This window comes from Collimonas rhizosphaerae, from assembly GCF_038896935.1.
Lineage (GTDB): Bacteria > Pseudomonadota > Gammaproteobacteria > Burkholderiales > Burkholderiaceae_D > Collimonas > Collimonas rhizosphaerae.
Genome location: NZ_JBANDC010000020.1, coordinates 57,672 through 111,736, shown reverse-complemented (window position 1 = coordinate 111,736; position 54,065 = coordinate 57,672). Strand labels below are relative to the sequence as shown.

General features: G+C 60.6%; 39 protein-coding genes (1 of these 39 only partly in view). 27 read left to right on the top strand and 12 right to left on the bottom strand.

Features of this window, described 5'->3' with window-relative positions:
* Positions 1 to 222 precede the first annotated feature (222 nt).
* A complete protein-coding gene (adk, locus tag V8G57_RS22380) occupies positions 223 to 882 on the top strand; it encodes an adenylate kinase (protein ID WP_342831283.1) in 660 nt (219 codons plus the stop codon).
* A 135-nt stretch (positions 883 to 1,017) separates the two neighbouring features.
* On the opposite strand, the gene V8G57_RS22375 is transcribed toward adk, so the two are convergent.
* Positions 1,018 to 1,656 carry an FMN-binding negative transcriptional regulator gene (locus tag V8G57_RS22375; protein ID WP_342831282.1) on the bottom strand — a complete coding sequence of 213 codons (639 nt, stop codon included), beginning with the start codon at positions 1,654 to 1,656 and terminating at the stop codon, positions 1,018 to 1,020.
* A gap of 142 nt (positions 1,657 to 1,798) precedes the next feature.
* Here V8G57_RS22375 and pdxR point away from each other — a divergent pair, with 142 nt between their 5' ends.
* Positions 1,799 to 3,310 carry a MocR-like pyridoxine biosynthesis transcription factor PdxR gene (gene pdxR, locus V8G57_RS22370; RefSeq protein WP_342831281.1) on the top strand — a complete coding sequence of 504 codons (1,512 nt, stop codon included), beginning with the start codon at positions 1,799 to 1,801 and terminating at the stop codon, positions 3,308 to 3,310.
* A 192-nt stretch (positions 3,311 to 3,502) separates the two neighbouring features.
* Here pdxR and V8G57_RS22365 read toward each other — a convergent pair whose 3' ends face one another.
* Entirely contained in the window at positions 3,503 to 5,476 is a 1,974-nt protein-coding gene (locus tag V8G57_RS22365; protein WP_342831280.1) for a phosphatase PAP2 family protein, read from the bottom strand.
* A 179-nt stretch (positions 5,477 to 5,655) separates the two neighbouring features.
* Between V8G57_RS22365 and V8G57_RS22360 the strand changes: the two genes are divergently transcribed.
* The 6 genes from V8G57_RS22360 (at position 5,656) to V8G57_RS22335 (ending at position 17,583) form a co-directional block, all read left to right on the top strand.
* A complete protein-coding gene (locus V8G57_RS22360; RefSeq protein ID WP_342831279.1) occupies positions 5,656 to 7,773 on the top strand; it encodes an autotransporter-associated beta strand repeat-containing protein in 2,118 nt (705 codons plus the stop codon).
* 167 nt (positions 7,774 to 7,940) lie between these two features.
* Positions 7,941 to 10,703: an autotransporter family protein gene (locus V8G57_RS22355; RefSeq protein ID WP_342831278.1), complete on the top strand. Its 2,763-nt coding sequence runs from the start codon at positions 7,941 to 7,943 to the stop codon at positions 10,701 to 10,703.
* 29 nt (positions 10,704 to 10,732) lie between these two features.
* A complete protein-coding gene (locus V8G57_RS22350) occupies positions 10,733 to 11,917 on the top strand; it encodes an alginate lyase family protein (RefSeq protein ID WP_342831277.1) in 1,185 nt (394 codons plus the stop codon).
* A gap of 666 nt (positions 11,918 to 12,583) precedes the next feature.
* The gene (locus V8G57_RS22345) at positions 12,584 to 15,802 is read left to right on the top strand and encodes a di-heme oxidoredictase family protein (protein WP_342831276.1); all 3,219 of its coding nucleotides are present in this window, start codon (positions 12,584 to 12,586) and stop codon (positions 15,800 to 15,802) included.
* Positions 15,803 to 16,152: 350 nt separating this feature from the next.
* Positions 16,153 to 16,632, top strand: coding sequence for a hypothetical protein (locus V8G57_RS22340; RefSeq protein WP_342831275.1), 480 nt, complete (start codon positions 16,153 to 16,155; stop codon positions 16,630 to 16,632).
* A 45-nt stretch (positions 16,633 to 16,677) separates the two neighbouring features.
* Entirely contained in the window at positions 16,678 to 17,583 is a 906-nt protein-coding gene (locus V8G57_RS22335) for a hypothetical protein (RefSeq protein WP_342831274.1), read from the top strand.
* A gap of 11 nt (positions 17,584 to 17,594) precedes the next feature.
* Here the strand turns inward: V8G57_RS22335 and V8G57_RS22330 are convergent, their stop codons facing one another.
* The 3 genes from V8G57_RS22330 to V8G57_RS22320 all read right to left on the bottom strand — a co-directional run bounded on the left by V8G57_RS22330 (position 17,595) and on the right by V8G57_RS22320 (position 29,041).
* Positions 17,595 to 18,407, bottom strand: a complete 813-nt coding sequence (locus V8G57_RS22330) for an OmpA family protein (protein WP_342831273.1) — start codon at positions 18,405 to 18,407, stop codon at positions 17,595 to 17,597.
* 95 nt (positions 18,408 to 18,502) lie between these two features.
* The gene (locus V8G57_RS22325) at positions 18,503 to 25,795 is read right to left on the bottom strand and encodes an ESPR-type extended signal peptide-containing protein (RefSeq protein ID WP_342831272.1); all 7,293 of its coding nucleotides are present in this window, start codon (positions 25,793 to 25,795) and stop codon (positions 18,503 to 18,505) included.
* 786 nt (positions 25,796 to 26,581) lie between these two features.
* Entirely contained in the window at positions 26,582 to 29,041 is a 2,460-nt protein-coding gene (locus V8G57_RS22320; RefSeq protein WP_342831270.1) for an ATP-binding protein, read from the bottom strand.
* Positions 29,042 to 29,645: 604 nt separating this feature from the next.
* On the opposite strand from V8G57_RS22320, the gene V8G57_RS22315 reads away from it, so the two are divergent.
* Positions 29,646 to 31,529 carry an AI-2E family transporter gene (locus tag V8G57_RS22315; RefSeq protein WP_342831268.1) on the top strand — a complete coding sequence of 628 codons (1,884 nt, stop codon included), beginning with the start codon at positions 29,646 to 29,648 and terminating at the stop codon, positions 31,527 to 31,529.
* Between the two features lie 55 nt (positions 31,530 to 31,584).
* Here V8G57_RS22315 and V8G57_RS22310 read toward each other — a convergent pair whose 3' ends face one another.
* Positions 31,585 to 32,121: a DUF2058 domain-containing protein gene (locus tag V8G57_RS22310; RefSeq protein WP_092397867.1), complete on the bottom strand. Its 537-nt coding sequence runs from the start codon at positions 32,119 to 32,121 to the stop codon at positions 31,585 to 31,587.
* A 233-nt stretch (positions 32,122 to 32,354) separates the two neighbouring features.
* Between V8G57_RS22310 and V8G57_RS22305 the strand changes: the two genes are divergently transcribed.
* The 9 genes from V8G57_RS22305 (at position 32,355) to V8G57_RS22265 (ending at position 42,046) form a co-directional block, all read left to right on the top strand.
* On the top strand, positions 32,355 to 32,759 hold the full coding sequence (locus tag V8G57_RS22305; protein ID WP_342831266.1) for a hypothetical protein: 405 nt from the start codon (positions 32,355 to 32,357) through the stop codon (positions 32,757 to 32,759).
* Between the two features lie 75 nt (positions 32,760 to 32,834).
* A complete protein-coding gene (locus V8G57_RS22300) occupies positions 32,835 to 34,184 on the top strand; it encodes a TolC family protein (RefSeq protein ID WP_342831264.1) in 1,350 nt (449 codons plus the stop codon).
* Entirely contained in the window at positions 34,181 to 35,731 is a 1,551-nt protein-coding gene (locus tag V8G57_RS22295; protein WP_342831263.1) for an efflux RND transporter periplasmic adaptor subunit, read from the top strand. Before V8G57_RS22300 ends, V8G57_RS22295 begins: the two co-directional genes overlap by 4 nt.
* Complete coding sequence (locus V8G57_RS22290) at positions 35,728 to 38,862, top strand: efflux RND transporter permease subunit (RefSeq protein ID WP_342831261.1); 3,135 nt, start codon at positions 35,728 to 35,730, stop codon at positions 38,860 to 38,862. Before V8G57_RS22295 ends, V8G57_RS22290 begins: the two co-directional genes overlap by 4 nt.
* Before the next feature lie 167 nt (positions 38,863 to 39,029).
* Positions 39,030 to 39,389, top strand: a complete 360-nt coding sequence (locus V8G57_RS22285) for a copper-binding protein (RefSeq protein WP_342831260.1) — start codon at positions 39,030 to 39,032, stop codon at positions 39,387 to 39,389.
* 158 nt (positions 39,390 to 39,547) lie between these two features.
* A complete protein-coding gene (locus V8G57_RS22280) occupies positions 39,548 to 39,898 on the top strand; it encodes an ArsR/SmtB family transcription factor (RefSeq protein ID WP_092397859.1) in 351 nt (116 codons plus the stop codon).
* Positions 39,895 to 40,302 carry an SRPBCC family protein gene (locus V8G57_RS22275; protein ID WP_092397857.1) on the top strand — a complete coding sequence of 136 codons (408 nt, stop codon included), beginning with the start codon at positions 39,895 to 39,897 and terminating at the stop codon, positions 40,300 to 40,302. The genes V8G57_RS22280 and V8G57_RS22275 overlap by 4 nt, the downstream gene beginning before the upstream one ends.
* A 51-nt stretch (positions 40,303 to 40,353) precedes the next feature.
* Positions 40,354 to 40,773, top strand: a complete 420-nt coding sequence (locus tag V8G57_RS22270; protein WP_342831259.1) for a DUF1801 domain-containing protein — start codon at positions 40,354 to 40,356, stop codon at positions 40,771 to 40,773.
* 286 nt (positions 40,774 to 41,059) lie between these two features.
* Positions 41,060 to 42,046 (top strand): MBL fold metallo-hydrolase, encoded by a 987-nt coding sequence (locus V8G57_RS22265; RefSeq protein WP_342831257.1) that lies wholly within the window; start codon positions 41,060 to 41,062, stop codon positions 42,044 to 42,046.
* 43 nt (positions 42,047 to 42,089) lie between these two features.
* Here the strand turns inward: V8G57_RS22265 and V8G57_RS22260 are convergent, their stop codons facing one another.
* From V8G57_RS22260 to V8G57_RS22240, 5 genes are all read right to left on the bottom strand, one after another.
* Positions 42,090 to 42,713, bottom strand: a complete 624-nt coding sequence (locus tag V8G57_RS22260; RefSeq protein ID WP_092397851.1) for a DJ-1/PfpI family protein — start codon at positions 42,711 to 42,713, stop codon at positions 42,090 to 42,092.
* Between the two features lie 34 nt (positions 42,714 to 42,747).
* Positions 42,748 to 43,191 (bottom strand): cyanase, encoded by a 444-nt coding sequence (gene cynS, locus V8G57_RS22255; protein WP_092397849.1) that lies wholly within the window; start codon positions 43,189 to 43,191, stop codon positions 42,748 to 42,750.
* A gap of 116 nt (positions 43,192 to 43,307) precedes the next feature.
* Positions 43,308 to 44,288 (bottom strand): MBL fold metallo-hydrolase, encoded by a 981-nt coding sequence (locus tag V8G57_RS22250; protein WP_342831256.1) that lies wholly within the window; start codon positions 44,286 to 44,288, stop codon positions 43,308 to 43,310.
* Between the two features lie 228 nt (positions 44,289 to 44,516).
* A complete protein-coding gene (locus V8G57_RS22245; protein ID WP_342831255.1) occupies positions 44,517 to 44,822 on the bottom strand; it encodes a hypothetical protein in 306 nt (101 codons plus the stop codon).
* Between the two features lie 53 nt (positions 44,823 to 44,875).
* Positions 44,876 to 45,625, bottom strand: a complete 750-nt coding sequence (locus tag V8G57_RS22240; RefSeq protein WP_342831254.1) for an SDR family oxidoreductase — start codon at positions 45,623 to 45,625, stop codon at positions 44,876 to 44,878.
* 190 nt (positions 45,626 to 45,815) lie between these two features.
* On the opposite strand from V8G57_RS22240, the gene V8G57_RS22235 reads away from it, so the two are divergent.
* The 9 genes from V8G57_RS22235 to V8G57_RS22195 all read left to right on the top strand — a co-directional run bounded on the left by V8G57_RS22235 (position 45,816) and on the right by V8G57_RS22195 (position 53,750).
* Complete coding sequence (locus V8G57_RS22235) at positions 45,816 to 46,763, top strand: AraC family transcriptional regulator (RefSeq protein WP_342831253.1); 948 nt, start codon at positions 45,816 to 45,818, stop codon at positions 46,761 to 46,763.
* Between the two features lie 180 nt (positions 46,764 to 46,943).
* Positions 46,944 to 47,513, top strand: coding sequence for a TetR/AcrR family transcriptional regulator (locus tag V8G57_RS22230; RefSeq protein ID WP_092397841.1), 570 nt, complete (start codon positions 46,944 to 46,946; stop codon positions 47,511 to 47,513).
* 473 nt (positions 47,514 to 47,986) lie between these two features.
* On the top strand, positions 47,987 to 48,652 hold the full coding sequence (locus V8G57_RS22225) for a DUF3313 domain-containing protein (RefSeq protein WP_342831252.1): 666 nt from the start codon (positions 47,987 to 47,989) through the stop codon (positions 48,650 to 48,652).
* Positions 48,653 to 48,679: 27 nt separating this feature from the next.
* Entirely contained in the window at positions 48,680 to 49,330 is a 651-nt protein-coding gene (locus tag V8G57_RS22220; protein WP_342831251.1) for a paraquat-inducible protein A, read from the top strand.
* The gene (locus tag V8G57_RS22215; RefSeq protein WP_342831250.1) at positions 49,327 to 49,962 is read left to right on the top strand and encodes a paraquat-inducible protein A; all 636 of its coding nucleotides are present in this window, start codon (positions 49,327 to 49,329) and stop codon (positions 49,960 to 49,962) included. The genes V8G57_RS22220 and V8G57_RS22215 overlap by 4 nt, the downstream gene beginning before the upstream one ends.
* Positions 49,955 to 51,592: a PqiB family protein gene (locus tag V8G57_RS22210; RefSeq protein WP_092397833.1), complete on the top strand. Its 1,638-nt coding sequence runs from the start codon at positions 49,955 to 49,957 to the stop codon at positions 51,590 to 51,592. Before V8G57_RS22215 ends, V8G57_RS22210 begins: the two co-directional genes overlap by 8 nt.
* Positions 51,589 to 52,287, top strand: a complete 699-nt coding sequence (locus V8G57_RS22205) for a PqiC family protein (RefSeq protein ID WP_342831249.1) — start codon at positions 51,589 to 51,591, stop codon at positions 52,285 to 52,287. Before V8G57_RS22210 ends, V8G57_RS22205 begins: the two co-directional genes overlap by 4 nt.
* Before the next feature lie 93 nt (positions 52,288 to 52,380).
* Positions 52,381 to 52,836: a hypothetical protein gene (locus V8G57_RS22200; RefSeq protein WP_092397829.1), complete on the top strand. Its 456-nt coding sequence runs from the start codon at positions 52,381 to 52,383 to the stop codon at positions 52,834 to 52,836.
* Positions 52,833 to 53,750, top strand: a complete 918-nt coding sequence (locus V8G57_RS22195; RefSeq protein ID WP_342831248.1) for a DUF2145 domain-containing protein — start codon at positions 52,833 to 52,835, stop codon at positions 53,748 to 53,750. The genes V8G57_RS22200 and V8G57_RS22195 overlap by 4 nt, the downstream gene beginning before the upstream one ends.
* A gap of 28 nt (positions 53,751 to 53,778) precedes the next feature.
* Here V8G57_RS22195 and V8G57_RS22190 read toward each other — a convergent pair whose 3' ends face one another.
* On the bottom strand, positions 53,779 to 54,065 hold the 3' portion of the coding sequence (locus V8G57_RS22190) for a DoxX family protein (protein WP_092397997.1). The gene runs 106 nt beyond the window's last position; only the last 287 of its 393 coding nucleotides appear in the window; its start codon lies off the right edge, out of view — the gene reads right to left on this strand; it ends in the stop codon at positions 53,779 to 53,781.

The window sequence follows — 54,065 nt, the reverse complement described above, 5'->3', positions numbered from 1 at the left end:
GACAACCTGCCGAAAACCCGTTCCGGCAAGATCATGCGGCGCTTGCTGCGGGTGCTGGCAAAAGGCGAGGAAATCACCCAGGATGTTTCCACTTTGGAAAATCCGGCGATCCTGGAACAGCTCAAGCAGCCGGTTTAATCAATGAATGAAGACATGCCCTGCATGGAAGCAACAGGGAATTGTCATCGGCCCGAGAATTGAATCTCACTTTACGGAAATATCATGCGTCTCATCCTCTTAGGACCACCCGGCGCCGGAAAAGGCACACAAGCCAATTTTATTAAGGAACGTTTCAATATCCCGCATATCTCCACCGGAGACATGCTGCGAGCCGCAGTAAAAGACAAGACGCCTCTGGGGACGGAAGTGAAAAAGATAATGGATGCGGGCGGCCTGGTATCCGATGCAATCATTATTCGTCTTGTTAAAGATCGCTTGAAGCAAGCCGATTGCGCCAACGGTTATCTGTTCGATGGTTTTCCGCGCACGCTTCCACAGGCGGAGATGATGAAGGAAGCCGGCATCGCAATTGATTTTGTGCTGGAGATCGATGTGCCGGATGAGGTCATTCTGGAACGCATGAGCGGGCGCCGGGTTCACTCGCCATCCGGTCGCACCTATCATGTGAAATTCAATCCGCCAAAGGTCGAAGGAACGGACGATATCACCGGCGAGGACCTGATTCTGCGCGAGGACGATAGAGAAGATACGGTTAAAAAACGTTTAAAGATTTATCACGATCAAACGAAAATGCTTATTGCCTATTACGCTCAATGGGCCCAATCCGGACAATCCGGGGCCGCAAAATATCGAAAGATAAATGGTATCGGCCCAGTAGACGCCATTCGAGACAATGCATTTTCTGTCATGGCGCCGGATTGACGTATCACTGGCTTTGACCAGTACGACGAATTCCTTCGAGTCTTCGTTTTCAAGGAATGACATGGCATTGATGTCTTTCAGGTGAGAGCCGGCGTCGACCGAACCGTGAGCTCTAATTACAAACAGGTAGAAAATTCATGCCGGCTTGGCGTCAGCACAAGCCAGCATGGCGTCGCCAATCATGCGATCACCTTGGGCCTTGAGCGTCTCGCCGGCGCCGCGGATGTCACGCACTTCCTTGTTCTGGCTCAGTTTTGACTTGCCGACAAGACGCGTGATTTCAATCTCCAGGCCCACGATGGCCTTGAGCATCGTGTCAATGTACTCCTGGGAGCTGTCCGTCATCTTCCACGGCGCCGGCTGCGACGCTTCATGGGTTCGGGTCAGGCGGGCAACCAGGCCGCGCACGAAGCGCTCATCGTCGCGGATGGTGATGCGTCCGTAGGCATGAGCCACCACGTAATTCCAGGTGGGTACCTGCTTGTGGAACTCATGTTTGGATGGATACCAAGTGGGCGACACATACGCATCGGCGACCCGAAACACCACCAGTACCTCATCGCCGTCGGATACGTCCTTCCATACCGGATTGGCGCGCGCCACATGGGCATTCAATACGCCCATACCGCCCCGCTGGGGATCGAGTTCAAAAGGAATATGGTTGGCATCCAGTCCACTCGCGCCATGCGTGAACAGTATTCCAAAGGGATGTTGCTTGATGAGGTCATGCAGCACTTCTATGCGAGGCTCATCGAAATGGGTGGGTACATACATGTCAGTTCTCCCGGTTTTAATCCTGATTGAAACGCTCATGCCTTTGCAGGCAGTAATGGCTGGTCATCCAACCTGGATTATGGTTATTTTCTGGATTACTATATAGATCCACAATTGATCAATTCCAGCAGGCCAGAATCGTATGCCGCGACGCCCCCAAGCTGTTGATTTGCCACCCATCAGCGGCTTGGACCGGACAAGCGGCCATCTTGGCCGCCAATTGACGCACGCTCTGCGCGAGGCAATACGCACCGGCAACTTGAAACCTGGCGATCTTCTTCCTTCGACCCGCCAGCTAGCCGCCGCGCTCGATATTGCTCGCGGTACCGTCATGGAGGCGTATGAACAACTGATCGCCGAGGGGTTTCTCGATGCACAACCAAGGGCGGGCACGCGAGTCGCTTCCGCGCTGGCCCAATCGCGGTCCGCCGCCAGCGGTTCGCAAAAGCCGGCGGCAAACACGACGCCCACTTCACTTCCGGCGCCTGCAGCCGCCTTCGCCAAAGTCGCGGAGCAATTTAAGCCGCTCCCGCCGGTACCCTTTGCCGTTTCCGTTCCCACCGGCCCGGCAGCACCCGATGCAGCGTGGCGACGGCTCGGCAACCGCATCCGCGCCCAAGGACCAGGCGCGCCCTCGGGCTATGACGATCCTCAGGGTGTCAAGGCCCTGCGGGAAGCCGTGGCAGAGTATGTGCGGAGGTCGCGCTCGGTACAGTGCCGTGCTGAACAGGTCATCATCACGGCGGGAACCCAGCAAGGGTTGTACCTTGCCTGCCAGGTGCTGCTGGGCGCCACCGACATCGCGTGGGTGGAAGACCCCGCCTATCGGGGCATTACGGGAATTCTCGAAAGCACAGGGCGGCAGGATCGCATGGTGCGCGTTCCAGTTGACGATGCCGGCATCGACGTTGACGCCGGCATGGCGATGGCAAAGGATGCGCGTGCTGCATTCGTCACCCCTTCGCACCAATATCCGCTGGGAATGCCGATGAGCATGGGGCGCAGGAATGCATTGCTGGCTTGGGCAAGGAAGAGCGGCGCGTGGATCGTAGAGGACGACTACGACAGTGAACTGCGCTATGCCGGCCATCCGTTTCCTTCACTGCAGGGGCTTGCGCCGGATCGCGTCGTCTACCTGGGCACCTTCAGCAAGATCCTGTTTCCGTCGCTGCGCCTTGGCTACGCCATCGTTCCCGAAGCTTTGGTGCCCGCCTTCTGCGGTGCGCGTGTGCTGATGGACCGGCATACGCCAAGCGCCGACCAGCACGTCCTCGCCGCATTCATCACCGAAGGTCATCTGGACCGGCATATCCGACGCATCCGCGGCGTATACGCTGAGCGCCGAAGCCAGCTGGCAGGCATGCTCGAGCGATGGATTCCGAAGGATCATGGATGGCTGCAGCCAAGCGATCAGGGCATGCACCTGGTACTCTGGCTAGCGCGCGGCATCGATGACGTCCTGCTGGCGTCGCGCGCCGTGGAGGCTGGAGTCGCCGTGCGTGCAGTGTCCCCAATGTATTCGGAGGGCAATGGCCGCTCAGGGCTCGTCCTGGGTTTAGGCGGATACAGCAACGAGCAGATGGAGACAGCAGTGCGGATCCTTGCTGCAATCATTGTGACGATGAGAAAGACCACGCCTTGCATATCGCCATAAGCTCTTGCAGCGTGTATTTCCTGAATTGCTCGTGCAATTTTTGAGCTTCACGAATTGGAAAATGACGATGCAAGAAAGAAAAAGCTTGATCCAGATGTTTTCTTCTTTCTTTGACACCGACGAAGACCTCCTTTGCGGAACGGGACAGAGAGAGGAACCAAGCAATGCGCATCCGAAATCAATAAGGGCACTTTAGGCGCCAATACGCAATTGCAATCCCGTATTGCTGTATAACGGCGTCGCAGAAAAACCGTCCACGGAAATCGTGTCGAATTTTCCTTTAAGACTCGTCGCGGCAATGATGCTGATCGTGTCGCCAACGGCAGGTTTATAGCCTCCCTGGAACTTGATATGAAGAGTGCCGCCGGCAATGGCCATGTTTCCTGCGACGGCAAGTGTTCCCTGCTGACCGGTCCCTAAATTCAGTTCCAATGTGCTGTTCGCCAGTTGCGTATATTTCCCCTGAATTGTCAGTGCGCCAGGCGCATTGCTTGCCAGCGTACCGCCGCTGACGTACACATCGCTCGCACCAAAGGCTGACACGGAATCCCCTTCCAGCGTCCCCGCCTCCAGCTGCGCACCGCCGCTCCAGGTATTGTTGCCACTTAACTTGAGGACACCGCTACCCTGCTTGGTTAACTTCCCCGCACCTGATATATCGTTACGCCAGTTATCAACGGCGTAAAAGCCTCCTTTGCTGGCGTCCATCGATACCACGACATTGCCATTGAAGACCGCATATCCGTCTGCTGCGGCAAAAAGATTGAGGCGTCCCCAGCCTTCGGCGTCGTCCAGGACCGGATATCCGGAGGCAATCGCCGTGGTTTTCAACACTACCCGGCGCTGGACATCGCTGAGGTAAGGCAAGCGTGTCTCCAATAGCACCTCGGCGCCTTTAGGTACGTTGGCGGGCGCGGTAGTTGCGCCTATTTGTGCAAAACCATAAGTCGTGCGGCGCGAATAATTTGCCTTGTTGCTCGCATAATCTGCAAACCGGTCTGTGGTAGCGTTAGCAGAGTGAGCAAAAGCATTAAAGGTGTCGGGAGTTGTATTGGTTTGCGCCATAAGCGCGGCATGGGCCTGTGCAACAGCAGCAGCTTTTGCAGCCGCATTAGCCGGATCGGCCAGATTGGCGGCAACCACGGCTTGACCAAGTACGCGTCCGCTCATCACATCCAATGGCGAGTGCATGCCAGCCAAAATCCGGTTTTCTCCCAATTCCAGGCCACGGCTGATAATCTCTTGGAACCGTTCAGGAACGGCATAGGCCATCGCCACTGCGTCGCGGGTAGCCTCCGCCGAATGACCGCTGGTAAAACCGCCATCCGTTGCGGGTGTCGGGCTCTTCGCCGGCACCAGGGCAGGCACCACAACCACGCTGCTGCTCCAGCGAAATGGCCGAGCATACTTGTAAAAACGTTTGGCTGGTTCTGTTGATCCGTTGTTGCCCATGGTGTTGATAAAATCGACCACTCCACCAAATGCCGGATTGGCGCTGCCGCCGACACCGGTATTGTTACCGCTGTCATTGTATAAAACAGTGGTGGCGTCGGCCGGGACCGTCGTAATGCTGGTAGCCTGTTGCGCCGCTTGGCGCCATGCGGCCGTCAGCGGGCCCATGCCATCAGTGACGCTATATCCTTTGCCGCGACGATCGTCCAGATAAGCGGCCGCTGCCTGGGCTGAAGTGCGATTGGACGTCGCTGCGACGACATACTGGATGTTCGCGTTGTGCACGGCTGCGTTGAGTATCGTGCCGCCCGGGGTGCCATCGTTCGGAATACCTGTCCAGGTCGACGGAGAAATGGCGGGAAAATTACCGACGGCAGGCGCGGTGACGCCAGCGTCGACAATATCGGTGAGCGGTTGCCATATTTCCTTGAAGCCCGCCAAAACACGTACGCCAGCATTCGTTTCCAGAGTCGCATAGCGTGCATCCCCGCGCTGGTTGCTCGCCACATTATCGACAAAAGCAGGGATCGATGCGGCAACTGGCGCGGTGTCGACATAGCCCGGGTCCGCCGGCGCCGGCGGAATGACCAATGCCGATGGCGTCGATTGCGGAGTCTCAAGTTGATCTGATCCTCCACCGCAAGCTGTCAATGCCATGGATGCACTGATGGCGAGCGCCAGCGGGCGGCGCAGGAAGGATTGTCGTAGTCGCATTTTCTATGCCTTCATTTATCAGAAACAAAACGAAGGGATGATAGTTGCCAAATGCTACGGCAGCATGACGTTGCAGCCCGCATTTGAACGGCAATGGCGCTCATCGGGATGCATGTCATTTTTTGTCAGGCACAATCTGTGCTTAGAGCGAGGTACTGATTACTTTCCCACTCTGAGTCATGAGAATAAAAAACCACGTTCCGCTGGCCATCGTCGCTGCCTTGCTCTCGACGCTCACCGCCTGCGGGGGCGGTGACGGCGCCAGCAACAGCGCTGCGAACACCGCCAGTCCAGCGACGCCCGCCACGACCGGTACCGTAAACGGCAACAGCTCAACGACTTCCACTGGCAGCACAAGCACCAATACCACAACCACCGGATCGACTACCACGCCAGCGACAACGGTGGCGCTGATCGACATCAGCGCCGCGATCCTGGCAAACCAGAACGTCGTCCTCAATGGCGATTCTGTCGTCGATGTCCCCTCCGGGACGACAACTTACGGCGGAATCATTTCCGGAAGCGGTACGCTCACGGTCCGCGCGCCGAGCGGGTCGGGTACCCTGGTGCTCACCGCCGACAGCAACTTCACGCTGCCGGCCTCGCAACAAACCGAGACCGCCACGCAGACCAAGAGCCCCACCGATCCCAACCATGTGCATTACTGGGTCATCCACAATCCCAATCCGCCGGCGGTGATCGTCAATGCAGGCGCCACACTGCAGCTGGGCACGCCTTCATCCACCGGCGGCAGCATTGGCAGCTATATTCCCAACACGGCCGGCACCACGATCAATCTCGACAATTTCCAGATCGACGGCACCCTGGTCCTGGAATCCGGTCCGCCACTCAACATGGGCATCCTGAGCGGCAGCGGCGTCATCCGGCGTCCGCCCATCGGCACTACCGGCGGCACCGTCCGTTTCGTCGGCGACAATCCATTCAGCGGTGTCTACTCTCAGCTCTACGGTGGTTATTTCGGCGTCGACCATGTCATTTTTTCGATGCCGAATGCGACCATTTTCAGCAACGAGTCTTTCATCACGGCGGCCCCGGAAGGCTTGTTCGGCGATACCGCACTCCACCAGCTGAAGTATCCGAAAACCATTTGGGAAAGCCATTACGGCGACGATATCAACACCAACTCCGGCCTGGTGATTTTTTCGGGCATCTACAGCTATAGCAACAGCGGCGACCAGCTTAAGCCGGCCTTAAGCGATCCCAGCTTGAATACCATGCTGGTGCAAAATGTCTCCGGCAGCCTCACCGGCGGCGATCACTCCAGCTTCCGCGGCATCAACATCGAAGGCGGCACGACCCAGTGGGGCGATGGCACAACCAATCAGTTCTTCCTGCCTTCGGCGCCGTCGCCCGCTGCGCCTAATTCCGCGGTTAAAAATGCCTATATCAATCTGCACAGAGGCGCGACCCTGGTGTTCGACTACAACGGCAAGTACAGCTGCAACGTAGGCATTACAGGGGGCGGCGGCGGACCGGATGCCGACGGTTCGACCGGAACCGGCAATCTCACCATCGCCGCCACCGCCGGCAACTACGCCATACTGACCATGCCGCAGAACTACAACGGCATCACCACCATCGGCGCCGGCGCCACGCTGCAGATCGGCAACGGCGCGCCGGTCAGCGCGGTGCAGGCGACGGTGGGTGCGCCGACCGCGGCTGCGCCGTATGGCGCTATCACGCGCCAGACCACCGTGGCTACCTACACCGGAGACAGCAGCCTGCTTACAGCCGAATCGGCCAACGGCAGCCTCAGCAATGCCATCGTCGACAACGGCACGCTGATTATCGCCAACACATCGACCGCCATCACCCTGTCGAACATCAGCGGCAGCGGTACGATCAAGCAGGCCGGAGCCGCAACCACGACCCTGTCGGGCGCCAGCAGCTACAGTGGCGGCACCACGATCAGCGGCGGCACGCTGAGCGTGGCCAGCGACACCGCATTGGGTAGCGGCAGCACCATCAACAGCGCGACCTTGGCAACCGCTGGCAGCCAGCATGCGATCAACGTCAGCGGCAACTACACACAGACAGCGGGCGGCAGTCTTGCATTATCGATCGGCAGCGTGTCCGATCAGCTCAAGGCCGGCGGACAGGCGCTTCTGGCCGGCAGCCTGGTCCTCAACTTCGCCTCGGCGCCGGCGCCGGGGAGCAGGTTCGTGGTAGTGCAAGCTGCGGGCGGCGTCAGCGGCGCGTTCACCAGCGTCAGCGGCAACGGCGTTTCTTTGGTAGGCGGGCAGGACGCTACGAGTTACTACGTGACGGTGCAATGATGGCGCAATGAAGAAAGACGCGGGCTGCCGTCGGCGCAGCTCGCCTCGTAGGGAAATCCCTACGATGAAATGCCTGAATCCCGTAGAAGAATCAAGGCTTCCTGATACCTCGCTTCCTTTCCGCTGACTAGTCTTGGAGCACACTGAAGGCATAAATTAAAACAACCATGTCCCATCCCGTCCGCTATCGCTTTGCACTTTCTGCCGCATCATCCCTTTTGCTGATACCCGTGCTGAGCATGAAACCCGGGACTGTCTATGCCGCCTGCAGCACCTCTGGACAATCAACAATCTGCGATGCCAGCGCGGCGAATCCCTGGACAACATCGGTTGGCAGAGGCAATCTGGCTGCCGAAGACGGCAGGACAGTCACGGTCGGCGCGGGAAGCCGGATCGCGGTCGGCGATACGAATGCCATCAGCCTGCGCGACAATGCAGACATAACGCTCCAGAACGGCGGCACGGCAAGCGCCAACGGGGTCCGCAATGCTGGACTATATAAGAACGGCGCCAATACGATCGAGTTTCGCAATAACAGCACATTGACTGTCGATCAAGGAGGCCAGGTCCTGGCGACCGGCACCGAAATCACTGCCGAAGCTGTCAATCCGCAGGGCAGCGGCAACTTCATTATCAACAATGGCACGATCAGGGCAGATCATGCCGTTGCCGTCTGGTTTCAGAATACGAGCGGACTGAACACGATTATCAACAATGAAACAGGCGTCATCCAGGCGCCAGGCAACGTGATCGGCGCATCCGGCAACGGCGCGGTCGACTTTACCAACAAGGGACGGATCATCGGCGACCTGGTTTTTTCCGGCGGCGATGACACACTGCGACTCTATACGGGATCGGTCATTACGGGAAAATTCGATGGCGGCAAAGGCAACAACACCCTTTTCCTGAGTGGGACCGGAAGCGCATCCCTTTCCGGCGATATGATCAATTTCTCGTCATTCATCAAAAACGATGCGGGAACCTGGACGCTGACCACCCCTATCACCGGAGTCAGGATTGCCGAAGTTCAGCAAGGCACGCTGGCATTGACGGCTAACAACAGCGCGTATGCCGGAAAGATGACCGTCGATGCGGCCGGCACGCTTGAAGCACGCGCACAAAACCTGCCGCTTGCCGTCGTGGACAACGGTCTGGTGCGCTTCGCGCAGCCCGACAACGGAACCTATGCCGGCTTCATTTCCGGCGCCGGTGCGCTCGAAAAGACCCTGGGCGGCACGTTAGTGCTGGCGCCGGCAGCTGCCGGCGGCAATACCTATTCCGGCGGCACGATCATCGCCGCCGGAATACTCGCGGTGGGCGACGCCTCCCACGCGAATGCAGCATTGTCCGGCGGCGGCAGCACGGTCATCTCATCCGGCGCCACGCTAGCCGGCTATGGCAGCGTCACGGGACCGGTGACCAACGGCGGCACCGTCGCGGTAGCCAATGCCTTGTCCGCGTTTGCCGGTTCGGGCAACGGCGCCTTTACGATCAACGGCACATTGGTGAATGCCGGCGTGGTGCAAATCGGCGGTCAGGGAGTTGGCAACCGGCTCAATGTTGTCGGCAACTATGTTGGCCAAAATGGCAGCATCGCCCTGAACACCTACCTCGCAGGTGACGGCGCGGCGTCGGACCGGTTAGTGATCAGCGGTGGCACCGCTAGCGGATCGTCCAGCTTACGCATCACGAATGTAGGCGGCCCTGGGGCGGCCATCGTCGCCGATGGCATTGAGGTGGTGCAGAGCGTGAATGGCGCGACGACTACCGCAAGTGCATTTGCACTTGCGGCACCGGTCAAGGCCGGCGCTTATGCCTACTACCTTGCCAAAGGCGGGGTGACCAGCGGCACATCTGAAAACTGGTATCTGCGCAACACCGTGACGCAAACTCCAGCACCGCCCGTAGTTGTGCCTCCAACCACGACCTTAGGTGCACCTCCAGCTACGCCATCGACAGGCTCCGTAGCAATCCCGCTGTATCGCCCCGAAGTACCTATCTATGCGGCAGTTGCCAGCATCGCTCGGCAGGTCAATATCCAGCAACTCGATAATTTCCATGATAGGCAGGGAGAGCAATCGCTGTTGACCGAGAACGGCGAACTGCCGGCGGCTTGGGGGCGTGTCTGGGGCAGCCATACCAAGCAACGTCAGGATGGTACTGTCACGCCCCAGTTCGATGGCTCAATGACGGGAATGCAGGTCGGTCACGACATCTACGCCGACACTAGCGCCAGTGGCCGACGTAATCATTACGGTCTGTTTCTTGGCTATGCGCATGCCACCGGCAACGTCAACGGTTTTGCGATGGCCGTGCAGAATCTTGATGTCGGCAATCTTGCTATCGACGCATATAGTCTTGGCGGCTACTGGACTCACGTCGGCCCAAGCGGCTGGTACACAGATGCAGTCCTGATGGGAAGTTCACTGTCGGCGGATCCGCGTTCACATGATGGCGTGGGCGCGCATACCCACGGCAGCGCACTCATCGGATCGATCGAGGGCGGCCTTCCCATTCCACTCGGCGCGGATGTGACCATCGAACCTCAGGCGCAAGTGATCTGGCAGAATCAATCCTTCAATAACTTGAATGACGGTGTCTCGACTGTGAGCTTCAACAACGGCAATACCTTCCTCGCTCGCCTCGGAGTGCGGTTGCAAAGCCGTTTTGACACAGCTGCCGCGATCTGGCAGCCATATCTGCGGCTGAACCTGCTGCGCAGTTCCGGCTCCCATGACACCACCACTTTTGACGGTACTACCGTGATTTCCAGCGGTACGAATCAGACAGCGGGCCAGCTGAACGCGGGTCTGGTTGCCACGATCAACAAGTCGGCCAGTGCGTTTGTGACCGGAACTTACACGACCAACCTCGGCGGAGCGCAACAGCGCATGGCGATGGTGGATGCCGGCATGCGGTGGAGTTGGTAAGCCGATTTACTCTCACGGAGTTGGAAGAAATGACTTTTTCATTACGCAGAATAAGCAGCCTTGTTTGTGCAGCCATGATAACCACGTTGGGTGCTGCGTCCGCAAGGGCGGATTCCTTTACGCATCCTGGCGCCTTGCATACCCAAGCCGACCTGGAGCGGATGAAAACCAAAGTCGCGCAAAGTGCACAGCCTTGGCTTGATGGATGGAATATTCTTGTCAAGAATCCTCATGCATCGTTGAACTGGGCGCCGCGCCCCGTTGTTGTGGTTTACCGAGGCAAAGACGGTGCCGGTCATCCAGAGAATTACAGCGCGCTATTCAACGATGCTGCGGCAGCCTATGCACTTGCCTTGCGCTGGAAGATAAGTGGCGACGATGCCTATGCCGACAAGGCTGCTTCCATCCTGGACGCCTGGTCGGCAACGCTGACCGGGATAAGCGGGAGTTCGGACAAATTCCTGGCGTCCGGAATCTATGGTTATCAGCTCGCCAATGCGGCAGAGATCCTGCGCACATACAAGAAATGGCCTGAGAGTAATTTCAATCGCTTCAAAACGATGATGCTCAACGTTTTCTATCCGATGAACCATGATTTCCTGGCCAGGCATAACGGCGCAAAAATAGACCACTACTGGGCCAACTGGGACCTCGCCAACATGGATTCCTTGATTGCTATCGGCATACTCGCTGACCGTCGAGACATCTATGACGAGGCGATCGAATACTTCAAGCATGGCGGGGGCAATGGCGCTATCAATCACCTGGTATGGAAAATATATCCGGACGGACTAGGGCAGACGCAGGAGAGCGGGCGCGACCAAGGCCACAATACGCTGAACGTTGCATTGCTTGGTGCGTTTTGCCAGATGGCGTGGAACCAGCACGACGACATGTTCGGTTATGACGACAAACGCGTCCTGAAGGGGGTCGAATACATCGCCAAATACAATCTGGGACAGGATGTCCCTTACACGCCGTACCGCAACAGCGACGTGACCCAGGAAGTCATTTCCAGCGCCGGCCGCGGTGATAATCGTCCGGTCTGGGAATTGTTCTACAACCACTATGTGGTTCTCAAGGGACAGGACGCACCGTATACAAAGGCGTTCGCAGAGAAAGTGCGTCCCGAAGGCGGTGGGGGCAACTACGGTCCAAACAGCGGTGGCTTCGATCAACTCGGCTATGGCACGTTGACTTATACGTTGCGATGAATTGCTCGAAGTTCAGGACCAAGATGCGATTGGATGACTCGGATGCCGCTGCTGCATAAGCAAAGCATGACATGCCACTCTTGGGCGGCGGCAAAAACAAGGCCTCGATGATCGGCAGGAGCGGCGCATTCCTGCGCGGCCCGGTATCTTCTTTGCGTGTCCGAGACAATGCCGACACCGAAGATGCACTAAACAAATTGCAGGCACGCTAAACAAGCAGGGCACCTGCTCGCCGCAGGCATCAGTCCCGCCGACAAAAAATGTCAGTCTCTGACAAATGACGGGCAATAAATTCTTCATTGCCGCTAAACGTCAAAAAAAATACCCACAATCCTGCTGGTACAACACTTGCTCCTAAGCAAGTTCCCGCACAGCTCACGCGGGCGATTCAGTCATCGAACATTTCATACGAACCCGTAGTCCACGGGATGCAGCATTGGACGCATGCCGCAACACACGAATTGGCAAATGCAAATAATTTGCACAGGCATCGAGCCTGGCCAGAATCAGCAAGCAAGCTTCACATGAACACCGGGCTCAACGTTCCAATGCCTTACATGGAAACAACGCATGGCAATGTTTTGACCACTTATTTTGACCGCTTATAAACCAACCGAACCAACTTTTTTTGACCTGAACGCAATAACAAAAACAAAGGAACGCACCATGAACAAAGTGCCATATCGACGTCAGCTGAAATTGGACCCATTGCGCCATCTGTCGACACAAGTACTGCCTCTCGCCTTGGCATTGCTGCTTGCAGCCTGCGGCGGCGGAGGCAGCGACGATCCGGCAGCCCAGGATGCCGCGGCCAAGTCCTCCAAGGCCCTGGCCGCGGCAAGCGCGGCTGCGGAAACCGTGCTGACGCCGGTGAGCGCCAGCGCCAGTTCGGCGGAACGCGGCGACCTGTCTGCCGCTGCCGCCATCGACCACAACGAGAGCACGCGCTGGGGCAGCGGCTTCTCCGACGATGAATACCTGACGCTGGATTTCGGCACATCCCAGGTCATCAATCGCGTACACATCGACTGGGAAAACGCGCACGCTCTCCAATACCTGCTGCAGGTCTCCGACGACAACGCCAACTGGACCACGATCAAGACCGTGGACAATAGCCAGGGCGGCTCCGAGGACTGGACCGGGCTCTCGGGCCAGGGCCGCTATCTGCGCATGAAGGGCATCAAACGCTCGACGCAGTACGGCTATTCGATCTTCGAGATCCAGGCCTTCTCAGGCACCCCGGTTGCGCCGCCCGTATCAAATCCGGTGCCTGTGCCGGTCGATACCAGCAAGCCGGGCGTGACCATCACGCCGGTCGCGGCAACCTCGTCAGCCCTGGAAAACCCGGGCTTGTCGGCCGCCATGGCAATCGACGGCAAGATGACTACGCGCTGGTCCAGCGCGTCCGAGGACGGCGCCTGGATTCAATTCGACTTTGGCGCCAAGACGCAGGTCGGCTATATGAAACTGCTTTGGGAAAACTCCTACGGCAAGCAATACGCGTTGCGCGTGTCGGATGACGGCCAGACCTGGTCGCAGCTGCGCTACGTGAGCAATGGCCAGGGCGGCACCGAGGAATTTTTCAATCTCGGCGTCAATGCCCGCTACATCCGGTTGCAAGGCATAGCCCGAGCCACGCAGTATGGCTACTCGCTATTCGAGGCGCAGTTCAAGACACCGGGCAGCGACAACACGCTGCCCAACAACACCACATCGGCCCTGAAATTCCCCGCCAGCGGCAACGGCTGGACGCCATTGCCGACATCGGCCGAACCGCTGGAAACGCTGCAGTTCACGCTGCCCGACGGCACGCTGGTCACCCGCTTCGGTGCGCGCGGCCTGGCGCGCCACGGCCGCGAGCGCGGCGAGGAATGGAATGAGATCGGTTATGGCCCTAACGATACCGTCGACCAGGCCACCGGCTTGCCGGTGGACAAAGGGCCAGGCAATTACCTGACGTTCGTGCCGCAGTACTTCAAGAACCGCACCTGGGGTTTCGAGGTCATCGACAATAGCCGCGTGGCAGGCGTGACCAAGCCGACGCTGAAAGTCAACGAGTACTTCCAGCAAGCCCAGCTGCCCGGCGGCGTCGCCTGGTTCCGCGCTTTCGACCGGCCTGGCGTTACCGGATATGGCTGGATGAACCCCGGCGAACTGGTGGATCGCAACCTCGCCATCTGCCCTCCTGTACCGTACCCGCCGAACGGCAAGCTGGCCAACGCCGGCATGTACAACAACGGCTGCAGCCTGACCGTCAATGGTTACCCGGGACATGCAGACCTTGGCCCCGACGGCTTCCCCAACGGCAAAGACGTTCCCGGACGTCCGCTGGTGGTGGGCGATGTCATCGAAGTCTCGCCGTCGTTCTTCTCGACCAAGGACGCCATGCTCGCCAAAGGCGACGACGGCGGCATCCGCTACTACTCTTCCGAATGGATATACGTGGTGGGAACCGGCCTCAGGCCTTGGTACGGCGTGCAGCCGCGCCTGAATTCGGTGCCGCTGCCGGCCGAGACCTTGTCGGGCGGCGTCGGCTCGGTGTCCTACAACTACTCGGACAATGGCTTGTTCATGTTCCAGCAGCCGCAAAACAATGTCGGCATGCAGAACATCCAGCGCTTCGTCGAAGGCCGGCGGCTGGTGCATACCAACTTCACCACCGGCGACCACAACGAACCGGGCAACGACCGCTACGCGCCGGCAGTCGGGCTGCAGGGTCAACGCTTCAACCAGTCCGCCTGCATCGCCTGCCACGTCAACAACGGCCGCAGCATAGCGCCGGGCGGATTGAACCAGCGGCTTGACAGCATGTCGGTGCGGGTGGCGATGATCGATGCCACGGGGCAGCAGCTGCCGCATCCGCAGTATGGCACCGCGGTCCAGATGAATGGCGCATCGACCACCGGAACCTCGCAGAATTGGGGTAACAGCGTCAGCGTCGGCGGCTTCGAGACCCGTTCGGTGAAGCTTGCCGACGGCACCGCAGTCGAATTGCGCAAGCCGACGCTGGCGTTCGAGGGACCGGTGCCGGATGCCGTCTCGCTGCGCGCCGCCCAGCCCATGATCGGCACCGGCTTGCTCGAAGCCGTACAGGAAGCGGACATCCTTGCGCGAGCCCGCACGACAGCGGACGCCGATGGCGTCAAGGGACTGCCTAACTTCGTCTTCGATCCGGAGACAGGCGCCGTCCGCCTGGGCCGCTTCGGCTGGAAGGCATCCAAGGCGACGCTGCGCCAGCAGGCCGCTTCCGCGCTGCTGCTGGACATGGCCGTGACCTCGCCCGTCTACCCCAACCGTGCCTGCAACACCGACCCTGCCGGCTGCGCTTCCGCCGGCGCCCAGAAGGGCATCTCGGAGTCCGACCTGCAATCGATCTCCAACTATCTTTCGCTGGTGGGCGTGCCAGCCCAGCGCAGTATCGCCAGCGGTTTCCCCAAAGGCGTGGCGCCGCTGGATGAACATCGCGTCGATCCGGCACAGGTAAGCAGCGGTTCCAAGGTCTTCCAGGGCATACGATGCACGGCCTGCCACGCAGTCGAGATGAAGACCGGGCCGGGCCATCTGTTTGCCGAATTGCGCAACCAGACGATCCATCCTTATACCGACTTGCTGCTGCATGACATGGGTGCGGACCTTGCCGACAAGTTTGTCGAGGGCCAGGCCAAAGGCAGCATGTGGCGTACGGCGCCTTTGTGGGGCATCGGCTACACCGACAAGGTCATGGGCAACAGCGCCAAAGTCGGTTATTTGCACGATGGCCGCGCCCGCAACCTGACCGAGGCCATCCTCTGGCATGGCGGCGAGGCGGATCGCGCCCGCCAGCGCTTCCAGGCTCTGTCCGCGACGGACCGCGACGCCCTGCTGGCGTTCCTCAAGTCGCTGTAGTCGCTAAAGGATAGTTTTGCATGAGGTGCAGGCCGCTGGGTAGATGACCTACCCAGCGGCCTTTTGCATGGTTCTCGGCATTTTTATAGCCAGCGGAGCCTGGGCGGCGTCCTTTACTTCAGATTAATTAACAGGCAACATAAATTATTTCTACATGGCAATGCCATAATATTGCCCAAAGTCATCATTGCGTAATAAGTAACTGTTATTTTTTGCAAGCTGCCAGGACGATATCCTGGCTTGCATGGCGCAGGCCGGAGAAAGTCCGTGCCGCGTGACGGTGAAAGCAACAGTCATCCCCTGTTTTATAAACCGATGGACCTGATAGAAACATGAAGGAGAAAAAGTAAATGAAAAAAATCCTGGTTTCCCTTTGCCTGATGACCCAGGCAATGTACGCCATGGCCGACGGCCAAACCGATTGCAACGCCGCTGCAGGCAGTTATCTCACGGGCACCGTCAACGCCAAACCGACATTTGCGGATGGCAAGGCGCTCAAGGGCGTCAAGCTCTCGCATACGCATATCAGCGTAAAGGCGGACAAGGATGGCAGGACGTATGACGTTGCCATGGACAACGTCTACGCGAAGGATTATCAAAAAAACTCTACTTCGATACCGAAATCGCTGGCGGCGTTCGGCATAGGCGACAAGGTGGAAATGTGCGGCCAGCTGTATACCAGCGGCTATGGCATCCATTGGGTCCACGATAACTGCAACGTCACACCGGACCAGGCGCATCCAAACGGATTCATCAAGAAAGTGCTGGCGAATGGCAGCGAAGGCGCCAACCTGGAAGCCAGCGAGACTTATTGCTATTTGTGGAACTGAGCGCCGTCGTTCCTGCTCAGTCATTCCGCTAGGTTTCCCGATGCCGTGAACCTGACTATCCGTTATTCACTGCTGCTCGCAGCGGCCGGTGCCTGCCTTGGAATGTATCTGTCGACGACAGGGAGTTCCGGAGAAAGGCTGAGCGTAAAAGCAGGCCCGGCTCCTGTTTCCAGTCCGTCTCCTCGCAGCGGCGAACTGATTTCGCCGTTTGCGCCAGGAACGGCATACCAGGAAAACAGCTTCGCCACGGCCCCTCCTCCCTCCACCGCCGTGTATGCGCGAAACGGCCGCCAGGTCGACCTGGGCGGGCTTACCGCGCAGGAGTACATCGCCAAATGGAATAGCCTGGCAAGAAGCGGCGACAAAGACGCAGCCTACAATGTTTACCAGGCGGCAGCGGTTTGCGCCAGCAATGACGAGCCTGCTCCCGCATACAACAGCGCCGCCGAGCTTGACCGCTTCCTGGATCAACGAAAGAAATTGCTGGCATTGTGCGAAGGCGTCAATCCGGCGCAGCTCCAGGAGCGTCTCTCCTTCCTGGCCTTGGCCGCGCGCGCAGGAAAAGTGGAGGCGCAAATCGATTACTTCATGGAAGGGCCATACGGCCGCGATACCGACCTGGCAAAAAACGCGGACGATCCGGCCGTACAGCAGTGGAAAACCGAAGCCGTCGCCGAACTGAAATCCGCCGCCGGACAGGGAGAGCCATTTGCCCTGGCATTGCTGGCGCAAGTGTATGACGCCGGCGAACTGCTGCCGCGCGATGCAAAATTATCGCTCGCCTACAAGGTCGCCGAAGCAGATGCGAGAAACAGCGCCTTGTCGGAAGACCAGCTCAGGCGCAATGTCGGCACGCACATGTCCGACGCGGATTTTGCCGGCGCCTTGCAGACAGGCAGGCAAATCGCGTCCGCCTGTTGCAAGAAAAACCATCTCTTGCCGCAAGAGTAGGCCGGTCAGGCTTATTGCTCGCCGACGATTTCGATCTCGATGCGCCGGTTCGGTTGCAGGCATTGCACCAGCTGCGGCGTCAGTTTCTGGCCGGGGCATTGAACCACCGGCTTGGCTTTGCCGGCGCCATATGCCCGCACCAGACGGCCGTCCACACCTTTCTGTATCAAATAATCGCGGATCGTATCGGCTCTTGCCTGCGACAATGCAAGGTTTGCCTCTTCAGAGCCAATCCGGTCCGTGTGCCCGGTCACAACTACCGACGACAATTTGACGCCGTCCTGTTTGAGACGGTTTGCCAGATCGTCGAGTTTGCCGCGCCCGGCCGGATCAAGGTTGCCGAGGTCCGATTTGCCAAATGCAAACAGGCCGTCTGCGCCCAATTCCACGCGGCGCGGCAAGACTTTCTCTATTACCGGCGCATCTTTGGCTGAGGGCGGATTGATGTATTTTTCGCAGTCCGGATCCTTCCAATGGGTAGACGTAGCCCGGTTGTCCGAGTCGAACTTCACCTTGAACTGGCAAGTGACATACTCGTTGCCTTTGCCGGTATAAAAATTGAACGCGTAATCCCACTCGCGTACGTTGAAGATGCCTTCGCTGAAATGCGGGTTGCCGAGCTCGCGGCGCACCTGGTCTTTGTTCTGGCCCGGCGTCACGCGTTTTACATGGTCCGGGCCGACAAAATCCCCGGTCTTCAGGTAGGAACTGTCAAGCGCCGGAAAATGCACTTCGCCGGAGTCGGCCGCGGTGGCGGAAAAGCTCATGCAATACAGCATGCTGATGCATAAAGCCCGACGGAAGATGCTGGAAGAATGTCGCATACATTAGTCCTGGAAAAAATAGGAATCGAAAGATTGTCTCTGTGCCCTGGCAGCCACGGAGATCCACTTGAACAACCGTCCATCCTGCCTGGCGTTCAATTGAGAACCCCAGACACCGCAAGCCGGGCAGCTACGCCACCAGTGGTTGTGCCGGAGACGCCGCCGCTAAGGCTCCAGCGGCCGTTATCCGCAGTACGGCGCAACGACACGCCAATCGCATTCTGGTTCTGGTAGTACCCATATCCTGCCGAGTAGGTAATCTTGCCCGCCACATACGGAGCGCTCTCCATCGACATGGCCGCCGCGACACCTGCATACGCCTTCTTGGCAACATCGTTGATATTGTTCTGCAGCTGCATGGCCAGCCCGCTAGCGTATTGGTTGGCTTGCTGCAGGCCGGTGTTGAGCTGGGAAACGTTGACCGCGTCGGTGGCGGCGGTGCCGGCTTCGACGTTATGTATCGCTACCGGTCCGCTGCCGCCGTTGCCCATCGTGACGCTGCTGTAGTTGGTTGAACCGTCGGTGTTGGTGTCGTAATGCACGCCCCCCGCCTGCACGGCCTGCAATTGACGCACGTTGACAGCGTCCGTCGCCTGCGTTCCGCCTGCGACATTGGTGATCTGGCGTTCGTTGCCGGCGCTGCCGACCGAGACCGCGCCTTGCGTCGACGACACCACCGTGTTGGAGAACGACTCCTTGGCGCCACCCAGGCCAGCGCGATCAGCCGTCGAACCGGCGCCGATTGCCACGCTGTTGTTCGCCGTTGCGCTCGCACCTGCACCCATGGCGACCGCATTCGCGCCGGAGGCGGTGGTGTTTTTGCCCGAGGCAATGGCATCGGCTCCGGTCGCTCCGTCATTGTTGACATTGCCGCCGCCACTGGAATTGACGCTGTAATACTTGGTCTGGGTAGACGCCACCACGTTAGACAGGTTGTTGATGGCGCTGTTGGTCGCGTACAGCTGGCTGCCGTTGATGGCGTCAGTACTGGTCGCGCTCAGCTGTCCCGCCGCGACGTTCTGGATCTGCCGCTCGTTTCCTGCCGAACCGACACTCACCGTCCCCACCGGTGCGCCGCCGGCAAAGGAATAGCTGGTTCCGCGGATGGTGGTGCCGGCCGTTGCCACGGCTGCGGTGGTGGCCGAAGCACTGCCGATCGCCACGCTGTTGCCGGTGCTGGCTACCGCGCCCTGGCCCAGCGCGGTGCTGTTGGCGGCGGTTGCCTGGGCGCCTTGGCCGAGTGCGGTGGTGTTAGCTTGGCTGGCCACCGATCCTTGGCCGGCGGCGGTCGAATTTTGGCCGGTTGCCACGGCATTGGTGCCCATGCCCAGCGAATTGCTGCCGGCCGCGCCGATAGAACCGGTAAACGCCTTGCCTTCGCTGGAAGCAATCGGGAACTGGTTGGCGTTGACAACGGTGGTCAGGTTATTGATTGCAGTGCCCAGGCCGTTTGCTACCGAATAGAGCTGGGAGCCGTTGATGGCGTCGGTTGAGCTTGCCGTGACCTGCCCCGCCGCGACGTTGGTGATCTGGCGTTCCGCTCCTACCGCCCCCACCGATACGGTGGAAGTCGGCGTAGTCCCGGCAAAGCCGCCATAGGTGGTGCCGTTGACCGTGGCGCTGGAAGTGGGATTCGCAGCCGCTGCCGCACTGCCGCTGCCCAGCACCACGGAACCGTCCAGCCCCGCGGGTACTGTCACATTGCTGCCGAACACGAAGGTATTGTTGGAAGCGATGTTATTGTTATTGCCCACGGAAAAGCTGCCGGTCCCGGTAATTATGGTCGGATCGCCGATCGCCACGCTGCTGGCGCCGCTGACTACATTGCCGGTGCCTATGCTGATGCTGTTGGCGCCGGATGCCTGCGCGCCCTGGCCGATAGCAATCGATGATCCACCCGAGGCTGCGGCGGAATTACCGATGGCGACATCGCTCGCCGCCGAAGCCGAGGACCCGACGCCGGCCGCCAGGGCATCCACTCCGGTGGCGCCGTTGTTATCGTAGTTTCCGCCTTGGGTGCCGCCGTCGTTGACGCTGTAGTAGTGGCTTTTGTTCGCAGCAATCGCCAGGTTGGTTGCGTTCAGCTGGCTGCCGTTCACCGCATCTGTGCTGTTCGCGTTCAACTGTCCGGCCGCCACATTGGTAATGGTGCGTTCCGCACCCGTCGCGCCCACGCTCACGGTTGAGCCCGGTGTCGTGCCGGCGAAGTTGTAGGTGGTGCCGGCGATGATGGCGCTGGCCGTGCCTACTGCCGCGTCCGTCTTCGATCCCGCACCCAGCGCCACGCTGCCTGCAAAGGCTGCCTGCGTCCCAGCACCCAATGCCATCGCCTGGATGCCGTTGGACGTGGCGTTGGTGCCAAGCGCCACGCCATCGGCAAGATTCACCGTGGCGTTCTGGCCGATCGCCGTGCCGCCCGGCGCTGTCTGCTGCACGATCGCACCATTGCCCATGCCGATGCCGTTGTCGCCGTTTACCGTGGTCTTGGGACCGACGGCGACGGACTCCGCACCAATCGCCGCCGAGTCGGTGGCGGCGGAATTAGCGTGGAAATACTTGATCGGCGTGACCGAGAACGAACTCATCGCCCCCTTCAACTGACGCAATGTCACCGCGTCCTGATCCGTCGTGCCGTCCGCCACATTGGTGATCTGGCGGAAGTCGGTGGCGTTGCCCACAGACACCGCACCGCGCAGAATGCGATCGGTGGTGTTGTACGGAATGACATTGGTACCGACGAGGATCGAACCCGAGGACGGCGCAATCGCGCGATCGGACACTGCGCCAGAACCCAGCGCCACGCCGCCCAGTATCGAGACGTTCGTGTTCAGACCAAGCGACGTGCTGTTGTCCGCCGACGCTACAGCACCCACGCCCGCCGCCAGCGCGTTGATGCCGGTAGCTCCGTTGTTGGTGTAGTTGCCGCCGTGTGTGCCGTTGTCGTTCACACTGTAGTAGTGCGTCGCGTTGGCGGTGACCGTGCTGCTGAGGTTGTCCACCGCCTGGTTGGTGGCGAACAACTGCGAGCCGTTGATCGCATCCGTGCTGCTGCCGCTGATGCGGCCCGCCGCCACATTGGTGATGGTGCGCTCGGCACCCGCCGCGCCCACGCTCACCGTGCTGGTCGGTGTGGTACCGACAAAGTTGTAGGTGGTGCCGGCGATAGTCGTACTGGGCGTGCCCACTGCCACTGCCGTCGTGCTGCCCGCGCCCAACGCCACATCGCCCGCGTTCGCGCCGGCGGTAGCGCCGTTGCCGATCGACACGGCATTGGTGGTGCCCGCAGTGGACACCGGACCGATCGCTACACTGTCGGTGCCGTTCGCCGCCGAATCGGCCAAGGTGGAGTTGGCGTGGAAATACTTGATGCCGCCGCCATTGTTGATATTGGTGATCGCGGTGGTGTTGGCCGTCACTTGCTGGTTGGTCGCAAACAGCTGCGAGCCGTTCACCGCGTCCGTGCTTGCGCCGCTCAGTTGACCGGCCGCCACATTGGTGACCTGGCGTTCGTTGCCAGCGCTGCCTACCGATACCACACCCGCCGGCGCACCGCCGGCGAAGGTATAAGCCGTACCGCCGATTGTCGCACCAGTGGTCGGCACTGCTGCCGTCGTCACCGTGCTGCCCTGGCCCAGCGCCACGTTGCTGCCGGTGGTGCCGGCTGCAATGCTGGCGCCCTGGCCCAATACCGTCGCATTGGCGTTGCCGTTATCGGTGGCCTGGTTGCCCAGCACCGTCGATGCCGCACCCGTCGCCGTCGCTCCGAAACCGCCGGCGCTGGCGTTAGCGCCGCTCGATACCGGTTGCACCGCCGTCACGCTGTTGTCTGACACGAATGGACCGGTCTTGCCGCTGGTAAGAGCGTATAGCTGCGAGCCGTTGACGGCATCGGTGCTGGTGGCATTCAATGCCGCCGGCGCCAGGTTGGTGATCGTTACCGGCGCGCCGGCGCCGGCACCGCCGGTCGCACCCAGGGTGATCTTGGTGCCGCCCACCGCATCGTACTTGACCGCGATATTGGCCGTGTTGTCGACATTGGTATTGAGCGCCGTCAACGCCCCCGCGACCGTGGTCTGCGCCGTCGGCCCGGTCACTGCACCGGTAGCGCTAACAGCGTTGATCGGCTGGCTGAAGCCGGCGATGTTGCCGGTCGCCGGATCATAGACAGCGCCGCCGCCCAGGGTGCTCGCCGTGGTCGTGCCCAAGTTATTGACGCCGGTGACGACCGAATTCAGCTGGGAACCGTTAATCGCATCGGTGCTGGTTGCTGAAATCACGCCTGCCGCCACGTTCTGGATCTGACGCTCAGTACCTACGGCACCCACAGAAACAACGCCGTTGGTCGAAGCTGCCGCTTCTACGCCGGCGGCGGTACCGCCAAATTGCGCTGTGGTGCCTGTGTGCGGCGCCGCGGTAGTCGAATGCGAACCTAAGGCGACATCGTTAGTGTTGTTGGCTACAGCGGTATCGCCCAGCGCCACTGCACCTGCCGCCGCCGCATTGCTGGCATTGCCCAACGCTACCGAACCCTGGCCGGTTGCCGTATTGGAGTTGCCGAGCGCCACAGCGCCTTGACCGTTGGAGGTATTGTTGGCGCCCATCGCTATCGCACCGGTGCCGATGGCCGAATTCGGGTCGCCAATCGCCACTGCACCGTCGCCGCTGGCGGTATTGCCAACGCCAATCGATACCGCCTTGCCGCCGGTTGCCGTAGCCGTCTGCCCAATGGCGATCGCTCCCGCCGAATTGGCAGTTGCTCCTGTACCCTGGGCGATAGAGTTGCCGCCCGTCGCCTTGGCGGCGTTGCCCAAGGCAATGTCGTTCGCCGTCGCCGGCGTACCGCTCACGCCAGCTACCGCGTTCAAGCCTTGCGCTATCGAACTGTTGCCGTATGCGTTCGCGACCGGGCCGACGGCAATGCTGTCGGTGCCAACTGCGTTACTGTCGGCCAACGTCGAATTGGCATGGAAATACTTGATGCCGCCACCGTTGTTGATGTTGGTGATCGCCGTGCTGTTCGCCGTCACCTGCTGGTTAGTCGCAAACAGCTGGCTGCCGTTCACTGCATCCGTGCTGGCGCCGCTCAACTGACCGGCCGCCACGTTGGTGATCTGACGGTCGTTGCCAGCGCTGCCTACCGATACCACGCCCGCCGGCGCACCGCCGGCGAAGGTATAAGCCGTGCCGCCGATTGTCGCACCGGTGGTCGGCACTGCTGCCGTCGTCACCGTGCTGCCCTGGCCCAGGGCGACATTGCTGCCGGTAATGCCGGCAGCAATGCTGGCGCCCTGGCCCAATACCGTCGCATTAGCGTTGCCGTTATCGGTGGCCCGGTTGCCCAGCACCGTCGATGCCGCGCCCGTCGCCGTCGCTCCGAAGCCGCCGGCGCTGGCATTGGCGCCGCTCGATACCGGCTGCACCGCTGTCACGCTGTTGTCCGAGACGAACGGGCCAGCCTTGCCGTTGGTGATGTTCGCTACATTCTGGTTGGTGCCGAACAGTTGCGAACCGTTCACTGCATCCGTGCTGGTCGCGTTCAACGCCGCAGGCGCCAGGTTGGTGATGGTTACCGGCGCACCGGCGCCCGTGCCGCCGGTCGCACCCAGGGTAATCTTGGTGCCGCCCACCGCATCGTACTTGACCGCGATATTGGCCGTGTTGTCGACATTGGTATTCAATGCCGTCAACGCTCCTGCGACCGTGGTCCGCGCCGTCGGCCCGGTGACTGCACCGGTAGCGCTAACACTATTGATCGGCTGGCTGAAGCCGGTGACATTGCCGGTCGCCGGATCATAAGCAGCGCCGCCGCCCAGGGTGCTGGCCGTGGTCGTGCCCAGGTTATTGACGCCGGTGACGACCGAATTCAGCTGTGAACCGTTAATCGCATCGGTGCTGGTTGCTGAAATCACGCCTGCCGCCACGTTCTGGATCTGACGCTCGGTACCCGCCGCACCGACCGACACCACGCCATTGGCAGCATTGGCAATGCCTGCCGCCGTGCCGCCAAACTGGGCGGTGACGCCCGTGTGCGGCGCCGCTGTGGTCGAGCCGGCTCCGAGCGCCACATCATTGGCGTTGTTAGCTTTTGAATTGGCGCCGATCGCCACGCCGTTGCCCAGCACCGCATTCGCCGTATCTCCGAGTGCAATGCCGCCGGCGGCCGCAGCGGTCGACGCGTTGCCCAAGGCGATAGAACCCTGTCCAATCGCGCTGTTGCTGTTGCCGATCGCGACGGCGCCATTGGCTGCAACAGTCCCGGCCGCATTGCCTGCCGCGATGTTGTTCGCTCCCATCGTGACGGCGCCCGTACCAAAAGACACATTCGGATCGCCGATTGCCACTGCGCCATTGCCATTGGCGACCTGCCCTTCACCCAAGGCTATCGCGCCGGTGCCGCCGGTTACCTGCGAATTATGGCCGCCGGCGATGGAGCCTGTGCCGGCTGCGGCGGCGACGGTACTGCTGTCGCCAAAGGCGATGGTAGAAGCCGCTTGCGCCTTCGATGCACGACCGATCGCTATGGCGTTGGCAGCCGACGCATTGGCTCCCAAACCCATGCCGATGGAATAGATGCCCGATGCGCTTACGTCCGTACCGATGCCGACGGCCGACTCGGCCGACGCACCAGTCCCGGCAGTGCGGGCGCCCAGGTAGACTGCGTTGAGGGCCGACGCATAGGCTTGCCAGCCGACGGCCGTCCCGTGGGTTCCTCCACTCACAAGCGAGCCCGAGCCGAGAGCAACGGCATTGTTGGAGTTGACGACCTTGGTCACATAACCAATGGCGATGCTGTTGACCGAGTTCGCATCCACCGAGCTGCTGTTGGCAAAAGCAACGCTATTGGTGCTGGCACTGACCGAAAGAGATCCCATGGCAAGGGCATTGGCACCGGAAGCCGTGACATCGGTGCCAATGCCAATCGCGCCACCCGCGGTCGCACCGGTGCCGGCAGCGCTACGCGCCCCCAGATAAATGGCATTGATAGAGTTGGTATAGGCTTGGAAACCCATGGCTATGCCGTTCTGGCCGGTGGAAAGAGAGTTGTAGCCCACGGCCAGCGCGCCCAGCACGTTGGCGTGCGCAAGCGATCCCAGCGCGGTGGCTCCAGTACCGCTGGCCGCGGACTGAAAACCCATGCACGACGCGGTGCTGTTATAGACGTTGTAAGGCGCCACGGAGCAATCCACCGCTTGCGCCTGCGCCAGCGAAGCCCATCCGAGCCAACCGGACGCCACCAGCGCGGCGAACACCGCCGGGCTCCGGCTGCCCAACAATGCGCGACGCCCGCCTTGTCCCGGTGCGCCGCCACGAGGGCAAGCGGCAATCTCCGAAGCGACCACGAACTGGTTCCGCGCGGGACTCCAGACCTTGCTGTGAATCTTGTTCATAACATCTCCTTGGTTTAGGGAATATGGGAAATAGCAACGGGCTCGACATGCTGGCGCGCAAAAGCTCTGGGCGCGGAGATCGGTATATTGAGCACATTTTTTACAAAAACTTGTCTTGCATCGGCTTGCTTATCGCGGTGAAGCACCGATGGTTTTTTTTCGACAGCCGTCCCCTGCCTCTGCTGAAAACCAACAGGGGCTCACGGAAAAACTGAACAATCTGTCTGAAAATGGGGCCGGCTAGCTATCGCTGCGACGATGAGATAAGCGGCTTAAAACCACGCGAGGGCGATTCAACCAGCGCCTGGTGGGGAGAAAAATCTGTCGTCAGAGCAGCGATTAAACGCAAAAGAATACGTTTTTTTGAAACAGTGATTAAAGAAATACATTGATCGTTCCCTCCTAGTTATCCCGATTTCGATACGTCAATCGGGTTGCAAGAATTTCACTGACGATGATGTTTTAACGCTGCCGCCGGACGAAACCGAAATGTTTTAGTTGTTGCGAATTGTTACCTTCAGTGTCTCCACCCATCATCCATAAAACGTCCATAACCCGAGAAAAATACGGAAATTCAGATGGCGTTTTAATATTTTTAACAATGCTTAACAATCTGTGTCGCAATTGCAGCCAGGAAACAACATTTGAACGAGGGTCATGCAGGATGAGCTTGATGGAAACTCTATTTTTCATCGATAACAGCGTGGCCGTTTTTTGCAGCTGCTATCGGTTTTTCACCAGGAGGGATTAATTGAGACGTATATGGCGCGTACATGACGCAAGCCGTCATCGATAGCCAGCCGCGGCTTGCAACGCATTAGGCAGAGCGATCTTTGCAAGTATCTGTTGCCGTTCTTCAAACGTTAACATGCTATACGCTACCTCTCGCACGAGCCTGTAACGAAACTGGAAATGGCCCGCTTCAGGCTTCTTCTCAATCAAGCCTGAAGCGACCAGCGTCTGGATCAATTGCTGGCATTTGCGGATACTGACCGATTCGATTTCGGCCAGGACATGCAGCCCGAACTGGAAACCTATGCATGAGGCATGGCACAGCACCTGGCGTATCTCCCCAAGCATGTCTATCCTCTCCATCAAAAGGTTGCGCAACGACTTTGGACAGGTGAAATGAACTTCAGGATTCGGATTCTGAAGCAGCTTTTCAAGGAATAGCGGAATGCCGTCGGCCATTTTAAGCAGGTGCGATTGCCATGTCGGCGAGGCTTCGAGAAACTGGGGAAACTGCAGCGCCATGCTGGTCGCCTCAGCCATGCCAAGCGGCTGCATATCCATCGAAACGCCGGGGCTCAGGGCTGGTCCTGGCATTTTTGGATGCTTCCGGCATGTCACTATCAAAAATATGCCCAAGGACCTTTCCCTCTCCCTGAGCCAGGCGATGAAATCGAGCGAAACTTTATCCGCCCATTGGATATCTTCAAACACCAGTACGGTAAGAGACCCTTTGTGATTTTTTTTCAGGCTGCCGACCAGCGAGGAAAACAGCTTTTCCCGTTCAAAGACCGGGTATCCGTGAATATTTTTTTCATGCGCATTCAGGACATTGGATAGCAGGCTTGATCCATTGTCATCTACGGAGACAGCTCCAGGAAGCACATTGGCTGATGCCGTCCCGATGCCCTCGCCGGATCCGGTGTTTTCCAAGGCTCCCCCAAGCGAGCGGACCAATGCAAGGATGGGATGCAACGGCGACAGCAGGTTTTCGATATGAAAACAAGCACAATGTGCATTGGCGAACTGTGTTCTTTTTGCAGCAAGGAATTCCTGTATCAAGCGCGACTTGCCAACTCCCGCTTCGCCGCTCAGCTGCACGCATATCCCGCCGTCGACGGTGGCCTTTGTCCACGCCATGTCCAGCGTCTCGAGTTCATTCGCGCGGCCCACGAAAGTACAGCGATGCGATGGCGCGACGTCGCGCATTGCGTTGCAGGGCTCGCGCAGCGCATGCACCTCGACTGCCTTATGCGGGGCGCCATCAAGGGACTTCATGTCAAACAGCGACGCAATTCCATGCCGGGTCTCTGCCGATGCAACCAGCGTCCCCATCGGCGCCGACTCTGCCAGGTTGCGCGCAATCGTGGTGCATTCCCCCAGTATGTCAGGCAAGGTATATCCCGGGCCTGTCATCATGATGTCGGCATGGACCGCGCTTCGGATCCCGACATGATGGAACTCTTCCGCAATGCATTGACGGATGGACAATCCGGCGGCCAGGGACCATTCGGTTATGAATTCGTTTGAAACCGGATAGCCGAAATAGGCGATGACGACAGAATTCGATTGCTGCCGGAAGGTGCCGCAATATTTCGACAGCAATTCGCGCAACCGCACGATGGCCGCCGTGCTCATGCGCAGCCATGCCTCCCGGTCACAATGGACAAGGGGAAACAACTCGACATAGAGGGTGGAAACCAATCGATATTCTCGCCTTGTCCCGGGTGCCGAAAATTTTCCCAAGACAGGATTTGATCTTGCTGCCTGCATTGCTGCCGGCGGTTGATATGCCGGTTTGTCGAAGAGCGAGGTGATTTCTTTGGGAGGAGAAGTTCCCAGGTGCTGCTGGGTCATGCTGCAGTAAGCATCGTATATATTGCGAGCCGCAACCTGGTTGCCCATCTCAAGGTGCATGTGCATGAGGCGGGAGTGCGCCAGTTCATTCAAGAAATCTGCCGAGATGAGCTGTCGGCACCGCCGTTCCATGACATCGAATTCGCCTGCATTCGAATGCAAAACGACGGCATGCTCAAGCAGCGAAACATTTTTCTGTTCGCAGCGCGCCCGCCTGAGCTGCAGCCAGTTGGCAAGCCTCTCGCCGGCTGGAAAAATCCCGTCCAGCAACGCCCCCCTGTAAAGTGCAAGTTGCCGATCGGTTAATTTTATGCAGTCGATCTTTTCCCAATTCTCGAATTCGTCCGCGTCGATCCAAAAGCGTTCTGTTGAAAGGCGGACAATGCTGCGATCTGCATAGAGCAGCGATTTGTCCAGTCTGGCCCGCGCAAACGCCTGCTGCAGATTGAACAGCGCCCGGCGCAGATTGGCCTTGGCATCGTGCTCGCCCAGCTCCGGCCACAACAAGTCGGCAAGTGATTCGCGCGTATGGGCGCGGGGTTCCAGTGCAAGATATGCCAGCAGCAAGGCAAGCTTGGTGTAGCCCAGTTTTATTTTTTGACTGGTTTCAGCGCTGTAGAATTCGAGCGTACCTAACAAATTCAAACGAGCGCTAAACATGTAGAGATTCTCCGCACAGGCGTTGCCGCGCCGGTGGAACGATTGCAGTTATTGAATACAAGTGCCTGACAGCAGCCTCTTCTAATAGCATTTTTCATGCCATGAAATCCATCGCGCGCGAAAACCATGACATCTGGCCCGCCCGGATTCCGGTGGGATCCGGCCCGGCATAAAGAGCCGAAGAGCCGCTTGCCGAGCCGTATTGCGGGCAGAGGCGCCATGCCGGCGCGACGGCAGGTTCGCGCTTTCCCGTGTCAGGGATTGGAAATTTTTGCCAAAGAAATGTGCAAGATAGAACGAATTGCCTCAGCCATTTCATTGCCGGAAAGTGCCGTTTTTTGGAAATTTCTGGCGAAATTTGTCTGACGCTTTAACTGCACGGAACAGCGGCGATTTTGCAGGCAGAAGATGGGGAGGGAAACCGGTGTGATCGCCAGACACTATGCCGAAATCCGAAATGCTCCACTTTGCCGCATAATCTGCACGCGGAGCCGGCCCGCGCTCAAGACCCGATCTTGCTTGCCGCATTGCGTGAGGATAAGCAGCATCGTCAGGACGGAGCGCAATCCGGCCATGTAAAGTTTAACCACCTCAGAGGCGTCCATTGTCGAAACTGCAAAACCTACAGAGGCAGCCTGACCGTATTACCGGCATCCTGGGAACGGCAATCGTGCTCGCGTTGCTCTACTTCGGGCGCGATGTCCTCATCCCGATCACGCTCGCCATCATCCTGAGCCTGCTCATCACGCCGTTTATCCATCGCCTGCGGCAGATCGGCATAGGACCAACCGTTTCGGTCTGCGTTGCGGTCGTGATGCTGGCGCTTGCGCTGGGGGCGGTCGGACTGGCGATTGGATCGCAGGTCGTGCGGATTGGCGCAAGCCTGCCGCAATACGCCGACACGATACGCAGCAAGGTAGCCGTGCTCGATCAGCTGACCCTTGGCAAACTGGGAGAACTGAACGGAGAGGCCGGGCGCTGGATCGAACATCTGTCCGACCGGCAGCGAGGCGCCAGTCCTGACGCGGCGGCGCCAGGCAGCAGCAAGTCGCCGATTGCCGTCGAAATACATGAGCCGCCGCAACAGCCGCTGCAATTGCTGACGCGGATCGTCTCTTCCGTATGGCCTCCGCTGGAAATGGCGGGCATTGTCTTCGTCGTGCTGATTTTTGTGCTGCTGGAACACGAGGCATTGCGCGACCGCTTTATCCGCCTGGCCGGCGGCAACGATTTGCGCGCCACGACGGTCGCGGTCAACGACGCCGGCGAGCGCCTGTCGCGCTTTTTTGTGTCGCAGTTCGCCGTCAACATCGGCGTTGGCGTGCTGGTCTGGCTGGGACTGAGCATCCTTGGCCTGTCCCAGGCGCTGCTGTGGGGCGCCATGGCGGCCATCCTGCGTTTCATTCCCTATGTCGGGGTATGGATTGCCGCATTCTGCGCCACCTTGCTGGCGGCCGCCATTTCGCCGGGCTGGTCGCTGGCCGTCATGACGCTCATCCTGTTTCTTGTCATCGAGGTCGTGTTCGCCCAGGTGGTGGAACCGAAACTGTACGGCCACACGACCGGGCTGTCGCCGCTGTCGGTCGTGATCGCCGCGATCTTCTGGAGCTGGATCTGGGGGCCTGTCGGGCTGGTGCTGTCGACGCCGCTGACCTTGTGCCTGGTGGTCGCCGGCCGCTATTTCAGGACGTTGAACATGTTCGAGATCTTGCTGGGAGAGATACCGGCGCTCACCTTGCCGCAGAATTTCTACCAGCGCGCACTGTCGGGCGATACCCAGGAAATCATCGCCAGCGCGCGCCGGATACTGAAAAGAAAATCGTTCGCCGCCTATTGCGACTCCGTGCTGGTGCCTGCATTGCACCTGGCGCGGGCCGACCTGGATGCGGATGCCATCAGCAAAGGCGAGCAGCTGAAGGTGGCCAGCGCTATCGCCGCCGTCATCGAAGCGCTAGGCGAAAATCCGAAATGGTGGCGGCAATATACCCGCGTCTCCATGCTGGACGACATCAACATCGGCCATCAGCTGCGGCGCCGGCGCGAGGCGGTGATCGGCAGCACGCAGGGCTCCTTCGATGTACCGGCCGGCACCGTCGTCCTGGGCATCGGCGCCGGTTCGCTTGGCGATGAACTGGCGGCCGAAATCCTGGTCCGGATCCTGCGCAAACAAGGCGTGGACGGCCGCCACCTGACGCTTGACGAGTTGCTGAGAGAGGCTCCTCCCCCCGGCGCCAATCCGGAAATCGTTTCGGCATTTTGCCTGGTCAGCCTCGAACCCATCAAGGAACAGGCACAGATCGAATCCGCCCTGGCTCACCTGACGACTCGCCTGCCGCACGTCAAGCAGCTGGTGCTGCTGATTGCCAACCCATTCGAACCGCCTCAGCTGCAAGACAATGAAATCGAGGGCGCGCACCACGTCACGCATTCGTTTGAAGAAGCAGTCCAGGACTGCCTGGGGACGCTGCAAGCCGGCGATAAGAATTAGATGTCATTAGCGGTCGCCTGGCTGGCTCGCGCTGTTTTTTGTGCAAGCGCCAGGCCTACCACATCAAGTCGTCCGGGATCTGGAAGGCCGCATACGGATCGTCTGCATCGATCTCCGTGCTGGCCTTGTTCACCCGCACGACGAGCGAAGCATCGCGCTCCGCGATCTTGTCGGCGATTATCCTCGGCACCAGTTCCCTGGCGTCGCCCTGGCAGATGATCACCAGGCGCCCTGCCACCAGGTGCGCCTGGACCGCGGCCGACACATACAACCGTTCGATCTTGTTGTTGTAGGTGAAATTGTAGGCAATGTCGCCGGCGCCTTTGCTTTGGCGATTCTTCTGCACCATCTGGACGATTTGCGCAGCGATCGCCTTTTCGGCGGCGGCGGCGTCGCGCTGGGCATTCAGTTCGCGCGCCCGCTCGGCATTCTTGCGTTGCGCTTCGAGTGCGGCCAGGCGTGTTTCATCGACGCTGGCCGTGCCGGTCCGGCGCTCGGCCTTCTTCTGCTTGTTCTTGTCCTGGTTGACCAGTTTGACTTTATTCTTGTCGACCAGGCCGGCTTTCAAAAATTGCTCCTGCAAAGAGGCCATATATGCTGCTCCCTAAATGGAATCTGCCGGCCCGGGCGGTGGCGCCGGCCGGCGGAAAGACGCTAGCATAGCAAATTTGTGAACGCTTCCAAATATCCCTTGACCTTCCCACAGGGGGAATGCTGAGAATGCACCATCGAGATTGATTTACCGGCCAGGCGCTGGAACATTACCATTGCTTGACAACAAATATCGCCGCTGCTTACTATAAATAAAGCAAAAACCCGAAGACAATGAAACTCTCCCGCCCATCCCGCCTGATCGCCGCGTTCATCGTGCTGGCCAGCATGCTGTTCATGCAGCTTGCCGTAGCGGGATACGCATGCCCGAGTTTCAGCATCGGACAGGCCGGCGAGCAGGTATCGATGCCGATGGATGGCGACCAGGCGATGGCCGGATGCGCCGGCGCCGACAAGGTCCAGCCCAGCCTCTGCCACGCCAATTACCAGGCCGGCAACCAGTCGCTGGACAAGCCGTCCATGCCGCATGTGCAGCCTTTCATGGCTGCCGCATTGACGCTGGTATTCCGGCATATCGAGGTTGCCGGCCATGCCGCCGATGCCCGGCCCAACTCCCTTCTCCTGGCGCGGACCACCGCGCCGCCGCTCTCCATACGCAACTGCTGTTTCCGCATTTAATCCCCCAGATCGCCTAGTCCGCCATCGCCGTGCCGCGTGCACGCCCGATGCTGTCTCTTGCTATCTGGAGGTTTCATGTCATCCCCTGCACTTTCTGCATTTGCCGCCCGCCATCCGGTGCGCAATGCGGTTCTTCGGTTTTCCGTAAGAACCGTTTTTGCCGCGCTGGCCGGGTCGCTTGTACTTGTCGCCAACGTCTACGCGGCCGAGCCGCCATTGACGCTGGCCGAAGCCCAGCGCCGCGCCGTAGAGCGCTCGCGCCAACTCGCCGCACAGGATTTCTCGGTTGCCGCGTCGCGCGACATGGCGGTTGCCGCCGGCCAGCTGCCCGATCCGGTATTGAAGGTCGGTATCGATAACCTGCCGGTCACCGGCCGCGACCGCGGCAGCCTCAACAACGATTTCATGACCATGCGCCGGGTCGGCGTCATGCAGGAAATCACGGGCGCCGACAAGCGCCGCCTGCGCTCCCAGCGCTTCGAGCTGGAAGCGCAAAAGGCCCTGGCCGAAAAGACCATGGCAACCGCCGCGATTGAACGCGATACCGCACTGGCCTGGCTCGACCGCTATTACGCGGACGCGATGGCGGCGGTCGTGGCCGAACAGGGTGAACAAGCCAGGCTCGAAATGCAATCGGCCGAAGGCGCCTATCGTGCCGGCCGCGGCAGCCAAGCGGATGTTTTTGCCGCTCAAAGCGCGCTGGCGGCATTTGACGACCGCGCCAGCGACATCCGGCGCCGCGTGCGCAACGCCAATACCATGCTGGCGCGCTGGATCGGCAATGCAGCCGATCTCGCTCTGGCCGAAAAACCTGCGACCGACACCATCCGGCTGGACCCGGCGACGCTCGATAGCGCGATCGCCCATCATCCGCAAATTGCCGTGCTGAGCAAGCAGGTCGCGGTGGCCGAGACGGACGCAAAACTGGCGAAGGCCAATGAAAAAGCCGATTGGACCGTGGAAATGACGTTCCAGCAGCGCAGTGCGGCGTTCTCCAACATGGTGTCGGTCGGCCTGTCGATCCCGCTGCAGTGGGACCGGAAGAATCGCCAGGATCGTGAGCTTTCCTCCAAGCTGGCGATGGTGGAGCAAGTCAAGGCCGAGCGCGAGGACATGCTGCGCGCCCATGTTGCGGAAACCCGCAGCATGCTCGATGAATGGCAAAACGGCCGCGAGCGTTATGCCCGCTACCAGGACGAACTGATCCCGCTGGCCAATCAGCGCACGCTGGCCGCGATCACGGCTTATCGCGGCGGCAAGGCGACCCTGGCCGACGTGCTGGCGGCACGCCGCAACGTGATCGACGTCCGCATCCAGGCCCTGCAGCTGGCGACCGAAACCGACCGCCTGTGGGCGCAACTCAATTTCCTGTTTCCGACCGGCGACCTGATGGCGCATGCGGGAATAGACAAGGACACCCAATGAAGAACAAGCAACCATTCCTCGCTGCCGTTATTGCCGTTCTCCTTGCGGGAACCGGTTATGGCCTGTATTGGGCCGGCATGAACCAGGGTAAAAAAATGGCGGCGCCCATGCCGGACGGGACATCATCCCAGGTAATCGGCGCAGCAAAAGCCGACGGCTCCGGCAAGAAAGTGCTGTATTGGCACGATCCGATGGCGCCGGGCCAGAAGTTCGACAAGCCGGGCAAATCGCCGTTCATGGATATGCAGCTGGTCCCGGTCTATGCCGACGATGGCGGCGATGCCGGCGACGACGGCAAAGTAAATATCAGCCCGCGCGTACAGCAGAATCTCGGCATCCGTACCGCCGAAGTCATCAGGGGCAACCTGGCGTCGGCAGTCGTGGCGGTAGGCAGCGTGGCATACAACGAACGCGATGTCGCCCTGGTGCAGGCGCGCAGCAATGGTTTCGTCGAGCGGCTGCATGTACGCGCGCCGCTCGATCCGGTGCGCAAAGGACAGCCGCTGGCCGAACTGTATGTGCCGGAGTGGGTGGCGGCACAGGAAGAGTACCTGTCGGTCCGGCGCATGCAGGGCAGCGGCATGGATAACCTGCTTGGCGGCGCGCGCCAGCGCATGCGCCTGGCCGGCATGACGGACGACCAGGTCCGGCTGGTGGAATCGAGCGGCAAGGTGCAGGCGCGCCTGACCATATTCGCGCCGATCGGCGGCGTGGTCTCGGAACTGGCCGTGCGTGAAGGCATGACCGTGATGGCAGGCGCTCCAATGTTCAAGATCAACGGCCTCGGCACGATCTGGGTCAATGCCGACGTGCCGGAGAGCCTGGCGGCGCAGGTACGGCCCGGAAACATGGTCGAAGCGCGCACGCCGGCGCTGCAAGGAACGGTATTCAAAGGCAGGGTCAGCGCGATCCTGCCGGATGTGGATCCCGCAACCCGCACGCTCAAGGCACGCATCGAACTGGCCAATCCGGCCGGCCGGCTGGTGCCGGGCATGTTTGCGACGATTGATTTTTCGTCGGTGGCGCGCAAGGATGTCTTGCTGGTGCCGACCGAAGCGGTGATCCAGACCGGCACCCGCAGTGTCGTCATGGTGGCGCAAGGCAACGGCAAGTTCATCCCGGCCGAGGTTGAAACCGGCAGCGAAACCAACGGCCAGACCGAAATCCGCAAAGGACTGGATGCCGGACAAAAGGTGGTCGTCTCCGGCCAGTTCCTGATCGATTCGGAAGCCAGCCTGACGGGCACGGAAACACGCATGGCGGGCATGGCCGCGCCGGCGCCCGACAAGGCCGCCGGGCCGGCGCACCGCGGCGAAGGCAGGGTCGAAAGCATCACCAGGGACGAGATCACCATCTCGCATGGACCAATCCCCAGCCTGCAATGGGGGGCGATGACGATGGGCTTCAAGCTGCCCGCCGCCGGCTTGCCAGGCAACATTGCGGTCGGCGGCAACGTCGTCTTCGAGATTCATCCTGTCAAGGATGGCGCGTTCGAGATCTCCACGATTGCGCCGGCGGCAGGCGCTGCGAAGGGAGCCGCGCAATGATCGCCAAGCTGATCCGCTGGTCCGTCGCCAACCGCTTCCTGGTGCTGCTGGCGACGCTGATGGTGACCTCCTGGGGCATCTGGTCGCTGGCGCGCACGCCGCTGGATGCGATTCCGGATTTATCGGATGTGCAAGTCATCATCCGCACCAGCTATCCCGGCCAGGCGCCGCAGATCGTCGAAAACCAGGTCACTTATCCGCTGACCACCACCATGCTGTCAGTGCCGGGGGCAAAGACAGTGCGCGGTTATTCGTTTTTCGGCGATTCCTTCGTCTACATCCTGTTTGAAGACGGCACCGATCCGTACTGGGCCCGCTCGCGGGTGCTGGAATACCTGAACCAGGTGCAATCGCGGCTGCCGCCGCAAGCGAAAACCGCGCTCGGTCCGGACGCGACCGGCGTCGGCTGGGTCTACGAATATGCGCTGGTCGACCGCAGCGGCAAGATGGATTTGTCGCAGCTGCGCGCCCTGCAGGACTGGTTCCTCAAGTACGAGCTGAAAGCGGTGCCGAATGTATCGGAAGTGGCCAGCATCGGCGGCATGGTGCGGCAGTACCAGATCGTGCTCGATCCGGACAAGATGCGCGCCTACAACATTCCGCAAGGCAGGATCATCGACGCCGTGCGGAAAGCCAACCAGGAGACCGGCGGTTCGGTGCTGGAGCTCGGCGAAGCCGAATACATGGTGCGCGCCTCGGGCTACCTGAAATCGCTGGACGATTTCCGCAAGATTCCGCTGATGACGACCGACACCGGGGTCTCGGTGCGGCTGGGCGACGTCGCCCGCATCCAGGTCGGCCCGGAAATGCGGCGCGGCATCGCCGAATTGAATGGCGAAGGCGAAGTTGCCGGCGGCGTGATCATCATGCGGTCCGGCAAAAACGCGCTGGAGACCATCGATGCGGTGAAGGTCAAGCTGGAGAAACTGAAGGCGAGCCTGCCGCCGGGGGTGGAAATCGTCACCACTTACGACCGTTCAAGCCTGATCAAGCGCGCCGTCGCCAACCTGAAAGAAAAGCTGGTCGAGGAATTCATCGTTGTCGCCGTGGTCTGCGCGCTCTTCCTGTTCCACCTGCGCTCGGCGCTGGTTGCCATCATCACGCTGCCGATCGGCATCCTGGTTGCCTTCATCGTCATGTACTACCAGGGAGTCAATGCCAATATCATGTCGCTGGGCGGGATTGCCATCGCTGTTGGCGCCATGGTCGACGCCGCCGTGGTGATGATCGAGAACGCCCACAAGCATATCGAAGCCTGGAACCACGCCCATCCTGGCGAAAAACTCGCAGGGGATGACCATTGGCGCGTCATCGGCAACGCCGCAGCCGAAGTAGGTCCGGCCTTGTTCTTCTCGCTGCTGATCATCGTGCTCTCGTTCATTCCAGTGTTCACGCTGGAGGCCCAGGAGGGACGCCTGTTTGCTCCCCTCGCCTTCACCAAGACCTATGCCATGGCGGCCGCCGCCGGCCTGGCGGTGACGCTGATCCCGGTCTTGATGGGCTACCTGATCCGGGGGCGGATTCCCGATGAACAGAGAAATCCGCTCAATCGCTTCCTGATCGCGCTGTACCGGCCCTTGCTTGATATCGTGCTGCGCTTCCCCAGGATGACCCTGCTGGCGGCAGCGTTGGTGGCGATGCTGACGGCCTGGCCCATGGCCCGGCTTGGCGGCGAATTCATGCCGCCGCTGGACGAAGGCGACCTGCTGTACATGCCGTCGGCTTTGCCCGGCTTATCGGCAGGCAAGGTGTCGCAATTGCTGCAGCAGACCGATCGCCTGATCAAGACCGTGCCGGAGGTGGAAAGCGTGTTCGGCAAGGCCGGCCGCGCCGAGAGCGCCACCGATCCGGCGCCGCTGGAAATGTTTGAAACCATGATCCAGTTCAAGCCGCGCGGCCAATGGCGGCCCGGCATGACGCCGGACAAGCTGGTGCAAGAGCTGGATCGCATCGTCAAGGTGCCCGGGCTGTCGAACATCTGGGTGCCGCCGATACGCAACCGGATCGACATGCTGGCCACCGGCATCAAAAGCCCGGTCGGCGTCAAGGTGGCCGGCGTCAGCCTGCAGGAAATCGACCGCATTACCGGCGACATAGAACGTGCCGTCAAGCAGGTTCCCGGCGTCTCGTCGGCCTTGGCCGAGCGCTTGAACGGCGGCCGCTATATCGATGTGCATATCGACCGCGATGCGGCGGCCCGCTACGGCTTGAATATCTCGGACGTGCAAAGTGTGGTGTCGGCCGCCATCGGCGGCGACAACATTGGCGAAACCGTCGAGGGATTGCAGCGCTTCCCGATCAATGTGCGTTACCCGCGCGAAGTGCGCGACTCGGTCGAGAAGCTGCGCCAGCTGCCGGTGCTGACCGAGCGCGGCGCCCAGATCCGGCTGGGCGATGTCGCCGCGATCCGCATCAACGACGGCCCGCCGATGCTGAAGAGCGAAAACGCGCGCCTGTCGGGCTGGGTCTATGTCGATATCCGCGATCGCGACCTGAGCTCGGCCGTGCACGACATGCAGCAAGCCGTGGCGAAGGAAGTCAAATTGCCGGCGGGTTATTCGGTTGCCTGGTCAGGGCAGTTCGAGTACCTGGAGCGCGCCACCGCCAAGCTCAAGATCGTGGTGCCGGCCACCTTGCTGATCATCTTCGTCCTGCTTTACCTGACCTTCAAGCGTTTCGACGAGGCGGCATTGATCATGGGTACGCTGCCGTTTGCGCTGGCCGGAGGCATCTGGCTGCTGTGGCTGCTCGATTACCACCTGTCGGTCGCCGGCGGCGTCGGTTTCATTGCGCTAGCCGGCGTATCGGCGGAGTTCGGCGTGATCATGCTGCTCTATCTCAAGCATGCCTGGGAAGAACGGCTGGCTGCCGGCAAGCACAGCGAAGCCGACCTGCTCGATGCGATCCGCGAAGGCGCGGTGCTGCGGGTGCGTCCGAAGGCGATGACGGTGGCGGTAATTATCGCCGGCCTGGTGCCGATCATGCTTGGCGCCGGCACCGGATCGGAAGTCATGCAGCGCATTGCGGCGCCGATGGTAGGCGGCATGATCACGGCACCGCTGCTGTCGATGTTTGTGGTGCCGGCGGTGTACCTGCTGCTGCGCCGGCGCCAGGTGCGCGCGGCCGGCTAGGCGCGGCCGGCGAGGACATAGATCGCAATCGCCATTGAAGCACAAGGAAGTCGCAGCAAACGCGTGTGCAAGCAGGCGCGGCGCCCATCCCTCCAATGTCTGGCAGACGGATGGGCGCAATCTGTTTCGAATTCAAATCATTCTCTCAACTTGAAAAGGAAACAAGCATGAAATCGATCGCAACCCTGTCCCTGGTCCTGGCGCTGTCCGCATCCGGAGCGGTCTTCGCGCAGGCTGGCAACATGAAAAACATGGACATGAAGGAGATGCCGATGGACAGCATGAATTCCGGCGCCATGACGAAGGCTGCCACTCACAAGGCCACCGGCGTGGTGAAGGCCGTCGACACCGCCAAAGGCACTGTGACGCTGGCTCACGGACCCGTCAAAAGTTTGAACTGGCCGGCCATGACAATGACCTTCGTTGTGAAGGACAAGACGTTCTTCGACCGGCTCGCCGTCGACAAGAAGGTGTCCATCGACTTCGCCAAGCAGGACACAGGCTATGTCGTGACCGCTGTGAAATAACGATTGCCTGGACGGACGCTTCCTGCATGCGCGTGTTGTCTTTCCAGGCACAAGCGCATGGAGGCGTCGAATCAAGTTCATCCAAGATAGCCCTTGACATCCATAACCGTTTGGTTATGATTAGTTCATGCGAGCTGCCAGTGTTCGCGGAAACAGAAATGCAATTCAATAGAAGAGGAATCGCAGTGCACGCCGAACCGACAGCCGTCCTGAAAACCTTGTCCGATCCAACCCGGCGTGCAATTTTCGAGCGCCTGAGCATGGGAGGTGAAATGACGGTGCATGCCTTGACCGATCCGTCGGGGGTATCGCAACCCGCCATTTCGAAGCACCTCGGGGCGCTCAAGCTGGCCGGCCTGGTGCGCGGCCGGCGTGATGGACGCGAGACGTATTACAGCGTCGAACCGAAAGCACTGGCGCCGCTGATCGACTGGATCAGTTTTTATTCGACCTTTTGGAATAACCGATTTGACCGTTTGGAAACCCTATTGAAAAGGATGGACCAATGACGCAAGCTGACGATACCAAAACCCTGGTTGTAGAGCGTGAATTGCCGCACCCCGCCGAGAAGATCTGGCGCGCTTTGACGCAAGCCCCCTTGATCGAGGAATGGCTGATGAAGAACGATTTCAAGCCTGTTGTCGGCCACCGTTTCGACCTGCGCGCCGACTGGGGCGTTGTCGATTGCCAGGTGCTGGCGGTCGAGCTGAACCAGACGCTGTCTTACGCATGGGAAGCCCTTGGCCTCAAGAGTGTCGTCACCTGGACTCTCACTCCCAGCGGCGGCGGGACCCGCCTGCGCATGGAGCAGTCGGGCTTCCGGCCGGACCAGGAACAGGCTTACCAGGGCGCCAAGTACGGCTGGCAGAAGTTCTTTACGGCCCTGGAGTCGGTCGTCGCCAAGCTGGACTAGCGCAATACTGTCTTGCACATCCAATATATCTGGAACTTCTAGGGTAAGAACATGAAAAAACCGGACGCGAGCCAAGGCCAGTCGGCATCGGAGCTCATCTCGCAAAGAATCGCCGAACTCGGAGACTGGCGCGGGGACATCCTCGGCCGGATGCGCAAGCTGGTCAAGGAAACAGACCCGGAAGTGGTCGAGGAATGGAAGTGGATGGGCACGCCGGTCTGGTCGCACGACGGCATCATCTGCACCGGCGAATCCTACAAGGATAAAATCAAGCTTACCTTCGCCAAGGGCGCGTCCCTGGACGATCCGGCCGGTCTCTTCAATTCCAGCCTCGACGGCAACACACGGCGCGCGATCGACATCCTCGAAGGAGAAGAAATCGACGAGCCTGCCTTCAAGGCTCTCGTCCGCCAGGCGATCGCCCTCAACAGCGCCGGCAAGTCGAAACCCTCCAAGAAAGCCAAGCCTTAGGGAATTCCTTCCCCGAACAGGTCTGGCGCCGCGGCGGCTGCCTCACTCCGCCGGCTGCGGCCGGCCATCGCGTTGCGGATCGCCTTCTACCTGAGGCGATCCGCGGCCGCTTTGCATAGTTGCTGGCAGGCTACGCCTTCACAAGAAAAATGCTAGGATTTTGTGTTGCAGCAAGCAGGGGAAGCCACATTGGGCGCAAGGTTGTTGCCCATCCTTGACCTGCAAGCGACAGGGTATTCCGTAGTTCGCAACCGACACAATCCAACCTTCACAAGAAAGCCAATCAATGGACCACACTTCATTCCCGTTGCGTCACCTGCTGTCCGGCACCGCACTCGCCGTCTCCCTGGCGCTGGGCGCCGGCGCCATCCCAACAGCGGCGTTCGCTGCCGCGCCGCAGGTCAAGACCCAGGCCCCAGGTTTCTACCGCGTGATGCTCGGCGATTTCGAGGTCACCGCACTGAGCGACGGCACCGTCGACCTGCCGGTCGACAAGCTGCTGGACGAACCCGCCGCCAAGACCACGGCAGCGCTGCGCAAATCCTTCCTGGATGTGCCCGCCGAGACCTCGGTCAACGGTTTTCTCATCAACACCGGCACGAAACTGGTGCTGATCGATACCGGCGCCGGCACGCTGTTCGGCCCGACGCTGGGTAAGCTGACCGCAAGCCTGCAAGCGGCGGGCTACAAGCCTGAACAGGTTGATGACATCTTCCTCACGCACATGCATCCTGACCACCTCGGCGGCCTGGTCGCAAACGGTGCACTGGCGTTCCCCAACGCCACCGTCCACGCCGACAAGCGCGATGCCGACTTCTGGCTGTCCAAGGCAAAACTGGAGCAAGCGAGCGCCGACTCGAAGGGCTCCTTCCAGGGCGCAGTGGCGTCGCTCAACCCGTACATCGCGGCAGGCAAATTCCAGCCGTTCGATGGCAGCGGCGAGATCGTGCCGGGCGTCAAGGCTTGGTCGAGCTACGGCCACACTGCGGGCCACACCAGCTATGTCGTCGAAAGCAAGGGCCAAAAACTGATCGTGACCGGCGACCTGATCCACGTTGGCGCCGTGCAGTTCGCGGACCCTGCGGTCACGATTGAATTCGACACGGACAAGAAAACCGCCGCCGTGGCGCGCGCCAAGGTCTTCACTGCGGCGGCAAAAGAAGGTGCGCTGATCGGCGCGGCCCACATCTCGTTTCCGGGCCTTGGACATTTGCGCGCGGCCGGCAAGTCGTGGCAGTGGATCCCGGTCAACTACACGACCGAGCTGAAATAACGCCGCCGGAATGCATGCCAGGCGCCTGGCATGCATTCCGGGTTCAATCGCAGGGAACTGCCAGCTTCTGTTTCAGGTACGGCGCAATATTCCGCATCGCACGCGATACATACTCTTCTTTCTCTCCCACCGGGGCGACATAGTGCAGCGCACTTTCCGCCGCCTCGACACCTTCCAGCCGGGCAATTATCCAGGCGGCGAGATAAGGCGACGCCAGGCATCCGCCTGCGGTAGCGACGTTATCCCGCGCAAAGAACGGCTGGTTCAGCACCTCGACGCCGGCTTCCTGGACCCAGGGTCTGGTCGTCAGGTCGGTGCAGGCCGGGACACTATCCAGCAGACCGAGCTTGGCCAGCACCAGCGTGCCGGAGCATTGCGCCGCCAGCAATTGCCGCGACGGATCGAGCTGCAGCTGCGCCATCAACGCCGCGTCGGCGACGATTTCCCGTGTCAACATGCCGCTGCCGACGATGACCGCATCGGCAGTGCTTGCCTCGCCAAGGGAGACATGTGATTCGATGACCACGCCATTCATCGACTTGACGCGTGGCGTAGGACTGGCAATCGACACGCGCCAGTCCGGCTTCTTGATGCGATTGAGGACACCGAGTGCAATCAAGGAATCGAGTTCGTTGAAGCCTTCGAAGGTAAGGATAGCGATGTGCATGGCGTCGTCTTCCGCTGCAGATGAGGTTGAGAAATCAGTATTGTTTGTAAGGGAGGAATTTGCCACTCATGAGGATGCGCACGCGGTCGCCGTTAGGATCGTTCTCGCGCTGCAGGTCCATCTTGAAATCGATGGCGCTCATGATGCCGTCGCCAAATTCTTCGTGGATCAGCGCCTTGAATGTACTTCCGTACACATTGACCAGCTCGTAGAAACGATAGATCAGCGGATCGGTCGGGACTGACGTCGGCAACGAGCCTTTGTACGGCGTAACGGTCAGCCACTTGGCCTCTTCCGCGGTCAGGCTGAAAATTTCCGCGAGGACGCCCGCCTGTTCCGCGCTCAGCGTCATTTGCCCCAGGCACGCAGCGGTGACCCATTCCTTGCTAAGCCCGACCTTGGCCGCGACTTCCGACCACTTGATGCCCGAGGACACTTTGGCGGCAATGATTTTTTCGGTAACTTCGAGGCGGTCCATAAAAGCTCCTTCAAGGAATGCTGGGTCGGGATTGGGGTAGGGTTAAACATGCTGCCGTCTGCTTGCGTGAATCGGATTGCATTGAATCAGTCCATGATCAGTCCATGGCAGTGCGGCTAGCAGCCCGCAACACATTTCCCGTCCACGTTGAATTCCATGGTCTTGCCGCTGAGGGGAGCGTATACGGGGACTTTCACCGCGGTTTTAAATTCCAGGAATTTGCTGCCAGGCAGGAATTTCCCATCCTTGGTGGCCGCCTCATTCACGTGCGAAGCTATCACGGCATTGGGGCGCACCAGGTCGTTGATCACATACGCGGCTTCCTGCGGGCCGGTGGAAAAAATGCCGCCGATGTTCAGCACGGCCAGTTTGGGTTTATAGAAGCGTCGCACCACCAGGTCCTGGTCGGCAATGATGCCGGTGTCGCCAGACAGGTATACGGCCAGCCCATTGGAAAACGTCAGCACAAAACCGCCTGCGGGACCAACATAGGCCTTCACGCCGTTGGCCGCAAGACCTTCGGCAAGCGCGCCGCTCAGGAATTTTTCGTCCAGTCCGTTTGAATGCGCCGCCGGGACGCTGGCAATGCTGACGCCGCCGATTTTCCGCTGGCCTCCGAAGCGGACCAGCAGCACCTGGTCGGCGCTACCGCCGGCAGCCGTGATCCTGCGCGAGAAAAAATCCCCCATTTCGCCGCCAACGAACAATTTGGCTTTCTTCGCCAGGACCACCTCTTCGGTCACCGAAGACGGCGCGCTCTTTACCGAAAAATCCGGGGCGGCGCAGGTGCCGGCATTTGCCTCGGCCTGGTGCATGTCGCCCAGGTGATCGCTGTGTACATGGCTCAGCAATACACCATCGATTTTACCCAGCCGCGGATCGCTGCCGCCGCGCACCGTACGGCCGGCGTCATACAGAATCCGTGTTCCATCCGGATCCTCGAAGATCAGCGCACGGTCCTGCGCGCAGAATTCGCCGTCGTGGCTGCCTAAAGGAGTGACTTTGACTGTGGCGGCGCCGGCGGCGGTCGCCGCCGGCATGGCGCTGACGCAAAAAATAGAAAACAATAAACTCGCGATTACGGTCGTGTTTTTCATGAGGAGTTTCTCAGATATCAGGGATAGGAATCTTGTTCTGCGATCCGGGGAATTGGTCCGTGCCTGCTGTTGCTGCGCCGTCAAACCCAGGTTTGCGCTTGAGCCAGACTCATCATAACCAGAAACCATGCCCAATGCTAAATCATCATGCTGTCGCGCAGCTTACGCTCGAAGATGCGGTATTGCGGAACTCAGCTATTAATTACAGACGCCTGCCGCCAAGGGCTTCTACGCGCACACTTGGTGCCGCACCTGCGCGATGCGCCAGACGACGGACCGCTGGTTGATGGCCGCATGCACTGGCGAGTCCGCCGTCTCGCCCATGATGCGAGACGCGGCATCCTCGCCTTCGGCCGTGGAACTCCAGACCAGCATGTCCACGATAGAACCGTCTTCCAATTCCGCGATGTGGCGGGACTGAAAGCCGGCCTGGCGCTTCAGCCATGCATCGATGTCGGCATTGGCGGCGATGAAATCCTTCACGCCAAGTCCTTTGACAAGCTTGAAAGTCGTGATCTCGAGGGCGGTAGACATCTTGTAACTCCTGTGTGGCTGATTTGCGGGGCGCAGCTCTTCGTCAAACGCGTTCATCGCTGCGCTGTAGGGCGGATGATCAATTCACTCACGTCGACATCGGCCGGCTGGCTGATGGCGAAACCGATCGCCTGCGCGATGGCTTCAGGTGAAATCGCCAGGCCCATCATTTCGCGGACCGCCGCCTGCACCTGTGGGTTGGCAATGCCGTCGACCAGTTCGCTGCGCGTAAGGCCGGGACTGACCACGGTCACGCGGATGTCTGTGTTTTCCTGGCGCAGCCCCTCGGAAATTGCCCGCACTGCAAACTTGGTCGCGCAATAGACCGCAGCGGTGGGATCGACCCGATAGGCTGAGGTGGAAGCGATATTGACGATATGTCCAGCTTTCTGTTCTCTCATGACCGGCAGCACTGCCGCGATGCCGTGCAGGACGCCGCGCAGATTGACGTCGATCATCCGGTCCCACTCGTTGACCCGCAGTTCCTCGAGCATGGACAGAGGCATGATGCCCGCATTGTTGACCAGCACGTCAATCCTGCCGTAGCGCTTGGCGGCAGTGTTCGCGAAGGCGCGTACGCTGTCGAGGCTGGTCACGTCCAGTTCCTGGAAACTTGCCTCGCCACCAGCGTCCAGGATTTCCTTGGCGATGACGGCGATACGGTCGACGCGACGGGCGCCAAGCAGCACCTGGTGGCCGCTGGCAGCCAGATGACGGGCTGTAGCCTCGCCGATGCCGCTGCTTGCGCCAGTGACGAGTATCACTTTTCTTGGGACGGCGTTCGGGATGGGATTGGTTGCCATGGTCGGCTCCTCTTCGATGGATTGGATAAATCGGATGACTGCATGGTGTCATCGACTGGACCACGCGCGTTATCCGGATTCTCCATAAATCATCTACGATCCTGCAAATCATTGAACCCGTGTGATGCGCCAACTGGAATATCAGGTAAGCTGGATACCGCTGCAATCCTTAGAAATCAAAGTGTTTCCCATGAAAACAAGCTTAGGCCCTTATCGGGAAATGGCATCCATCATTGCCCGTTTCGCCAACACCGATGGCGAGCTTGAGACCGCCATCGACGGTTTTTTCATCGGCCGCCGTTCTTCCCCATCCCAGGCGCTCAACACCACGCAGTGGCCGTGCTTCGCGCTGGTCGTCCAAGGGGCGAAACGCCTGACGCTAGGAACCGAGGTGTTTGAATACGGCGTCGGAGATTGCCTGGTGGTGTCGCTGGACCTTCCGGTCGCCTCGCTCATTACGCAAGCGAGCATGGACGTTCCGCATCTAGGTGTGGCCATGGCGATCAATGGCGAGCGGCTCAAACACCTGATCGGCAGGATAGGCATGCCGGCGGGAGCGGGCGCCGCCGACGCAATACGCGGTGTAGCCGTCAACCCCGCCGCGCCGGAATTACTGGATGCGACGCTGAGAATGCTGAGATTGCTCGACCGCCCAGGCGACATACCGGCAATGGCGCCGTTGATCGAAGAGGAAATCCTGTACCGCCTGCTGACCTCGCCTTACGGCCCGCGGCTGCTGCGGATCGCCCAGGCCGAGAGTCCCGGCAACAGGATTTTCAAGGCCACCACCTGGCTGCGCCAGAATTTCGCAAGCCCGCTGCGCGTGGAAGACCTGGCCCGCCATGTCGGCATGAGCGTGTCCTCGCTCCACCACCATTTCAGTGCCGTGACGGCGATGACACCGATGCAGTACCAGAAGAAGCTGCGGCTGTACGAGGCGCGCCGCCTGATGCTGGTCGAACGGCTGGATGTCGGCTCAACCGGATATCGCGTCGGCTACCAGAGCCCATCGCAATTCAGCCGGGAGTACAGCCGGCTGTTCGGACGTTCGCCGCTGCGCGACGTGGAAAGCATGCGCGAATCCTTCGTCGTCGATTTGTCCCGCCGGGACGCGGATTCGATTGCACCGCAACCCTAGCCTGGTTAAGGGTTGGTTTCCTGAAGCGATGACGTCGGTTGCGGGCGCTTGCCGGGTCCCGGTGCAGAGGGCCGGACCCATCGGACAACCGGCAAAACAGACCGCAAAGATTGTTTTTATCGGCATTCCGAGCTATCGTCACGGGTTTGGCGGTTACCCATCCCGCAGCGGAGACAGAGAATGGACAACACCACGCGATCGGAACGATCACGCAACGCCATCATCCAGGCAGCCCTCGCCATCATCGCGCGCGACGGTCCGCGCCGGCTGACGCTGGACGCGATTGCGCGCGAAAGCGGCATCAGCAAGGGCGGGCTGATGCATCAGTTCCGCTCGAAGGAGGCGGTGTTGAAGGCGTTGCTGGAATACCAGGCTGAATATTTCGAGAAATTTTCCCAGGGCTACATGGCGCAGGCCAGCGCGACGTCGCCCGAACCCCTTCTGGCGACACAGATCGCGGTAGCCCGTGAAGCTGTCACTACGCAGCAGTCGGTCGCCTTTGCCATCCTCGGCGCCATCAGCGAAGAGCCCGGGCTGCTGTCCGCCTTTAAAGAGATCGACGCCAAGAAGATCGCGTCGATCAAGGCCGAGGCAGCCGATCCTGAGCTGGCGATGCTGCGCTGGTATGCGGCCAAAGGTTTGCTCCTGAATGCCCTGTTCGGGTTATGTCCGCTGTCGGATGAAGAACGCCAGCGCATGTTTGAGCGCCTGCTCGACAGCAAGCAATGGCTGGTTCCCGGCAAAGCCTAGGACCAACGCCTGGCTTGCGCGCCTTCTCATAGGAAGACGCGCCATCAATGATGCGCCCTGGCCGACTCCTGCCAGGGCTCGGTTGCCGACGCCGCCCCGGTCGCCGTCGCACGGCGTATGTTGCAATATAGACATTCCATACCAAAAGGGCCTAGCCCCGTCCCTCCCCCCGAAAGCCCGGTACGACGCCTCTTCCTGCGTGGCAACGGCATCAGAGAGGGTTTTATATTTTCCCTTCAAAAACCGACCAGGCGGTTTGCAAATACGGGATTCGGTGCTATATTCGCTTCCTGAGTTAGCGCGAAAGGGCGGCAGGAGAGCTGATTTAGGCATCAGTTGAACGCTGCATTTCACTCCGTCCAATCGCGCCAGGCAGCGATCGCCATCACGGTCATGCCCGACTCATCCACCACGCCGTACCAGGGGATGACCGTCATTCCTTGGAAAAACCTGAAGACTGAAGAGGAATTGAAATGCACATATCCATCAAGACCGGCCGGCTGGCCATGATCGCAGCGTTCTGCCTGGCGCTGGCGGCATGCGGGACCACGCAGCCGGTGGCGTACTCGGGAATCTCGTCGTCGCCAAAACTGACGCCTAACCAGAAAGACGATACCGGACGTGTCCCGTACAGTTATTCGGCTCCCGTGGAATGGCAGAAATACAACGCGCTCATCATCGATCCGGTCGCAATCTACAGCGGGCCGGATCATCAGTTTGGAGATTTGTCCGAGGCGGACAAGCAGGAACTCGCCCGCTACATGGATACCACCTTCAGAAAAGCATTAAGCCAGCGATTCCAGGTAACCGCCAATCCCGGATCGAATACTCTCAAGCTCAGGCTGACCTTGGCCGGCGTGGGTACAAACACTGCAGTGGCATCGACGGTGACCCGCTTTGACCTGGCTGGAATGCCTTACAACGTTGTCCAATCGATCCGTGGGAAAGAAGGGATGTTCATGGGCTCAGTCAGCTATTCAGTCGAAATCTATGACGCGGCAAGCAACCAGCTCCTGAAGGCGTTCGTGACAAAGCAGTATCCCAATGCAATGAATATCGTGGCGACCTTCGGTTCGCTCCATGCCGCCAAAACCGGCATCGAAAAAGGCGCAGATGCGCTGGTCGCTTCCCTGAAATAAGCGGCTGAATCCGTAGATGAACGCGCCATGACCGACCACGACATTACGCGCAATGCCCCGGTTTCAAGTGCCGACAACCAGCACCTGGTCGCCTGCGAGCACTGCGACGCCGTCTACCACCGCGCCGGCCTTGCCGAAGGCGAACGCGCGCAGTGCCGGCGCTGCGGCGGCACGCTGTACCGCGAGAGCACGCGCGCCTATCAACGGCTGCTGCCGTTGGTGGTGACCGCGCTGATCCTGTTTGTGGTGTCCAACATCTTTCCGATTGTCGAGATGGACCTCAAGGGCATCCGCACCCAAACCACCTTATGGGGCGCGGTGCAGGCGCTGTATGCCGACCGCGACATGGCGCTGGTGGCCCTGCTGGTGTTTGCCACCACCATCCTGCTGCCGCTGGCAGAGATGCTGATGATGCTCCACCTGCTGGCGCCGATGGCGCGGCGCCGTTTGCCGGCAGGTTTCGAGTATGTCGTGCGCTACATCCGCCGCACACGGCCATGGGGCATGATCGAGGTCTACCTGCTCGGCGTGGTGGTAACGCTGGTCAAGCTCTCCAGCGTTGCCGATATCCTGCCTGGCCCGGCGCTCTGGTCATTCAGTGCGCTGGTCATCGTGCTGGCGGTCATGCTGTCATTCGATCCGCGCGACCTGTGGCAGTACAGGGAGCCGCCGCGATGAGCATGCCGCCGACCGCGGCGCCGACCACCGCGTCGATGGGACTGGCGTCCTGCCACGCCTGCAACCTGCTCATCCCACGTGCGCCCGAAGGCCGGCCCTGCCCGCGCTGCGGCGCCGCCGTGCACCGCCGCAAGCCAGACTCGCTGGCGCGCACCTGGTCTTTCCTGATCGCCGCCGCGATCCTCTACATCCCCGCCAACCTTTTGCCGATGATAATCACGCAATCCGTTTTCGAGACCTCGCGCGACACCATCCTCTCCGGCATCGCCTATTTGTGGATTGCGGATGCGAAAGCATTGGCCATCCTGGTGCTGGCCGCCAGCGTGGTGGTGCCGCTGCTAAAGATGATGGCGTTGACGCTGCTGCTGCTTTCGGTGCATTTCCGCTGCAGCTGGCGCATCCGGCAGCAGACCCAGCTGTACCGCCTGCTGGAGACAGTCGGCCGCTGGTCGATGCTCGACATCTTCGTCGTCGCCATGCTGGCCTCGCTGGTGCGCGCCGGCAAGCTGGCCACCATCGTCCCCGGTCCCGGGGCCCTGGCTTTCGCCGCTGTCGTGGTACTCACCATGCTCGCTTCGCTGAGCTTCGATCCCCGCCTGCTGTGGGATGCGCTGGATGCACGCAATGACTGAATCCGATTCCAATCCGCCGATGCCGCCCGCGCCGCCGCGTCCCGAATTGCGCCGGCGCGCACGCTGGCTGCCTTCGCTGGTATGGCTGATCCCGATCGTCGCCGCCATCATCGGATTGTCGCTCCTGATCCACACCCTGTCCGAGCGCGGCCCGGAAATCACGGTGACTTTCCGCACTGCGGACGGACTCGCGCCCGGCAAGACGCCGGTACGCTACAAGGCAGTCGATATCGGCGTGGTCAAGTCGCTGCGCCTGGCGCGCGATCGTTCCCACGTGATCGCCACCATCGCCCTGAGCAACGACGCCAACAGCTTCCTGGCCAAGGACACCCGTTTCTGGGTAGTGCGCCCGCGCTTTGCCGTCTCCGGCATTTCGGGCCTGGAGACGCTCTTGTCCGGCGCTTATATCGGCGTGGACGCCGGCAAGTCGGACGTACGCAGCGATAGTTTCGCCGGACTGGAAGTGCCGCCGGCGGTATCCACGGACGCCTCCGGCAAACAATTCGTCTTGCGCGCCGCCGACCTCGGTTCGCTCGACATCGGTTCCCCTGTCTATTACCGGCGCGTGCGGGTAGGCCAGGTGGTGGCTTACCAGCTCGAACCCAACGGCCAGGATCTCTCGCTGCGCGTGTTCGTCGACAAGCCTTACGACCAGCTGGTCACCGCCAACACCCGTTTCTGGCATGCCAGCGGCATCGACATCAAGCTCGACGCCGGCGGCCTCAAGGTGAATACGCAGGCGCTCGCCACCATGCTGCTTGGCGGCGTGGCGTTCCAGGATCCCGACAATGCCAAGGCCGCTGCCGCAGCCGGCGAGGATACGCGGTTCATCCTGGCCAGCGACCAGGCGGAAGCCATGAAACCCCTCGATGAACTGAAGCCGGCGCTTGCCGTCCTCAATTTCGACCAGTCTGTACGTGGCTTGTCGCCAGGGGCAGCGCTGGACTTTCGCGGCATCGTGGTGGGCCAGGTGCGCTCGATCGGAATCGAATACCAGCGCGACAAAAAAACCTTCCGCTTCCCCGTGATTGTGGAACTGTATCCGTCCCGCATGGGCTTCAGCCCGCGCGACCTGGATGACAAGCAGAAAACCAACGACATCGCTGAAACCATGAACCGGCGCGGCCTGCGTGCGCAGCTGCGCAACGGCAACCTGCTCACCGGCCAGCTCTACGTGGCGTTCGACTTTTTCCCCAAGGCGGCGCCGGCCAAGGTCAGCGTCGACGGCCCCATGCCGGAACTGGCCACCACGCCCGGCACGCTGGACGAGTTGCAAGCCAAGCTAGGCTCCATCGTCAACAAGATCGACAACGTCCCGTTCGAACAGATCGGCCGCGACCTGCGTACTTCGATGGCGGCGCTGGACAAGATGCTGGACAACGCCGACAAGCTGATGGCCCAGGTTGACGGCAACCTCGTACCGCAATTCGCCGCCGCATTGCAAGACGCACGCCAGACCCTGCAGGCGGCCAACCAGACGCTGGCCCCGAATGCGCCCTTGCAGCAGGACACGCGCCGCATGATGCAGGAACTGACGCGCAGCGCCGCCTCCCTGCGCAGCCTGACTGATTACCTGGAACGTCATCCCGAAGCGCTGCTGCGCGGGAAAGCGGATACGGAGAAGCCATGATCCCATCCGCCAATCTCGCCGTGCTCTGTGCGGAACTGCTGCTCGCCGCCGCCGTGCTGGCCGGCTGCGCCTCGCCCGAACCGCGTTATTACACGCTGGCAGGCTCCGGCTCGGCCAGCGATGCAGCCGCAGGCTCCTCCAGCGCCCGTGACAAAGAACCGCTAATGATTGAGGTGCCTCCCGTCCGCGTCCCCGAGCGGCTCAACCGGGCCAACCTGCTGCTCGGCGATGGCAAGGGCGCGCTCAAGATGATGGAACAGGACCGCTGGTCGGCGCCGCTTCCCGACGAGCTGCGCGACGCGCTGTCGCAGCGGCTGCAAGCCAGCCTGGGCGCTATCGACACCTATTACCACCGCGACGCATCCGGCGCGGCGCCCCTGTATCGCGTTACGGTCGAAGTGGTGCGCATGGATGCCGAACCCGGAAGAAGCGCCGGCGCCACCATCAACTGGGCGGTGCAGCGCTCCCCGGACAGCAAGGTGACGGCGGGCCGCACGCAGGCAGAGTTGCCGGCGCCGGGCGGAGTGGATAGCGTAGTGGCCGCTTACCAGCGCATTGTCGCCGGCACCGCCGCCGATATCGCAACGGCAATTCGGTCGCTGCAGAAAATATCGCAGGCGCCCGCGGCGACCGGGCATTCCCTGGCGCGCTACAGCCAATATCACATCGCTCCCGAGAAGCAGGAAATCCCCTGATGCGGAAACGAGTACCGAATTGATTGTTAATTGATTGTTTACAGGGCGCAGCTGCGCCACACACCACCCCATCCAACTGCCAAGGAGCATCCAATGCACTTCCCCGCCGCCATCCGTCTCGCCTGCCTCGTCGCAGCCGCCGGTTTCACGCTGCACGCGCATGCCGAAAGTTTTACCTCGTCAGCCGTCAGCACCGGTTCGGCCTCCAGCGGCAGCGTGTCCGCTTCGCTGCACGGTTCAAGCGACAGCTCGACCGGCGGCGACAAGACCGCCGACGGCAACTATCGCATCATCGATGTCGCCAGGGCGCCCGGCCGCGCCGGCGTCGCGCGCGTCACGATGCAAATCGACGATTCGCAGCAGCGCATCGTGCTCGACCTGCCGCAGGCGATTGCCGAGAAGCAGAATCTCGGCCGGGGCGATCTTGTGCACGCACAGCACCGCGTGTACGGCTTCGAGTTCGCGCGCGGCGATACGCGGGAGGCGTTCTACCTGGTGCTCGCCGACGCGTGGTACAACGAGCTTGCGGCGCGGCCGGTGACTCTTTGAATATCTGGCGCGTCTTCGCTCTTGCCGCTGCAATTGCCGCGGGCGCGGCGCAAGCGCAACCCGGTTCGCCCGGCTATTCGACATCTTCAGCCTTCTGCGACCACGCGCAGCAGCTTACCGCCGGCCAGCAAGACCGGCTGCTGCGCTTTGCCGCCGTGGTCCGCGACGAACTCGACGCCATGGGCGGCGACACTGCGCTGGTCAGCCGCTCGGGACTCGATCTCTCGCGTTTTCACATCCGTTACTCGCATGCCGCAGTCGCCTGGCGCAGCGACACCGGCGCCTGGTCGGCACGCCAGCTCTACTACGCCTGCGACGAAGAGCGGCCGCGGATCTATGACCAAGGCCTCGCCGGTTTTGTGATCGGCGCCGACGATCCCTCCTCCGGCTACATCTCGATCGTGCGGCTGCCGGCCGATGCAGCCCAATCGCTGCGGCGCGCATCGCTCGACGCTCCGCGCGTGCGGCACCTGCTGGCCGCCAGCTACAGCGCCAACGCCTACCCGTTCAGCACGCTCCACCAGAATTGCAACCAGTGGGTGATGGAAATGCTGGCGGCAGCCTGGGGCGGCCTGGCAGATGGCGACGACTTGCGCGGGCGCGCGCAGCATTGGCTGCAACAGGCGAACTACGCGCCCGAGCCGGTGGGTGTCGGCTCGCATGCATTGATGTTCGCGGCGACATTTGTGCCGTTGCTGCATCTCGACGACCATCCCGAGGATGACCTCTTCGCAATGAAGCTGAAGGTCAGCCTGCCGTCGACGGTAGAAACCTTTGTCCGGGAGCGCCTGCCCGGCAGCGAGCGCATCGAGATATGCCATGACGGCCGGCAGATCGTGGTGCACCGCGGCTGGACGCCGGTCGCCGACGGCTGCCGGCCGGGCGAAGGCGATCGCGTCTTTCCGCTCGACTGAAAGCCGGCGGAAGATCCGTGCGGCTATCTCATTTTTCTTCAGGCGAACCGCCGCCATCCGATGCCGCCAGCATCAGCAAGGCGCCGATAATCGCAACATTTTTCAGGAAATGGTTAAGCTGGTTCTGCATGGCGGCAGGTTCTGCCTGCCAGAAGCGATGTGCGGTCAAGGTCGCAATCACCGTGAACAAAGCCACTATCACGGCGACCGGACGGACCCGCCAGCCGGCCAAGATCGCCAGGCCTCCGCCGAATTCAACCAGGATCGCGGCCAGCACGGAAAAAGTGGCGAACGGCACGCCGATGCGGTCCATAT

What these genes read in the sequence shown, in the direction of transcription:
- adk (WP_342831283.1), top strand. Translation starts at nt 223, where the DNA reads ATGCGTCTCATCCTCTTAGGACCACCCGGCGCCGGAAAAGGCACACAA.
- V8G57_RS22375 (WP_342831282.1), bottom strand. Translation starts at nt 1,656, where the DNA reads ATGTATGTACCCACCCATTTCGATGAGCCTCGCATAGAAGTGCTGCAT.
- pdxR (WP_342831281.1), top strand. Translation starts at nt 1,799, where the DNA reads ATGCCGCGACGCCCCCAAGCTGTTGATTTGCCACCCATCAGCGGCTTG.
- V8G57_RS22365 (WP_342831280.1), bottom strand. Translation starts at nt 5,476, where the DNA reads ATGCGACTACGACAATCCTTCCTGCGCCGCCCGCTGGCGCTCGCCATC.
- V8G57_RS22360 (WP_342831279.1), top strand. Translation starts at nt 5,656, where the DNA reads ATGAGAATAAAAAACCACGTTCCGCTGGCCATCGTCGCTGCCTTGCTC.
- V8G57_RS22355 (WP_342831278.1), top strand. Translation starts at nt 7,941, where the DNA reads ATGTCCCATCCCGTCCGCTATCGCTTTGCACTTTCTGCCGCATCATCC.
- V8G57_RS22350 (WP_342831277.1), top strand. Translation starts at nt 10,733, where the DNA reads ATGACTTTTTCATTACGCAGAATAAGCAGCCTTGTTTGTGCAGCCATG.
- V8G57_RS22345 (WP_342831276.1), top strand. Translation starts at nt 12,584, where the DNA reads ATGAACAAAGTGCCATATCGACGTCAGCTGAAATTGGACCCATTGCGC.
- V8G57_RS22340 (WP_342831275.1), top strand. Translation starts at nt 16,153, where the DNA reads ATGAAAAAAATCCTGGTTTCCCTTTGCCTGATGACCCAGGCAATGTAC.
- V8G57_RS22330 (WP_342831273.1), bottom strand. Translation starts at nt 18,407, where the DNA reads ATGCGACATTCTTCCAGCATCTTCCGTCGGGCTTTATGCATCAGCATG.
- V8G57_RS22325 (WP_342831272.1), bottom strand. Translation starts at nt 25,795, where the DNA reads ATGAACAAGATTCACAGCAAGGTCTGGAGTCCCGCGCGGAACCAGTTC.
- V8G57_RS22320 (WP_342831270.1), bottom strand. Translation starts at nt 29,041, where the DNA reads ATGTTTAGCGCTCGTTTGAATTTGTTAGGTACGCTCGAATTCTACAGC.
- V8G57_RS22310 (WP_092397867.1), bottom strand. Translation starts at nt 32,121, where the DNA reads ATGGCCTCTTTGCAGGAGCAATTTTTGAAAGCCGGCCTGGTCGACAAG.
- V8G57_RS22305 (WP_342831266.1), top strand. Translation starts at nt 32,355, where the DNA reads ATGAAACTCTCCCGCCCATCCCGCCTGATCGCCGCGTTCATCGTGCTG.
- V8G57_RS22300 (WP_342831264.1), top strand. Translation starts at nt 32,835, where the DNA reads ATGTCATCCCCTGCACTTTCTGCATTTGCCGCCCGCCATCCGGTGCGC.
- V8G57_RS22295 (WP_342831263.1), top strand. Translation starts at nt 34,181, where the DNA reads ATGAAGAACAAGCAACCATTCCTCGCTGCCGTTATTGCCGTTCTCCTT.
- V8G57_RS22290 (WP_342831261.1), top strand. Translation starts at nt 35,728, where the DNA reads ATGATCGCCAAGCTGATCCGCTGGTCCGTCGCCAACCGCTTCCTGGTG.
- V8G57_RS22285 (WP_342831260.1), top strand. Translation starts at nt 39,030, where the DNA reads ATGAAATCGATCGCAACCCTGTCCCTGGTCCTGGCGCTGTCCGCATCC.
- V8G57_RS22280 (WP_092397859.1), top strand. Translation starts at nt 39,548, where the DNA reads ATGCAATTCAATAGAAGAGGAATCGCAGTGCACGCCGAACCGACAGCC.
- V8G57_RS22275 (WP_092397857.1), top strand. Translation starts at nt 39,895, where the DNA reads ATGACGCAAGCTGACGATACCAAAACCCTGGTTGTAGAGCGTGAATTG.
- V8G57_RS22270 (WP_342831259.1), top strand. Translation starts at nt 40,354, where the DNA reads ATGAAAAAACCGGACGCGAGCCAAGGCCAGTCGGCATCGGAGCTCATC.
- V8G57_RS22265 (WP_342831257.1), top strand. Translation starts at nt 41,060, where the DNA reads ATGGACCACACTTCATTCCCGTTGCGTCACCTGCTGTCCGGCACCGCA.
- V8G57_RS22260 (WP_092397851.1), bottom strand. Translation starts at nt 42,713, where the DNA reads ATGCACATCGCTATCCTTACCTTCGAAGGCTTCAACGAACTCGATTCC.
- cynS (WP_092397849.1), bottom strand. Translation starts at nt 43,191, where the DNA reads ATGGACCGCCTCGAAGTTACCGAAAAAATCATTGCCGCCAAAGTGTCC.
- V8G57_RS22250 (WP_342831256.1), bottom strand. Translation starts at nt 44,288, where the DNA reads ATGAAAAACACGACCGTAATCGCGAGTTTATTGTTTTCTATTTTTTGC.
- V8G57_RS22245 (WP_342831255.1), bottom strand. Translation starts at nt 44,822, where the DNA reads ATGTCTACCGCCCTCGAGATCACGACTTTCAAGCTTGTCAAAGGACTT.
- V8G57_RS22240 (WP_342831254.1), bottom strand. Translation starts at nt 45,625, where the DNA reads ATGGCAACCAATCCCATCCCGAACGCCGTCCCAAGAAAAGTGATACTC.
- V8G57_RS22235 (WP_342831253.1), top strand. Translation starts at nt 45,816, where the DNA reads ATGAAAACAAGCTTAGGCCCTTATCGGGAAATGGCATCCATCATTGCC.
- V8G57_RS22230 (WP_092397841.1), top strand. Translation starts at nt 46,944, where the DNA reads ATGGACAACACCACGCGATCGGAACGATCACGCAACGCCATCATCCAG.
- V8G57_RS22225 (WP_342831252.1), top strand. Translation starts at nt 47,987, where the DNA reads ATGCACATATCCATCAAGACCGGCCGGCTGGCCATGATCGCAGCGTTC.
- V8G57_RS22220 (WP_342831251.1), top strand. Translation starts at nt 48,680, where the DNA reads ATGACCGACCACGACATTACGCGCAATGCCCCGGTTTCAAGTGCCGAC.
- V8G57_RS22215 (WP_342831250.1), top strand. Translation starts at nt 49,327, where the DNA reads ATGAGCATGCCGCCGACCGCGGCGCCGACCACCGCGTCGATGGGACTG.
- V8G57_RS22210 (WP_092397833.1), top strand. Translation starts at nt 49,955, where the DNA reads ATGACTGAATCCGATTCCAATCCGCCGATGCCGCCCGCGCCGCCGCGT.
- V8G57_RS22205 (WP_342831249.1), top strand. Translation starts at nt 51,589, where the DNA reads ATGATCCCATCCGCCAATCTCGCCGTGCTCTGTGCGGAACTGCTGCTC.
- V8G57_RS22200 (WP_092397829.1), top strand. Translation starts at nt 52,381, where the DNA reads ATGCACTTCCCCGCCGCCATCCGTCTCGCCTGCCTCGTCGCAGCCGCC.